Source organism: Saccharothrix sp. ST-888 (assembly GCF_000955975.1).
Taxonomy (GTDB): Bacteria; Actinomycetota; Actinomycetes; order Streptomycetales; family Streptomycetaceae; genus Kitasatospora.
The window spans coordinates 170,877-216,575 of record NZ_JYJF01000003.1; the positions used below are offsets into that span (position 1 = coordinate 170,877).

At 72.3% G+C, this 45,699-nt stretch carries 36 protein-coding genes (1 of these 36 cut by a window edge); 14 read left to right on the forward strand and 22 right to left on the reverse strand.

The window, feature by feature from the left end:
• The 3 genes from hrpB to UK12_RS03190 form a co-directional block, all read right to left on the reverse strand.
• Positions 1–1,172, reverse strand: partial view of an ATP-dependent helicase HrpB gene (hrpB, locus tag UK12_RS03180; protein ID WP_045299172.1) — the 5' portion only. The gene continues 1,381 nt to the left of window position 1, outside the view; only the first 1,172 of its 2,553 coding nucleotides appear in the window; its start codon is at positions 1,170–1,172; its stop codon lies beyond the left edge, outside the window.
• 57 nt (positions 1,173–1,229) lie between these two features.
• Positions 1,230–3,506 carry an ArnT family glycosyltransferase gene (locus UK12_RS42930; RefSeq protein ID WP_045299173.1) on the reverse strand — a complete coding sequence of 759 codons (2,277 nt, stop codon included), beginning with the start codon at positions 3,504–3,506 and terminating at the stop codon, positions 1,230–1,232.
• A gap of 151 nt (positions 3,507–3,657) precedes the next feature.
• Complete coding sequence (locus UK12_RS03190; protein WP_045299286.1) at positions 3,658–4,476, reverse strand: class I SAM-dependent methyltransferase; 819 nt, start codon at positions 4,474–4,476, stop codon at positions 3,658–3,660.
• Between the two features lie 534 nt (positions 4,477–5,010).
• On the opposite strand from UK12_RS03190, the gene rpsA reads away from it, so the two are divergent.
• Entirely contained in the window at positions 5,011–6,498 is a 1,488-nt protein-coding gene (gene rpsA, locus UK12_RS03195; RefSeq protein ID WP_045299175.1) for a 30S ribosomal protein S1, read from the forward strand.
• Positions 6,499–6,759: 261 nt separating this feature from the next.
• The gene (locus UK12_RS03200) at positions 6,760–8,997 is read left to right on the forward strand and encodes an MMPL family transporter (protein ID WP_052681447.1); all 2,238 of its coding nucleotides are present in this window, start codon (positions 6,760–6,762) and stop codon (positions 8,995–8,997) included.
• 3 nt (positions 8,998–9,000) lie between these two features.
• Here UK12_RS03200 and UK12_RS39335 read toward each other — a convergent pair whose 3' ends face one another.
• Complete coding sequence (locus UK12_RS39335) at positions 9,001–9,165, reverse strand: hypothetical protein (RefSeq protein WP_156178504.1); 165 nt, start codon at positions 9,163–9,165, stop codon at positions 9,001–9,003.
• 258 nt (positions 9,166–9,423) lie between these two features.
• The gene (locus UK12_RS03205) at positions 9,424–9,876 is read right to left on the reverse strand and encodes a MarR family winged helix-turn-helix transcriptional regulator (protein WP_045299181.1); all 453 of its coding nucleotides are present in this window, start codon (positions 9,874–9,876) and stop codon (positions 9,424–9,426) included.
• Between the two features lie 70 nt (positions 9,877–9,946).
• Here UK12_RS03205 and UK12_RS03210 point away from each other — a divergent pair, with 70 nt between their 5' ends.
• On the forward strand, positions 9,947–10,588 hold the full coding sequence (locus tag UK12_RS03210; RefSeq protein ID WP_045299182.1) for an MBL fold metallo-hydrolase: 642 nt from the start codon (positions 9,947–9,949) through the stop codon (positions 10,586–10,588).
• Positions 10,589–10,762: 174 nt separating this feature from the next.
• Here the strand turns inward: UK12_RS03210 and UK12_RS03215 are convergent, their stop codons facing one another.
• The 3 genes from UK12_RS03215 to UK12_RS03225 all read right to left on the reverse strand — a co-directional run bounded on the left by UK12_RS03215 (position 10,763) and on the right by UK12_RS03225 (position 14,658).
• Complete coding sequence (locus UK12_RS03215; RefSeq protein WP_045299184.1) at positions 10,763–11,425, reverse strand: double zinc ribbon domain-containing protein; 663 nt, start codon at positions 11,423–11,425, stop codon at positions 10,763–10,765.
• A 73-nt stretch (positions 11,426–11,498) separates the two neighbouring features.
• Positions 11,499–13,682, reverse strand: a complete 2,184-nt coding sequence (locus UK12_RS03220) for a transglycosylase domain-containing protein (protein ID WP_082119250.1) — start codon at positions 13,680–13,682, stop codon at positions 11,499–11,501.
• Positions 13,683–13,782: 100 nt separating this feature from the next.
• Positions 13,783–14,658: an alkaline phosphatase family protein gene (locus UK12_RS03225; RefSeq protein ID WP_045299186.1), complete on the reverse strand. Its 876-nt coding sequence runs from the start codon at positions 14,656–14,658 to the stop codon at positions 13,783–13,785.
• Between the two features lie 241 nt (positions 14,659–14,899).
• Here UK12_RS03225 and coaE point away from each other — a divergent pair, with 241 nt between their 5' ends.
• Positions 14,900–15,499 carry a dephospho-CoA kinase gene (coaE, locus tag UK12_RS03230; RefSeq protein WP_045299188.1) on the forward strand — a complete coding sequence of 200 codons (600 nt, stop codon included), beginning with the start codon at positions 14,900–14,902 and terminating at the stop codon, positions 15,497–15,499.
• A gap of 4 nt (positions 15,500–15,503) precedes the next feature.
• Here coaE and UK12_RS40850 read toward each other — a convergent pair whose 3' ends face one another.
• From UK12_RS40850 to soxR, 4 genes are all read right to left on the reverse strand, one after another.
• Positions 15,504–15,920: a hypothetical protein gene (locus tag UK12_RS40850; protein WP_197084508.1), complete on the reverse strand. Its 417-nt coding sequence runs from the start codon at positions 15,918–15,920 to the stop codon at positions 15,504–15,506.
• Between the two features lie 77 nt (positions 15,921–15,997).
• The gene (locus tag UK12_RS03235; protein ID WP_045299190.1) at positions 15,998–16,384 is read right to left on the reverse strand and encodes a VOC family protein; all 387 of its coding nucleotides are present in this window, start codon (positions 16,382–16,384) and stop codon (positions 15,998–16,000) included.
• 32 nt (positions 16,385–16,416) lie between these two features.
• Entirely contained in the window at positions 16,417–17,265 is an 849-nt protein-coding gene (locus tag UK12_RS03240) for an SAM-dependent methyltransferase (protein ID WP_156178505.1), read from the reverse strand.
• A gap of 28 nt (positions 17,266–17,293) precedes the next feature.
• Positions 17,294–17,812 (reverse strand): redox-sensitive transcriptional activator SoxR, encoded by a 519-nt coding sequence (gene soxR, locus UK12_RS03245; RefSeq protein WP_045299192.1) that lies wholly within the window; start codon positions 17,810–17,812, stop codon positions 17,294–17,296.
• A 56-nt stretch (positions 17,813–17,868) separates the two neighbouring features.
• Between soxR and UK12_RS03250 the strand changes: the two genes are divergently transcribed.
• The gene (locus UK12_RS03250) at positions 17,869–18,588 is read left to right on the forward strand and encodes a transketolase (protein ID WP_045299193.1); all 720 of its coding nucleotides are present in this window, start codon (positions 17,869–17,871) and stop codon (positions 18,586–18,588) included.
• Between the two features lie 105 nt (positions 18,589–18,693).
• Entirely contained in the window at positions 18,694–19,587 is an 894-nt protein-coding gene (locus UK12_RS03255; protein ID WP_045299195.1) for a transketolase family protein, read from the forward strand.
• A 140-nt stretch (positions 19,588–19,727) separates the two neighbouring features.
• Here UK12_RS03255 and treZ read toward each other — a convergent pair whose 3' ends face one another.
• The 3 genes from treZ to glgX all read right to left on the reverse strand — a co-directional run bounded on the left by treZ (position 19,728) and on the right by glgX (position 26,081).
• Positions 19,728–21,467, reverse strand: coding sequence for a malto-oligosyltrehalose trehalohydrolase (treZ, locus tag UK12_RS03260; RefSeq protein WP_045299197.1), 1,740 nt, complete (start codon positions 21,465–21,467; stop codon positions 19,728–19,730).
• A gap of 5 nt (positions 21,468–21,472) precedes the next feature.
• Complete coding sequence (treY, locus tag UK12_RS03265) at positions 21,473–23,887, reverse strand: malto-oligosyltrehalose synthase (RefSeq protein WP_045299199.1); 2,415 nt, start codon at positions 23,885–23,887, stop codon at positions 21,473–21,475.
• Between the two features lie 76 nt (positions 23,888–23,963).
• Positions 23,964–26,081, reverse strand: coding sequence for a glycogen debranching protein GlgX (gene glgX, locus UK12_RS03270; RefSeq protein WP_045299201.1), 2,118 nt, complete (start codon positions 26,079–26,081; stop codon positions 23,964–23,966).
• 400 nt (positions 26,082–26,481) lie between these two features.
• Here glgX and UK12_RS03275 point away from each other — a divergent pair, with 400 nt between their 5' ends.
• The 4 genes from UK12_RS03275 to UK12_RS03290 all read left to right on the forward strand — a co-directional run bounded on the left by UK12_RS03275 (position 26,482) and on the right by UK12_RS03290 (position 32,239).
• Complete coding sequence (locus tag UK12_RS03275; protein ID WP_045299203.1) at positions 26,482–27,741, forward strand: SAV2148 family HEPN domain-containing protein; 1,260 nt, start codon at positions 26,482–26,484, stop codon at positions 27,739–27,741.
• 250 nt (positions 27,742–27,991) lie between these two features.
• Positions 27,992–30,112, forward strand: a complete 2,121-nt coding sequence (gene efeU / locus UK12_RS03280; protein ID WP_045299205.1) for an iron uptake transporter permease EfeU — start codon at positions 27,992–27,994, stop codon at positions 30,110–30,112.
• A complete protein-coding gene (gene efeB / locus UK12_RS03285) occupies positions 30,112–31,410 on the forward strand; it encodes an iron uptake transporter deferrochelatase/peroxidase subunit (RefSeq protein WP_045299207.1) in 1,299 nt (432 codons plus the stop codon). The genes efeU and efeB overlap by 1 nt, the downstream gene beginning before the upstream one ends.
• Before the next feature lie 127 nt (positions 31,411–31,537).
• Complete coding sequence (locus UK12_RS03290; RefSeq protein ID WP_045299209.1) at positions 31,538–32,239, forward strand: exonuclease domain-containing protein; 702 nt, start codon at positions 31,538–31,540, stop codon at positions 32,237–32,239.
• 73 nt (positions 32,240–32,312) lie between these two features.
• On the opposite strand, the gene UK12_RS03295 is transcribed toward UK12_RS03290, so the two are convergent.
• Positions 32,313–33,260 carry a polysaccharide deacetylase family protein gene (locus UK12_RS03295; RefSeq protein ID WP_156178506.1) on the reverse strand — a complete coding sequence of 316 codons (948 nt, stop codon included), beginning with the start codon at positions 33,258–33,260 and terminating at the stop codon, positions 32,313–32,315.
• A gap of 177 nt (positions 33,261–33,437) precedes the next feature.
• On the reverse strand, positions 33,438–34,325 hold the full coding sequence (locus tag UK12_RS03300) for a phosphotransferase enzyme family protein (protein ID WP_045299211.1): 888 nt from the start codon (positions 34,323–34,325) through the stop codon (positions 33,438–33,440).
• Between the two features lie 442 nt (positions 34,326–34,767).
• Between UK12_RS03300 and UK12_RS03305 the strand changes: the two genes are divergently transcribed.
• The 4 genes from UK12_RS03305 to UK12_RS03320 all read left to right on the forward strand — a co-directional run bounded on the left by UK12_RS03305 (position 34,768) and on the right by UK12_RS03320 (position 40,219).
• Positions 34,768–36,948: an MMPL family transporter gene (locus UK12_RS03305; RefSeq protein WP_045299212.1), complete on the forward strand. Its 2,181-nt coding sequence runs from the start codon at positions 34,768–34,770 to the stop codon at positions 36,946–36,948.
• A gap of 310 nt (positions 36,949–37,258) precedes the next feature.
• A complete protein-coding gene (locus tag UK12_RS03310) occupies positions 37,259–37,465 on the forward strand; it encodes a cold-shock protein (protein WP_045299214.1) in 207 nt (68 codons plus the stop codon).
• Between the two features lie 230 nt (positions 37,466–37,695).
• Entirely contained in the window at positions 37,696–39,396 is a 1,701-nt protein-coding gene (locus UK12_RS03315; RefSeq protein ID WP_045299216.1) for a DEAD/DEAH box helicase, read from the forward strand.
• Positions 39,397–39,646: 250 nt separating this feature from the next.
• Positions 39,647–40,219 (forward strand): hypothetical protein, encoded by a 573-nt coding sequence (locus UK12_RS03320; RefSeq protein WP_045299218.1) that lies wholly within the window; start codon positions 39,647–39,649, stop codon positions 40,217–40,219.
• 195 nt (positions 40,220–40,414) lie between these two features.
• Here UK12_RS03320 and UK12_RS03325 read toward each other — a convergent pair whose 3' ends face one another.
• The 5 genes from UK12_RS03325 to UK12_RS03345 form a co-directional block, all read right to left on the reverse strand.
• Positions 40,415–41,458, reverse strand: a complete 1,044-nt coding sequence (locus tag UK12_RS03325; RefSeq protein WP_082119251.1) for a sirohydrochlorin chelatase — start codon at positions 41,456–41,458, stop codon at positions 40,415–40,417.
• 26 nt (positions 41,459–41,484) lie between these two features.
• Positions 41,485–42,432 (reverse strand): ABC transporter permease, encoded by a 948-nt coding sequence (locus UK12_RS03330; RefSeq protein WP_045299220.1) that lies wholly within the window; start codon positions 42,430–42,432, stop codon positions 41,485–41,487.
• Positions 42,419–43,222, reverse strand: a complete 804-nt coding sequence (locus tag UK12_RS03335; RefSeq protein ID WP_045299222.1) for an ABC transporter ATP-binding protein — start codon at positions 43,220–43,222, stop codon at positions 42,419–42,421. Before UK12_RS03335 ends, UK12_RS03330 begins: the two co-directional genes overlap by 14 nt.
• 132 nt (positions 43,223–43,354) lie before the next feature.
• Positions 43,355–44,506 (reverse strand): aliphatic sulfonate ABC transporter substrate-binding protein, encoded by a 1,152-nt coding sequence (locus UK12_RS03340; RefSeq protein WP_045299224.1) that lies wholly within the window; start codon positions 44,504–44,506, stop codon positions 43,355–43,357.
• Positions 44,507–44,723: 217 nt separating this feature from the next.
• Positions 44,724–45,699, reverse strand: a 976-nt coding sequence (locus UK12_RS03345; protein WP_045299226.1) for a sulfate adenylyltransferase subunit 1, incomplete at its 5' end; no start/stop codon positions are given.

Consider the following 45,699-nt stretch of genomic DNA (forward strand, 5'->3'; position numbering starts at 1 on the left):
CGGGCGTCCGGATCGCCCCAGCAGGCGGCCTGCAGGGCGAACCCGGTGAGGTCGGCCAGCGCGATCTCCGGGGCGGGGAAGCGCGGCGCCCGCGCGTCCTCGACCTCGGCCCAGCAGCGGTACACCGCCCCGGGCGCCTCGCGCCCGGCCCGCCCGGCGCGCTGACGGCCGGCCGCCAGCGAAGCCCGTACGGTGACCAGCCCGGACAGTCCGCGGGCGTGGTCGGTGCGCGGTTCCCTGGCCAGCCCGCAGTCGACCACGGTCCGAACCCCGGGAACGGTCAGCGAGGACTCGGCGACCGAGGTGGCCAGGATGACCCGGCGCCGGTCACCGGCCGCCAGCGCCGCGTCCTGGACCGACTGCGGCGCCTGCCCGTGCAGTTGCAGCACCTCGGCGTCGACCGTACCGGCCAGCAGCCCGGCGACCCGGGCGATCTCGCCGACGCCGGGCAGGAAGCAGAGCAGGTCGCCACCGCGTTCGCCGAGCGCCCGGCGGACGGTCGCGGCGACGTGGTCGAGCAGGGCCGGGTCGGTCCGGGTCCCGTGCGGGGGGCGCACGGCGCGCGGTGGGGGCGCCCAGACCACCTCGACGGGGTACGAGACGCCGTGCGCCTCGACCACCGGGGCCGGCCCGTCCTCGCCGCCGAGCAGCCCGGCCCAGGCGGCGGTGTCCGAGGTCGCCGAGGCGCACAGCAGCTGCAACTCGGGGCGCAGCGCCGCCCGCACGTCCAGCAGGAAGGCGAGGGCGGTGTCCGCGTCCAGGTGCCGTTCGTGGCACTCGTCCAGGACGACCGCGTCCACCCCGCCCAACTCGGCCTCGCGCTGGAGCCGTTGCAGCAGCACACCGGTGGTGACCACCTCGACGACGGTGTCCGGGCCGACCTTCCGCTCACCCCGGACCGTGTACCCGACGCGACGCCCCACCGGCTCACCCAGCAGCCAGGCCATCCGGCGGGCCGCCGCCCGTACGGCCAGCCGGCGCGGCTCGGCCACCAGCACCCGCCGCACCGGCCCGGGGGCGCCGTCCACCAGCCCGGCCAGCGCGAGCGGTACCAGCGTGGTCTTCCCGGTGCCGGGCGGCGCGGCCAGTACGGCGACACCGCGCGCCTCAAGGGCCTGCCGCAGTGGGGCGACGGCGTCACGGACGGGGAGTTCGAGCCAGGCGGGATTCACGAGAAGCAGTATCCGTCCCCGCCGCACCCGGTCTGCCGGGCAGCCCCCGGAGCGCCACTAGCGGGTGGGGTGGCAGCCGTAGAGCTGCTGGGGGGCGTCCGCGGCGCCGCCGTACTCGGCGGCGGGTACCTCGGTGCAGTCGGTGCGCACCCAGGACTGGATCCGGTCGGTCGTCGGGTTGCCCGAGCCGTTGCCGCCGATCAGGACGTACCGCAGTTCGCCGCTGCCGACCAGCTGTTGGAACTCCGCAGGGCTGGGCGACGGTGCCGAGCCGGTGAAGCCGCCCATGGGCAGCACCTCGGCGCCCGTGGCGAGGATGAAGGGCGAGGCACCGCTCCAGCTGGAGGTGGCGAACAGGTACCGGGCGCCGCTCTGATGGGCCTTGAGGTAGTCGAAGAGTGCCTGCTGCGAAGCCGACAGCTGCTGCGAGGAGTCACCGGACCCGCCGCCGCCGCCGAAGCCGCCGCCGAAACCACCGCCCTGCGCGCGTCCGGCCTCCATGAGGCGGGCGAACTGCGCTCCCGCAGCCGAGTGGCGGCTGCCGCCGCCGTGGCCGCCGCCGGCGGGGCCGACCGTGCCCATGCCCGAGTTGCCGTACTTCGAGTCCAGCACCGAGGACGCCCAGGCGCCGGGCGCGACCAGTACGGCCGTGATGCCCGTCAGCACACCGGCCAGCGCGAGCCGCCGCCCGGAGAGCCGGGGGAACCGCCCGGTCCCGGCCGCACCGTCCGTCCCGATCGCCCCGCCCCGCCCGGCCGCTCCGAGCAGGAGCAGCGCCAGCAGGCCCAGGACGATCGCGGTCGGCGCCAGCCACGGCAGGAAGGCCGGGAACAGCCGGGCCAGGTAGACGGACCAGGCGACCGTGCCGGCGATCGCCACCGGCAGCGCCCAGGCCCGTGCGCCGCCCTTGCGGAACGCCCGCCACATCAGCACCGTCCCGGTGCCGCTCAGCGCCGCCAGCGGGGTTGCGATCACGCCCATGTAGTAGCTGTGGCCGCCCACGCTGCCCGCGCTGAAGACCAGGAAGAAGACGGCCAGCCAGGTTCCCCACAGGACGAATCCGGCCCGCCGCACATCGGTGCGCGGCGCACGCCGCCGCCAGGCCAGCCCGCAGATCAGCGAGACCAGCGCCAGCGGGTAGAGCCAACCGGTCTGCGGGGCGAACTGCGAGTTGAACATCTTGGTCCAACCACCGTCGCTCATACCGCCGCCGCCGCCGCCGCCGCCGCCGCCACCACCACCGGCACCGGCACCGGCCGCCCAGGACGCTCCCGGAGCGCCCGCCGCACCCGAGGGGCCCGTTCCGGTGCCCGTACCGGGCGCACGACCCGCGTCGGCACCGCTCCGACCACCGCTCCGGCCCCCGTAATGAGCGCCGCCGCCGGCGCCGTTGCCGCCTGCGCCGTGGTCACCCCCGCCACCGCCGCCGCCACGGACCGCCTGGACGCTGCCGGTCTCCGACGCCGTCAGGCCCAGCGACGAGAAGCGGTTCAGGAAGTTGTAACCGACCACCATGCTGAACGCGGAGTTGTCCGTGGTGCCGTCGACGTACGGACGGTCCTGGGCCGGGGTGAGGGTGACGGCCAGCATCCAGGAGGCCGACACGGCGAGCGTCACCAGACCGGCCAGCGCCACGTGCCCGAAGCGCCGCCGCAGGGCGATCGGCGCCGAGAGCAGGTACACCGCGGCGAGCGCGGGCAGGACCGCCCAGGCCTCCAGCATCTTGGTCTGGAACGCGAGCCCGACCCAGACCCCGGCGAGCAGCAGCGGGCGCAGCCGCCCCGCCTGCGCGGCGCGCTGGGCCGCGTCCGCCGCCAGCAGGAGCAGCAGCGTGAACGCCGCGTCCTCGACCGCCGTACGGAACAGCCCGGCGGCCACCGGCGTCAGGGTGAACGCTGCCGCCGCGATCAGCGCGGCGTTGGCGCCGGCCCACCGCCGGACCACCCGGTACAGCACCAGGACCGCCAGGACGCCCTCGACCACCTGCGGCAGGGTGAGCGCCCACGGGTGGAAGCCGAACACCCGTGCCGACAGCGCCTGCGGCCACAGGAAGCCGGGCAGCTTGTCGAGGGTGATGGTGTTCGCCGGGTCGAACGAGCCGAAGAAGAACGCCTTCCAGCTCTCGGTCATGCTGCGCACGGCGTCGGCGTAGAAGCTGTGGTACTGGCTGTGGTTGATGTTCCACGCGTACAGCACCGCGGCGACGGCCGCGATCCCCAGCAGCGCGGGCCGGGCGTAGCCGGGCTGGCCCTCGGGGGACTTCCAGGGGACCCTGCGGCCGCTGGGGAAGGCGGCCGCAGTCCGGGCGGGTGCGGTCAGCAGATCGGTAGCCATGTGCGGCACGATCTGCTGCTCTCATGAGAGTTCTCTTGGAGAGTTCCCCAGGTTTGGTCATCTTTGTCCCCAGACAACCCCACCACCCCGTGAGCATCCCTTCGTCCCCGGGACGACCCGTACCGTCCCGGGGACGCCCGCCGGGAGCGGCTCAGTCCCGCTCGGTGACGAAGATCGCCGTCCCCGGGATCAGCCGGCCGCGCAGCGGGCTCCAGCCGCCCCACTCCTGCTCGTGCCCGTCCGGCCACTCCGGCTCGACCAGGTCGAGCAGCCGGAAGCCCGCGGCGGTCAGCTCCCGGACCCGGTCGCCGACCGTGCGGTGGTGCTCGACGTACGTGGCGCGGCCCTGCTCGTCCTGCTCGACGTACGGCGTGCGGTCGAAGTAGGAGGAGGTGGCGGTCAGGCCCTCCACGCCGGGTTCGTCGGGGAAGGCCCAGCGGATCGGGTGGGTGACCGAGAAGACCCAGCGTGCGCCGGGGCGCAGGACCCGGCGCACCTCGCGCATCAGCGCGCCGGTGTCGGCGCTGAAGGGCACCGCCCCGTACGCCGAGCAGGCCAGGTCGAACGCACCGTCGGCGAACGGGAGTACGGCCGCGTCGGCCTGCACCACGGCGACCGGTTCGGCGCCGCGCTCCAGGTCGATCCGGCGGGAGTGCTGGAGCTGCCGGTAGGAGATGTCGAGGGCCACCGGGGCCGCCCCCTGGGCGGCGAGCCAGCGCGAGCACTGGGCGGCGCCCGCGCCGATCTCCAGCACCTTCGCGCCCCTGAGCGAGTCGGGGGAGCCGAGCAGCCGGGCGTCGGCCTCGTCCAGTCCCTCGGGGCACCAGGTGAACCGGGCGTCGCCGAGGAAGGCACCGTGCTCGTCCTGGTACTCGTCCGCGTTGCGGTCCCACCAGTGGCGGCTGGCCCGGCTGCTCTCGGCCGGTGCGGCGTGGCGTCGGACGGCCTCGCCGTCGTCGTCCTCGGACAGCTGGTCCCCGAGGGCGGCCAGGGCTTCGAGGTCGGTCGGGTCCGGAAGGGCGGGGGTGGTGGCCAAAGTGTGAAACCCGTCGCGTAGGGTGGTGGCTGCGGAAGCGCTGCTGCCAGGAACGGCCCGGTCGAACGGGGCGGATCGGGCGGTGGCATCCGGGGACCGGACGAGCCCCTGCGGCTGCGGTCCCGCGTTGATGATCACACCAAAGTACTACGGTGATCATGGGCGCGGGGTGCGCAGACGGAGGATATGGCCTGATCCGTCCCGGCCTCTACCGTCTCGCCGTCTCCGGCGTTGACCGTGCTCGGCTGTCCCCGTATGCTACAAGTTGCGCTGCGGGCCTGCGCGCCTCGGACGGAGCAGGTCGCGCTCGCATCTGTCGAAGACCCCACGGTCGCAAGACGGACATCACCTGAAGAGTTTTTGGGAGATGAGCCGTGTTCTTGGCTGTCCGGCTTTCGGTGGGAGCGATACGGGCCCTCCGCGTGGCATTACCTACGACTTCATGTCCGTACCGGAGCCCTTTTCCTAATGACGAGCCCCACCGACACTCTCAGCACCACCCCGCAGGTTGCGGTCAACGACATCGGCGACGCTGAGGCCTTCCTCGCGGCGATCGACGAGACCATCAAGTACTTCAACGATGGCGACATCGTCGAGGGCGTCATCGTGAAGGTCGACCGTGACGAGGTGCTCCTCGACATCGGTTACAAGACCGAGGGCGTCATCCCCTCCCGTGAGCTCTCGATCAAGCACGACGTTGACCCGCACGAGGTCGTCTCCGTCGGTGACAACATCGAGGCCCTGGTTCTCCAGAAGGAGGACAAGGAGGGTCGTCTCATCCTGTCCAAGAAGCGCGCTCAGTACGAGCGTGCCTGGGGCACGATCGAGAAGATCAAGGAAGAGGACGGCATCGTCACCGGTACCGTCATCGAGGTCGTCAAGGGTGGTCTCATCCTCGACATCGGCCTCCGTGGCTTCCTCCCGGCCTCGCTGGTCGAGATGCGCCGCGTCCGCGACCTCCAGCCCTACGTGGGCAAGGAGCTCGAGGCCAAGATCATCGAGCTGGACAAGAACCGCAACAACGTGGTCCTGTCCCGCCGTGCCTGGCTGGAGCAGACCCAGAGCGAGGTCCGCCAGACCTTCCTCACCACCCTGCAGAAGGGCCAGGTGCGCTCCGGCGTCGTCTCCTCGATCGTCAACTTCGGTGCCTTCGTGGACCTGGGTGGCGTCGACGGTCTCGTTCACGTCTCCGAGCTGTCCTGGAAGCACATCGACCACCCGTCCGAGGTTGTCGAGGTCGGCCAGGAGGTCACCGTCGAGGTTCTCGACGTTGACATGGACCGCGAGCGCGTCTCCCTGTCGCTGAAGGCGACCCAGGAGGACCCGTGGCAGCAGTTCGCCCGGACCCACCAGATCGGCCAGGTCGTCCCGGGTAAGGTCACCAAGCTGGTTCCGTTCGGTGCGTTCGTCCGCGTGGACGAGGGCATCGAGGGTCTGGTCCACATCTCCGAGCTGGCCGAGCGCCACGTGGAGATCCCGGAGCAGGTCGTCCAGGTCGGCGACGAGATCTTCGTCAAGGTCATCGACATCGACCTCGAGCGTCGTCGCATCAGCCTCTCGCTGAAGCAGGCCAACGAGTCCTTCGGTGCCGACCCGGCCTCGGTCGAGTTCGACCCGACCCTGTACGGCATGGCCGCCTCGTACGACGACCAGGGCAACTACATCTACCCGGAGGGCTTCGACCCCGAGGCGAACGACTGGCTGCCCGGCTACGAGAAGCAGCGTGAGGAGTGGGAGCGCCAGTACGCCGAGGCGCAGTCCCGCTTCGAGCAGCACCAGGCCCAGGTCATCAAGAGCCGTGAGGCGGACGCCGAGGCTGCTGCGGAGGCCGGCGAGGCCGTCGCCGCCGCCGCCGGTGGCTCGTACTCCTCCTCCAGTGACGAGGGCTCCGGCGCGCTCGCCTCGGACGAGGCGCTCGCCGCTCTGCGCGAGAAGCTGGCCGGCGGCCAGAGCTGAGCTGACGCTCGGCGCTGACCGGCGCTGGTAACTGACAGACCCCCCATTCGGCCCCCATCCGGGGTGCCGGGTGGGGGGTCTGCCGTTGTCGGGCCGGCGCTCCGGGCAGGCGGGGACTCCTTCGTGTCCGCCTTTCGGGTCCGTCTTCCGTGCCCGGTTTTCGTGCCCGGTTTTCGTGTGAGATGAAGCTCATCATCCGGCTATAGGCCGTTTGGCCCTTTCGGCTTAGTTTTGGGTGAACTGCCCGAAAGGCTCTCGCACATGCGCCATCCGATCGCTGTAGCCGATGAACCTACGGCCGCCACTCCCGTCCAGGTCGACGGGCGGCTGGCCGCTCTCGGCCGGTTCTGCCACCGGCGGCGGCGCTGGGTGCTCGGCTTCTGGCTCCTGGTCCTCGCTCTCGGCGTGCTGATCGGCGGACGGGTCTTCGAAGGCTCGGTGACCGGCACCTCGGCAGGGGGCTCGGAGTCCGCCAGGGGCGAGAGCGTGGTCTCCGCCTCGGACTCCGTCAGGGGCACCGTCGTCGCGGTGGTGGACGGCGAACCCGTGAGCGACCCGGCCGTACGTGCCGCGGTCACCGCCGCCACCGGACAGATCGGCAAGCTGCCCGGGGTGGCCTCGGTCGCCGACACCTACGCTGCGGGCCCCGCGCTCACCTCCACCGACGGCCGGGCGAGCCTGATCTCGGTCCGGATGGCCGGCGGCTCCACCGACGCCCAGCTCAAGGCCGTGACCCGGGAGCTGGACGCGCTCCGGGCGGACGGCGTGCACACCACGGTCGGCGGGGACCTGGTGCTGGAGCGGGAGGTCAAGGACCAGACCGCCGGCGACACCCGGTTCGGTGAACTCGTCACCCTGCCGTTGACGCTGATCGTGATGGTCCTGGTCTTCGGCGGACTGGCCGCGGCCGGGCTGCCGGTGATCGGCGCGGTGGCCTCGGTGGGCGGGGCGCTGCTGGCCATGTTCGGCTTCAGCAAGATCATGGACATCGACACCAGCGTGCTGCCGATCGCCACCGTGCTCGGCCTCGGGCTGTCGATCGACTACGCGCTGCTGATGGTCAACCGCTTCCGCGAGGAGCGCGGCCGGGGCGCGGGGACCGCGCACGCCGTCGAGCGCACCGCCGCCACGGCCGGCCGTACGATCGGGTTCTCCGGGCTCACCGTGGCCGTGGCGCTGGCGGGGCTCTTCGTCTTCACCAGCCCGGTCTTCCGCGCTGTCGCGGCGGCCGGGGTGAGCGTGGTGGTGATCTCGGTGGCCGCCGCGCTGACCCTCGTCCCCGCGCTGCTCGGTTTCGTCGGCCACCGGGTCAAGGCGCCCACCGCGCCCGTCTCGGACGAGGGCTTCTTCACCCGGACGGTGCGCCGGGTGCAGCGGCGGCCGGTGCCCGTGGTGCTCGGATGCATCGCGCTGCTGCTGGCCGCCGGCGCTCCCTTCCTGGGCTCGGAGTGGCGCAACTCGGGCGCGGCCGTGCTGCCGACCTCCTCCGTCGGACGCCAGGTGACCGAGACCGTCCAGCAGCGCTTCCCGCAGCAGGTGCCCGCCCCGGTCACCGTCGTGGTCGACGCGGACCGGCACACCGCGCAGGCGTACGCCGAGGACGTGGTGGCCAAGCTGCCCGGCGTCAGCGGGATCCGCTCGGTCGCCCCGGTCACCGACCGGGTCAGCACCGTCGAGGTCCTGGTGCACGGCGACCCGCAGGGCGGCCAGGCGAAGAGCGTGGTCGGCGAACTGCGGGCCGACCGGGGCGGCCTCACCACCTACGTCACCGGCGACGCCGCCTCGGTGGTCGACTTCCAGCACGAGATCGCCACCCGGGGCCCCTGGGCGCTCGGGCTGGTCGCGGTCGGAACGCTGGTGCTGCTCTTCCTGATGACCGGCTCGGTGGTGGTCCCGGTCAAGGCACTGCTGATGAACGTGCTCTCGCTGGGTGCCTCGCTCGGCGCGCTGACCCTGGTCTTCCAGCACGGCTACCTCAGCGGGCTGCTCGGATTCAGCCCGACGGGCGGCCTGGAGACCTTCATCCCGGTCCTGGTCTTCGCCTTCGCCTTCGGTCTCTCGATGGACTACGAGGTCTTCCTGCTCGCCCGGATCAAGGAACTCCGGGACCAGGGCCACACCTGCTCGCGTGCGGTGGAGCTCGGACTCCAGCGCAGCGGTCGGATCATCACCTCGGCGGCGCTGCTGATGGTGATCGTCTTCGCCGGGTTCGCGGCCGGGCAGATGCTCATGGTCAAGGAGATGGGCATCGCGCTGGCGGTGGCCGTCGCGGTGGACGCCACGCTGGTCCGGTGCCTGCTGGTGCCGACCGCGATGACGCTGTTCGGCGAGTTCAACTGGTGGGCCCCGGCCCCGCTGCGGCGGCTGTACCAGCGGATCGGACTCAAGGAGCACGTGGTGCTGCCGCCGATCCCCGTTGCTCCGGCTGCTGCTTCGGCCGCCGCTCTTCCCGCGCAGCGGGCGGAGCAGGAGGCGGAGCGGGCCGGGGCCGTCGGTTGACGGTCAGCGGCTGACGCAGGAGTTGCCGAAGCCCGGGGCGAGTCCGCCGACCGCGTCCAGTGCGCTGCACGCGGCGGCGCTGCCCGCGGAGGCGAACGTCAGGCCGCACAGGGCGGCGGCGACGAGCAGGGCGTTCCGGACGGTCAGGGTCTTGCGGGCGGCGCTCACGGCTGGGTTCCCTTCGGGGCGGTACGGATCGCCCTGCTCAACGCCGTGGAGCCTGGGAAGGCATGGCCGCTCACCCGCGCGGTGGTAGCGCGGACCCCGGCCGGGTGCGCGCGGCCCGGCGCACGGCTCGGCTTCCGGGGGTGCGGGGAGCCACCCGCGAACCCGGCTGCCGCCATGGGGCCTTGGAGTTCCGCGCGCCCTCTCGACGCCCTCTCGAAGAGCGGCCCGGCGCACCACGGCGGGCCTGGGGCCCGGAGTTCAGGCCAGCCGGTGGAGCAGGGCGACGCTCTCGCGGAGGCGGCGCTGTTCGTCCGGGCTGAGGCGCTCGCTGATGGCTGCGGCGATCTGCCCCTCGCGGCGGGCGCGTTGGGCGTACAGAGCAGCCGTGCCGGTCTCGGTGGCGGCGATCAGGACCTTGCGGCCGTCGGTGGCATGCGGCTGCTGCTCGACCAGCCCCGCCTCGGTGAGCAGCGCGACCGTACGGGCCATCGACTGGTGGCGGACCCGCTGGAGCCCGGCGAGCTGGCTGGTGGTGCGCGGCCCCTCGCGGACCAGCCAGCCGAGCACGGCCGCCTGGTTCTGCGGGAGTTCGTCGTCCACCCGGAGCCGGCGGACCATGGCGCCGATGGCCAGCCGCAGTTCGGCGGCGATCTCGAACGGATCCGTGGGGTTTGCGAGTTCTGCGGGATCTGCTGGGTCCAGGGGCTCCATGGGTTCAGCTTATCGGGTCATCCCGATTTCTACAGCACATCTGTACAGCCTTGCTGTATGGTTTCGAGCTATGCGACTTACCAAGTTCGGACATGCCTGCGTACGGATCGAGCACGCGGACGCCACCGTGGTCATCGACCCCGGGGTGTTCACCGCGCCGGAGGCCATCGACGGCGCGGACGCCGTACTGATCACCCATGAGCACTTCGACCACTTCGTGGAGGACCGGCTGCGGGCCGCCGCCGAAGCCGACCCGGGCCTGCGGATCTGGACCAACCGCTCGGTCGCCGACCAGCTCTCGGGGCTGGGCGCCCGGGTCACGGTGGTGGGCGACGGCGACGCCTTCGACATCAACGGCCTCGGGGTGAGCGTGCACGGCGAGTGGCACGCCGTGATCCACCCCGACATCCCGCGGGTGCACAACATCGGCTTCCTGCTGGACGGCCGGGTCTTCCATCCGGGAGACGCCCTCACCGTGCTCGACCGTTCGGTGGAGACGCTGCTGCTGCCGATCGGGGCCCCGTGGTCCAAGGCCGGGGAGCTGATCGACTACGTCCGCGAGTTCAAGCCCCGGCGCGCGCTGGCCGTGCACGAGGCCGTGCTCAGCGAGCCCGGCCAGATGGTGTACGGCCGCCTGCTGGGCGAGGGCGGTCCGGGCACGGGTGCGGAGCTGCGGCAGCTCGCGGCCGGCGAGCAGGTCGACCTCGGCTGAGAGCCTGATCCGCTCCGCGTCCGATCCCATCGGTGACCGAGTAGTTCCGCATGCGAGCAGTGCGCAGCGCGAGCAGTGCGGCGGCCGAGGTGCACCGAATGGAGATCTGCTCTGCACCGGACCGGGTCCGGTGCAGAGCAGATCAGGTCAGCCTGGTGCCGATGCGGCCCGGCGTCAGCGTCGCGCGCCGCAGCTCGGGCAGAAGGCGGCGCCGTCCGGGAGCGGGTTGTGGCAGGCGCCGCAGTCGGTCTGGAGGGCCAGCCGGTTGCCGCAGCCGGGGCAGAACGGAGTCCCGTGGGTCTCCGCCCGGCAGTGCGGGCAGACCAGTTGGCGCGGCGCGGTGACGTCGTAGGACTGGCCGGCCTGCTGGCCCTGGGCGTAAGCCTGCTGGGAGACCATGTCGTTGAGCCCGCGCTGCTGGGCGGCCACCGCCTCGGCGGCGGTGTCGGGCGCACAGTGCAGACAGAGGCCCTGGGCGGGGCTCCAGCATTGGCCGCAGACGTAACTGGTGCACCGGGCGCAGCGGTTGAAGTGCTGCTGGGCGTTGCCGATCGCGCGTTCGAAGGCGCTGTCCCGCGAGCTGCCCCAGGTCGCTCCGGCCAGTCCGTCGGCGGCGTTGCTGATCCCGTTGGTGGCGTTCCCGCCGATCAGGTTGTAGACCGCGCCGATGCCCTTGTTGACCCAGCCGGCCACCTGGCCGCTCGTGAACGCCTCGAACGGCGAGCGCCAGGTGTCGTGGCAGCGCGAGCACGAGAACTCGAACTGGAAGCCCGCTCCGGTCCCTTGCTGCTGGCACAGATCCCGGTAGTTGTTGCTGAAGTAGATCTCGTTGCTCACCCTGTTCCCACCCTTGTAGGTCCTGCTCTCGTGAAGTCGGAGCACAGCGTGGCACATATGTGCCGGTCGGCGGTTACTGCCCCTGGCCCTGCGGCTGCGCGGGGGCGTTCGGGTTGCCGGGATCGGTGGGGCTGCCGCCCGTACCGCCCGTACCGGTGGGGTCGGTCGGGTCGGTGGGGTCGGTCGGGCTGCCGGGGTCGTTGCCCGACGAGGGCAGCTGGACCGAGGTGAAGCTGCTGGGCGGGACGTCGGCGAGGGCGTCCTCCATGGCGGCGCGCCAGATCGGGCCCGCCACCGTGCCACCGAAGGCGTTCTCGATGGTGTCGCCGCCCATCCGCTGGCCCTCCAGCGGGCGCGGGGTGACGGTGTCGCCGACTACGGTGGCCCCGGCCAGCTCGGGGGTGTAGCCGACGAACCAGACCTGCTTGCTGTCGTTGGTGGTACCGGTCTTGCCCGCGTTGTCCCGGTCCTTGAGGCCCGCCTGGGTGCCGGTGCCGTCCTGGACGACGCCCGTGAGCATGGCGGTGATGGTGTCGGCGGTGGTCGCGGACATCGCCTGGCTGCAGGCGGCCTGCGGCACGCTCAGGCTCTTGCCGCCGGGCGCGGTGACCGAGGTGATCACGGTCGGCGTGCAGTAGGTGCCGTGCGCGGCGAAGGTGGCGTACACCTCGGCCATCTCCAGCGGAGTCAGGTCGTTGCTGCCGAGCGTCATCGAGGGCACCACGGCGAGCTTCTCGCCGCCGGCCTGCTGGGTGATGCCGAGCCTGTTGGCCATCTGGGCGACGTTGCACAGCCCGGCGTCGGCCTCCAGGCTGGCGAAGTAGGTGTTGACCGACTGGGCCATCGCCTGCGGCATCGCGAAGCTGCCGGTCAGGCTGGGGCTGTCGTTGTGCACGTCGCCGGTGTTCTTGTAGCGCTTGCCCTCGCAGTCCGTCATGGTCGGCCACGGAATGCTGTAGGGGGTGTTGTAGGACTGGCCGGGCGGGAGGCCGGCCTCCAGCGCGGCCGCCGCGACGATCGGCTTGAAGGTGGAGCCGGTCGGGTAGCCGAGGCCGCCGCCCATCTTCTTGGGCACGTTCAGGTCGATCTGGGTCTGGTCGGTGTCGAGCCCGTACGGGCGGCTCTGCCCCATGGCGAGGATCTTGCCCGTGCCCGGCTGGACCAGGGTCATCACGGCGGCCGGCTTGTCGGAGGCGTCCGCGTGACTGGTGACCGCGTCCTGCACGGCCTTCTGGTCCTTCGGGACGAGCGTGGTGTGGATCTGCAGGCCACCGCGGTTCCACAGGGCCTGGCGGTCGTCCGCGGTCCGCCCGAACGCGGGGTCGGAGAGCACCGTCCGGTGCACGTAGTCGCAGAAGAAGCCCTCGCCCGACTGCGCGGTTATGCAGCCCTGGTGGGGGCGGGTGACGGTCAGGTCGAGCGGGGTGGCGATGGCGTCCTCGGCCTGCTTCTGGGTGATGTGCCCCAGTTCGGCCATCTTGCGCAGCACGGTGTCGCGGCGCTGCTTGGCCTGGGTCGGGTGGGCGATCGGGTCGTCCCCGGAGGGCGACTGGACCAGACCGGCCAGCATGGCGGCCTGCGGCAGGGTCAAGTCCTTGGCGTGGACGCTGAAGTAGCGCTGGGAGGCGGCCTCGATGCCGTAGGCCCGCTCACCGAAGAAGGTGATGTTCAGGTAGTTGGTGAGGATCTGGTCCTTGGTGAGGGTCTCCTCGACCTTGATCGCGTACTTGAGCTCCTTGATCTTGCGGTCGAGGGTGGCCCGCTGGGCCTCCAGCACCTTGGCCTGGTCGTCCCCGGCCTCTTCGACGAAGACGTTCTTCACGTACTGCTGGGTGAGGGTGGAGCCGCCCTGCGCGGTGCCCCCGGCGCTGGCGTTGGTGTTGAGGGCGCGCAGCACACCCTTCAGGTCGATCGCACCGTGCTGGTAGAAGCGGTTGTCCTCGATGTCGACCAGCGCGGTCTTCACCAGCGGGGACATCTGGTCGCCCGGCACCACGGTGCGGTCGCGGTCGTAGACGGTGGCGATCACACCGCCGTCGGCGTCGTAGATGGTGGACGCCTGGGAGAGCGGTGGTGTCTTGAAGTCGTCCGGCAGGCTGTCGAAGTTCTGCACTGCCGACTGTGCGCCGAGACCGGCGGCGCCCACCGCAGGGAGAACGAGTCCTGCGGCCAGGACGCCGCCCACCACGCACGCGCCGATGAAACTGGCGCTGAGACTGATGTTCTTGCGGAGCCCGTTCGGCTTTCTGCGTGGCATGGGCCGACCATACGTCTGCCCCGGTAAAGGCAGTACCCGATTTTCGGCACACCTTCGTCACAGGACGGTGACGAAGGGTCAGATGAGTGAAAGCTGGGTGTCAGCTGACCATAGCCGGTGTCCTGGCCTGGGTGAAGGGGCGTCCGTCCAGGGTCCAGTGCGGGTCGGGGACGATCTCCAGCGCGGCGTAGACGTGGGCGGCGACATCGGTGTGGTGCAGGTCGGCGACCGGCGCGCCCGGGACGATGCCGGGCCCGCGGGCGGCGATCCACGCGGTGCGCTCCAGCTCGGTCCGGCCGCCGTGGCCGCCCTGGTCGACATGGCCGTGATCGGTCACCACGATGACCGTCCACTCCTCGTCCGCGCGGTCCTCGATCGCCTCGAGCAGCCGGCCGAGCCGGGCGTCGGCGGTCTCGATCGAGCGGCGGTACTCCTCGCCGCAGCCGAGGAAGTGCGCGGTCTCGTCCACCGCGCCGAGGTAGACGAAGGACGCCTGCGGCCGGTCCTCGCCGCTCAGCACGTGCACCGCCTCCGCGGTGACCCGCTCGTCGCACACCTCCCACGCCTCCGGCGTGTCCTCCAGCGGCGCTATGTACGACAGTCGGCTCGGCGCGGCGAACAGCGGGCCGCCGCTGCGGGACAGGAACAGCGGCTCCCAGCCGCCCGCGGCGAAGGTCCGGCGGCGGTGCACGGCGGCCAGCCGGGTGGTGAAGTCCGGGAAGACGTCCAGCCGGTTGCCGCCGAGGTGGTTGCCGAGCACGCCGTGCTTGGCGGCCCCGACCCCGGTGACGATGGTCGCCCAGCACGGCCCCGACATGGTCGGGGTGGCGTCGTCCACCAGGACGGGAGCGAGGAAGCCGGCGGCGGCGACCGAGTCCAGGTGCGGGGTGTGCAGCTCGGGCAGCAGGTCGAGGCGGACGCCGTCGATACCGACGACCAGGACGCGGCGGGAGCCGGCGGGCCAGAGGCTGGACACGGGGAACTCCAGGGGGCGGGGAGGTGCGGGGATCTGTCCGGCACCCTAGCCGGGCCGAACGGCCCTCGGCAGCAGCCCGGTTGGGCCTTCCCGGAAATCCCGGGGCGGCGGTCCGCACTGTTCCCCGACCGGGCGTGCGATGTTCACCTTCCGTTGGTCTGGGGTGGGGGAGGCGGGGCAGGGCGGGGCGGCTGGCAGGGGCCTTCGGACGGTGTCCGGGCGGCGGCGGTAGCCTGACGGCATGCTGAGGATCGGACTGACGGGCGGGATCGGCGCGGGCAAGAGCGAGGTCTCGCGGCAACTCGCCGCACTGGGTGCGGTGATCGTGGACTCGGACCTGATCGCCCGCGAGGTGGTGGCGCCCGGTACCGACGGGCTGGCGGCCGTGGTCGCCGAGTTCGGGCCCGGGGTCCTCCGTGCGGACGGTGCGCTCGACCGTCCCGCGCTCGGCGCGGTGGTCTTCGCCGACCCGGCGCGGCTGGCGGCGCTCAACGCGATCGTCCACCCGCTGGTCCGGGCCCGCTCCGCCGAACTGGAGGACGCCGCGGGGGCCGAGGACGTCGTCGTGCACGACGTACCGCTGCTCGCCGAGAACGGGCTGGCGCCGCTGTACGACCTGGTGATCGTGATCGACGTCGACGACGAGGTCCGGCTCGACCGGCTGGTCCGGCTGCGCGGCATGGCCGAGGCGGAGGCCAAGGCCCGGATGGCGGCCCAGGCCTCCCGTGAGGAGCGGCTCGCCGTCGCCGACCTGGTGATCGACAACAGCGGACCGCTGGCGGAGCTGGCGGCCCGCGTGCACGAGGTCTGGGACCAGTTGAAGGCGTGCCAGGGGCGGTAGGGCTTCAGGGCTTTCCGGGGGCGGGGAACTGGGTGAGCAAGGCTCTACGGAGGTGGGGGGCTTCTCGCGCAGTTCCCCGCGCCCCTGGTGGTGCACGGCTCATGGCCCGGGGGGTCAGGTGCGGTGGGTGGCGGCGGTGGCGAGGGCTCGGACGATCGGGTGGGCCCGGGCGCCGTCGCCGGCGAGTTCGGGCTGGAACAGGGTGGCCCAGGAAGAAGGGGTGCCAGGGGAGTTCGGCGATCCGCACCGCGCCGTCCTCGTCGTGACCGGTGAAGCGCAGCCCGTGCGCCCGCAGGACGTCCAGGTGCGCGGTGCCGAGCCCGGACGAGCAGTGGCAGCGCTCGACGGTGCGGCCGGTGCCCAGCAGCCAGACGGTGTCGAAGCCGTCCAGCGCGTCCTCGGCCTGCCCGGTGGGATCCAAGTAGCGCCTGGTCCCGCGCGGTTGCCTCCGGCGGGCCCGCCCGATCGGGCCGGGCGCTCCTCGCCGGCTGGTGCCCGCTACTTGGGCTGGAGGAGGTCCCAGCGGTTGCCGTACAGGTCCTCGAAGACGGCCACCGTGCCGTAGGGCTCCTGGCGGGGCTCCTCCAGGAAGGTGACCCCGGCGGCGGTCATCCGGCGGTGGTCGGCCGCGAAGTCCTCGGTGTGCAGGAAGAGGCCGACCCGGCCGCCGGTCTGGTCACCGATCCGGGCCTGCTGCTCGGGCTTGCCGGGGCGGGCGAGCAGCAGCCCGGTCTCGCGGGAGCCGCGCGGGGCGACCACCACCCAGCGCCCGCCGTCCGCCCGGGGCTCGTCCTCCCGCAGTTCGAAGCCGAGGGCGTCTACGAAGAAGGCGATGGCCTCGTCGTAGTCGCGGACGAGCAGGGTGGTGAGTCCGAGGTGTGCCATGCGGTCATGCTGCCACGGCCCGGCGCCGTGGACTACGGCTTGCGGGCGACCCCGGCCCAGATGCCGGTGGTGGCGTCGGTGCTCCTGGGCTCCTGGTCCGGGCGCCAGAGCGGGGCGGTGACCAGGCCGGGCTCCAGCAGCTCCAGCCCGTCGAAGAAGCGCAGCACCTGCTCCCGGGGGCGGGTGGTCAGTTGGGCGGTGGCGCTGCGGTAGACGGCCGCGCCCTTGCCCTGGTCGGCGGGCGGGACGAAGTCCGAGGTGCCGTGCGAGAGGGCGAGGTAGCTGCCGGAGGGCAGCGCGTCGACCAGCTGCCGGACGATCGCGTACGGGTCGTCCGCCTCGTCGACGAAGTGCAGGATCGCGAACAGCAGCAGGGCCACCGGCTGCCCGAGGTCGATGAGCTGGCGCACCTCGGGGTCGGCCAGGATGGCGGCGGGATCGCGCAGGTCGGCGTGGACGACGGTGGCGGTGCCGTGGCTGGCCGCGAGCAGGGCGCGGCTGTGCACCAGCACGATCGGGTCGTTGTCCAGGTAGGCGACCCGGGCGTCGAGGTGCACCTGCTGGGCGATCTCGTGGGTGTTGCCCGCCGTCGGGATGCCGGTGCCGATGTCCAGGAACTGCTTCACGCCCTGCTCGGCGAGGTGCCGGACGGCCCGCTGCAGGAAGGCCCGGTTGGCGAGTGCGCTGATCTTCACCATCGGGCCGAGCGCCATCACCCGCTCGGCGGCGTCCCGGTCGGCGGGGAAGTTGTCCTTCCCGCCCAGGTAGTAGTCGTACATTCTGGCCGGATGGGGTATTTCGGGGCGCAGGTCGGCCGGCGGGCGCAGGTCCGCTCCGTCGGACGACATCCAGTCCAGCGAGATGTTCTGATGGTCGGTCATGTCGGTGAACCCCGTTCCCCCGTGACGCCTAGGTGTCTTCGCACGCAGCATAGAGGGACGCGCCGGTGGGCGGGTGCGGTTCCGGTCCGGCGGACGGATCCCGGGTGAGCAGGTAGCGCGCTCCGGACCCGGTGGCGGCGGCGCGGTCCTCGGCGTTGTAGAGGGCGCAGCGGGCGAGCGAGAGGCAGCCGCAGCCGATGCAGCCGGTCAACTTGACCTTGAGCTGCTCCAGTTCGGCGATCTGCCGGTCGATCCGGGACTGCCAGGACTGGGCGACCCCGCTCCACTCGGAGGTGCTGGGCGCCCGGTCCTCGGGCAGCCGGTCGAGTGCGGTGCGGGCCTCCTCCAGGGAGAGGCCGACCCGTTGGGCTGCTCGCACGAAGGCGACCCGGCGCAGCGTGGAGCGGGCGTAGCGGCGCTGGTTGCCGGTGGTGCGTTCGGAGTTGATCAGCCCGAGCTGCTCGTAGTACCGCAGCGCGGAGGTGGCCAGCCCACTGCGTTCGGCGAGCTGGCCGATGGTGAGCAGGTCGTGCCTGGAGAGTCCCATGATCGGGAGAATAGCGCGCTTGACTTCAAGTCGACTTCAACTTGCACGCTCTATCCATGACCACCGCAGAGACCACTCCGCAGACCTCCGAGCACCTGTACGGCTTCGGCGACCTCCCCGGCCTGATGGCCCGGATGACCGGCGACGAGAAGCACGGACCGGCCGCCACCTCCACCCTCGACGCCCTGTGGGTGCTCTACGACCGGGTGCTCCGGGTCTCCCCGGCCACCGCGACCCGGATCGACCGCGACCGCTTCCTGCTCTCCAAGGGCCACGGCCCGATGGCCTACTACGCGGTGCTGGCCGCGAAGGGCTTCCTGGACCCGGAGATCCTCGCCAGCTTCGGCGCGTACGACTCCCCGCTCGGCCACCACCCGGACCGGCTGCTCGTCCCGGGCGCGGAGATCTCCTCCGGATCGCTCGGCCACGGCCTGCCGCTGGCGGTCGGCACCGCGCTCGGCCTGCGCGCCCAGGGGCTGTCGGACCCGGCGGTGTGGGTCCTGATCGGGGACGCCGAGTTCGACGAGGGCAGCAACCACGAGGCCCTCGCCTTCGCCGGCTCGGCCGGGCTGGAGCGGCTGCACGTGATCGCCGTCGACAACTCCTCGGCCACGCACGGCTGGCGCGGCGGCATCGCCTCCCGCTTCGAGGCCGAGGGCTGGTCCGCCGTCACGGTGGACGGACGCGACCACCAGGCCCTGTACGAGGCGTACACCAGGCCGCACCCGGGCCGCCCGCACGCCGTCGTCGCCCGCGTCGAGCCCAAGAACTCCTGAGCCCCGTCCTCCCCGAGCCTCCGGGCTCCGCCTGCCCCGAGCCTCCGGGCTCCGCCTGCCCCGAGCCTCCGGGCTCCGCCTGCCCCGAGCCGAAAGAGACCACCGATGGAAACCATGCGCGAGCGCTTCTTCGACGTCACCGGCGACCTGCTCGACCACGACCCCCGGATCGCCCTGCTGCTCGCCGACATCAGCGCGGACCCGTTCGCCGAGGCCGCCCGCCGCCACCCCGACCGGGTGGTGAACGTGGGCATCCGGGAGCAGCTGCTGATCGGTGCCGCCGGTGGCATGGCGCTGACCGGGATGCGGCCGATCGCCCACACCTTCGCCAGCTTCCTGGTCGAGCGCCCCTTCGAGCAGGTGAAGCTGGACCTTGAGCACCAGGGCGTCGGAGCGCTCCTGGTCAGCGCGGCGGGTTCGTACGACTGGCCGGCCGGCGGCCGTACCCACATGGCACCCGGCGACATCGCGCTGCTCGACACCCTGCCCGGCTGGACGGTCCACGTGCCCGGCCACCCGGACGAGGCGGAGACCCTGCTGCGGCACGCGGCGGCGGACGGCGACCGCAAGGTGTACGTCCGGCTCTCCAACCACCGCAACGCCACCGCCCGCCCGATCACGCCCGGCAGGTTCCTCACCCTGCGCGAGGGGAGGCGCGGCGTGGTGCTGGCGGTCGGGCCGATGCTGGACGCGGTGCTCGACGCCACCGAGGGGCTGGACGTCACCGTGCTCTACGCCGCCACGGTCCGCCCGTTCGACGCGGCCGGACTGCGCGCCGCCCTCGGTGGCCGGCCCGACGTGGTCCTGGTCGAGCCCTACCTGGCGGGTACCTCCGCCAACGAGGCGCACGAGGCGCTGGCCGACCGCGCGCACCGCGTCCTCGGCCTCGGCGTGCCGCGCGAGGAGCACCGCCACTACGGCTCCATCCCCGAGCACCTCGCCGCCTACGGTCTGGACGCCACCGGTCTGCGCGAGCGCATCACCGCCTACCTCTGGTGAGCGGACCTTCGCGCCGCTACGCACCGTCGAGGGATGCGGGGAACTGCGTGAACAGCACCGCAGCTCCGTAGTGGCCTGCTCGCGCAGTTCCCCGCGCCTCTGGGGAGAAGTGCATGCCCGCGGACGGGGAGGCCCCGGTTTCAGCCGACCCGGACCACCGCCACCGAGTCGGGCGCCAGGAAGAGCGAGTTCTCCGCATCGCCCGGCCAGCAGTCACCGAACAGCGCGAGCGTCCCCGCGTACGGCAGGTCCAGCGGCACCGAACGCGGCGTCTCGCCGCCTAGGTTGACCACCACCCGGTACGGACCCCGGTGCACCACCAGCCAGCCCTTCTCCTCGTCGTACCCGACCCGGACGGCCGACAGGTCGGGGTCGGTCAGCTCGGGACAGATCCGCCGCAGCCGGATCAACCGCCGGTACCAGTCGAGCAGTTCCAGGTGCGGTTCGCACCGGAGCTCGGTCCAGTCCAGCGTCGAGGCGAGCACGGTGGCCGCCGCCTGCGGATCCGGTACGTCCTCCGCCGCCCAGCCGAACTCGGTGAACTCCCTGCGCCTGCCCTCCCGGACGGCCTCGGCGAGTGCCGGATCGGTGTGGTCGGTGAAGTACTGCCAGGGGGTGGACGCCCCCCACTCCTCGCCCATGAAGAGCATCGGGGTGAACGGTGAGGTGAGCACCAGCGCCGCCCCGGCGGCGAGCCGCCCGGGGGAGAGGGAGGCGGAGAGCCGGTCGCCGGTGGCCCGGTTGCCGATCTGGTCGTGGGTCTGGAGGTAGCCGAGCAGCCGGTGCCCGTACGGCTTGGGGAAGGGGCGGCCGTGGCTGCGGCCCCGGAACGAGGACCAGCCGCCGTCGTGGAAGTAGCCGCCGGTCAGGGCCTTGGCGAGGGCGGCGAGCGGGCGGCGGGCGAAGTCGCCGTAGTAGCCCTGGCTCTCGCCGGTCAGAGCGGCGTGCAGCGCGTGGTGGAAGTCGTCGCTCCACTGCGCGGTCAGGCCGAAGCCGCCCGCCTGGCGCGGATCGGTCACCCTGGGGTCGTTCTGGTCGGACTCGGCCACCAGGAACAGCGGTCGCCCGGTGGCCTCGCCCAACTCCGTCACCGCGCGGGCGAGTTCCTCCAGGAAGTGCAGTGCCCGCCCGTCCACCAGTGCGTGCACCGCGTCCAGCCGCAGCCCGTCCACCCGGTAGTCCCGCAACCAGGCCAGCGCACTGCCGATCAGGAAGTCCCGCACCTCGTCCGAACCCGGCGCGTCCAGGTTGACCGCCGCTCCCCACGGGGTGTGGTGCCGCTCGGTGAAGTACGGGCCGAAGGCGGGCAGGTGGTTCCCGGACGGGCCGAGGTGGTTGTGCACCACGTCCAGGATGACGCCGAGCCCCTTGCGATGGGCCGTGTCCACGAAGCGCTTCAAGGCGTCCGGACCGCCGTAGGGTTCGTGCACCGCCCAGGGCGCGACCCCGTCGTACCCCCAGCCGTGCCGCCCGGGGAACGGGCAGACGGGCATCAACTCCACGAAGTCCACGCCGAGTTCGACCAGGTGGTCGAGCCGTTCGGCCGCCGCGTCGAAGGTCCCGGCCGAGGTGAAGGTGCCGATGTGCAGCTCGTACACCACGCAGCCGGGCAGCGCCCGGCCGTGCCACGGGACGTCGGACCAGCGGAAGTCGCCGTGCGCCACCGGGCGGCTGGGCCCGTTCGGCCCGTACGGCTGGCGCGGCGAACGAGGGTCCGGCAGCGGCGGGCCCCCGTCCAGCCGGAAGCCGTAGTCGCCGGACGGTGCCTCGGCCCGCCACCAGCCGAGCCGCTCGGCGGCCCGCTCCATCGGCTGCGGGACGCCGTCCACCTCGACCTCCACCAGGGTGGCTTCCGGCGCCCAGACCCGGTACGTCGTCACCGAATTCAGCTCCTCCCAGAGTCCGGTCGGCGCCGGCTCAGCAGCGCGACCGGATGCTGCTCGAACAGCGAAGCCACCGGCACCGCACCGGAGTCGAACGGGCGCTGCGTCAGTTCGTCCACCCACGGGCCTTCGGGCAGCTCCAGCACGGTGTCCCGCCAACCCCCCTGCCGGGCCAGCCCGTACGGCAGCCGGGTCACGGCGGTGACCACCTGGGGCCCGCGCCCGAAGGCCAGCAGATGGGCGGCGGCCTGCCCCTGCGCGGCCAGCGGGCGGTACGGCCCGAGCGGGACGTCCCGGCGCAGGTGCAGGGCGGTGGTGGTCAGGTGCAGCTTCTCCCTGGCCAGGTCGCGGGGCCGGTCGGCGGCCGAGTCGGTGAGTCGCGCCGCCAGCGCGGAGAGGTCGACCGGGCGCCGGTTGTCCGGATCCACCAGGGTGTAGAGCGGCTCCTCGCTGCCCTGGTACAGGTCCGGCGCGCCCGGCACGGTCAGGTGCAGCAGGGCCGCCGCCAGGGTGTTGCTGCGCGCGTACGGGGCGATCAGCTCGACGAACCCGGCGATCCGCGGACAGAGGCCGGGATGGGCGAGCACACCGCGCGCGTAGTCGGTCAGCGCCCGCTCGAAGCGGGTGTCGGGCGCCGTCCAGGAGGTGTGCAGCTTCGCCTCCCGGGCCGACTTCAGCAGGACGGACACCAGCCGGTCGGCGGAGAGCGGCCAGGCGGCGACCAGGGTCTGCCAGAGCAGCCAGGCCGTGCTGCGGTCCGGGCAGTGGCCGGCCGCGTCCGTCCAGGCGAGGCACTCGTCGGCCCAGTGCCCGGGCAGCTCGGCCAGCACCGCGAGCCGCGCGCGGGCATCGGCGCTGCGCTTGGTGTCATGGGTGGACAGCACCGTCATGGAGTGCGGCCAGTGCTGCTCCTGCTCCGCGCACCAGCGGTGGAACTCGGCACTCGGCAGACCCGGATGCGCAGGCTCGCCGCCCACCTCGTTCAGGCTCAGCAGCGCGTTCCAGCGGTAGAAGGCGGTGTCCTCCACGCCCTTGGCGGCGACGGCCGAGGCGGTCTGGGCGAAGCGGGTGCAGAACTCGTCCTTCGCCACGCTGCGCCCCAGCCGCCCGAGCACCAGGTCGCGGATCAGGCCGGTGGTCGCCTCGGCCCCCGGCAGGTCGGCCGGAGGGCCCGCGAGCGCCGCCTCGACCTGCGCCACCGAGGCGTCGGGTGCGCTCTCGCCCGGCCGGACGTACGGGCGGTAGCCGGGGTAGGCGGTCAGCAACCGGCGCAGTGTCTCGCGGACCGTCCAGGGCGCATGGTCGGCGAGCGCGGGCTCGCTGGCGCAGATCCGCTGCACCAGCCGCACCAGGCGGTCCAGCTCGGCGGCCAGCTCGCCGTCGGGGGCGGTGAGTTCGGCCCGGCCCCGGGTGGCGGCGGCCGCTGCGGGACCGGCGCCGACGTCCCGCCGGTAGGCCGCGATCAGGTGCTCGGCGCCCGCGTGGTCGGTGAGCACGCCGTCGATCCGGCGAAGCGCGTCGTAGCCGGTGGTGCCCGCGCACGGCCAGTCGGCGGGCAGCCGCTCCCGGCCGGTGAGGATCTTCTCGACCACCGTGTACGCCCCGCCGGTGGCCTCGGCGAGCCGTTCCAGATAGCCGCGCGGGTCGGCCAGGCCGTCGGGGTGGTCGATCCGGAAGCCGTCCAGGACACCGTCGGTGTGCAGCCGCAGCAGGGTGCGGTGGGTGGCCTCGAAGACCTCGGGGACCTCGACCCGTACCGCGATCAGTTCGTTGACGGTGAAGAACCGCCGGTAGTTCAGCTCGGTACTGGCCAGTTGCCACCAGGCGGGCCGGTACCACTGGTGCCGGAGCAGCTCCGGCAGCGGCAGGTGGGCGGTGCCGGGGCGCAGCGGGAAGGCGTGCTCGTGGTAGCGCAGCACGTCCCCGTCGACCTCGAACTGCTCCAGCACGGCGCCGAGTCGGTCGCCGAGCAGCGGCAGCAGCAGCCGGCCGCGCTCGGGGGCGTCGGCGGGCCCCGGCTGCGCGGTCCAGTCGATGTCGAACCAGTGCGCGAAGGGGGAGTCGGGGCCGTCCCTGAGTACCTGCCAGAGCGGCTGGTTGAGCTGCTCCGGCACCGGGAGCGCCATGTGGTTGGGTACCACGTCGGCGATCAGGCGCAGGCCGTGCCGGTGTGCCTCGGCGGCCAGCGAGCGCAGGGCGCTCTCGCCGCCGAGCTGTTCGCTGATCCGGCCGTGGTCGACGGTGTCGTAGCCGTGGGTGGAGCCGGGCACGGCCTCCAGCAGCGGTGACAGGTGCAGGTGGGAGACGCCGAGCGCGGCGAGGTAGGCCACCGCGTGCTCGGCGTCGTGCAGGGTGAAGTCCGGCTGGAGCTGGAGCCGGTAACTGGCCGTCGGGTGGGGTGCGGCGGCGGATGTCATGGCGTGATGCCTACCCGGGCTTCGGGGCCGCTATGGCCGCCATGGTGCGAATGGGCCAACGGCCCTCGGGGGGTACTCATGCCGGCCGTTGCAGCACCAGCAGCGAGCGGTCGGTGAGCCAGACGCTGTCACCCGCCTTGACCCTGCTGCCGGTGCCCGGCGCGGGCAGGACGGGCAGGGCGGTGTCCACCACGACCTGCCAGGCTTCGCCGTGGTCCGCGGGCACGGTGAACTCCAGTGGTTGGAAGTGGGCGTTGAACATCAGCAGGAAGGAGTCGTCCACGATCTTCCCGCCGCGCCGGTCCGGTTCCGAGATGGCGTTGCCGTTCAGGAAGACCGTCAGTGACTTGGCGTGGCTGGTGTCCCAGTCGCGCCTGGTCATCTCCTCGCCGCCGGGGGTGAACCAGGCGATGTCGGTGAGGTCGTTGTGCGTGCCGGAGACCGGGCGGCCGTGGAAGAAGCGGCGGCGCCGGAAGACCGGGTGGTCGCGGCGGAGCCAGATCATGCCCTGGGTGAACTCCAGCAGCCGGGCCTGTGGGCCGTCGTCCTCGGGCCAGTGCACCCAGGTGAGTTCGTTGTCCTGGCAGTACGCGTTGTTGTTGCCGCCCTGGCTGCGGCCGAGTTCGTCGCCGTGGGCCAGCATCGGCACGCCCTGGGAGAGCATCAGGGTGGCGATCAGGTTGCGCTGCTGGCGTGCTCTGAGCTCCAGCACGCCCGTGTCCTGGGTCTCGCCCTCCGCACCGCAGTTCCAGGAGCGGTTGAAGGACTCGCCGTCCCGGTTCTCCTCGTGGTTGGCCTCGTTGTGCTTCTCGTTGTAGGAGACCAGGTCGCGCAGGGTGAAACCGTCGTGGCAGGTGACGAAGTTGATCGAGGCGATGGGCCGCCGGCCGTCGTCCTGGTAGAGGTCGGAGGAGCCGGTCAGCCGGGAGCCGAACTCGGCCAGCGTGGCCGCCTCGCCGCGCCACAGGTCGCGGACGGTGTCCCGGTACATGCCGTTCCACTCGGTCCACAGCGGCGGGAAGTTGCCGACCTGGTAGCCGCCCTCGCCGAGGTCCCAGGGCTCGGCGATCAGCTTGGCCTGGGAGACGATCGGGTCCTGCTGGACCAGGTCGAAGAACGAGGAGAGCCGGTCGACCTCGTGGAACTGCCGCGCCAGCGTGGCCGCGAGGTCGAAGCGGAAGCCGTCCACGTGCATCTCGGTGACCCAGTAGCGCAGCGAGTCCATGATCATCTGAAGCACGTGCGGGCTGCGCATCAGCAGGCTGTTGCCGGTGCCGGTGGTGTCCTCGTAGAAGCGGCGGTCCTTGGCGAGGCGGTAGTAGGAGGCGTTGTCCAGGCCGCGGAAGGAGAGGGTGGGGCCCAGGTGGTTGCCCTCGGCGGTGTGGTTGTAGACGACGTCCAGGATCACCTCGATCCCGGCCGCGTGCAGCGCCTTGACCATCGACTTGAACTCCTGCACCTGCTGGCCCCGGTCGCCGCCGGAGGAGTAGGAGGAGTGCGGGGCGAAGTAGCCGATGGTGTTGTAGCCCCAGTAGTTGGACAGGCCCAGGTCGCGCAGCCGGTGGTCGCGGACGAACTGGTGCACCGGCATCAACTCGATCGCGGTGATGCCCAGTTTGGCCAGGTGCTCGATGACCGCCGGGTGGGCCAGGCCCGCGTAGGTGCCCCTGATCTCCTCGGGGATGCCCGGGTGGAGTCTGGTCAGCCCCTTCACATGGGCCTCGTAGAGCACCGTGCGGTGGTAGTCGGTGCGCGGCGGCCGGTCGGTGCCCCAGTCGAAGTACGGATTGATCACCACCGAGTGCATGGTGTGCGGGGCGGAGTCCAGGTCGTTGCGGCGCTCGGGGGCGCCGAAGTGATAGCCGTAGACGGACTCGTCCCAGTCGATGTGACCGCTCATCGCTTTGGCGTAGGGATCCAGCAGCAGTTTGGCGCTGTTGTGCCGCTGGCCCAGACCGGGGTTGTGCGGGCCGTGCACGCGAAAGCCGTACCGCTGCCCGGGCTGGACGCCCGGCAGGTAGGCGTGCCGGACGAAGGCGTCCGTCTCGCGCAGCTCGACGGCGGTCTCGGAGCCGTCCTCGCCGAGCAGGCAGAGCTCGATCCGATCGGCGCTCTCGGAGAAGACCGCGAAGTTGGTGCCGGCGCCGTCGTACGTTGCGCCGAGCGGGTACGGCTGCCCTGGCCAGACCTGCATATGCCTCAACTCACCTCTAAACGACGGCAATTGGTGCTCGAACGGACCATGCCCGGCGGAATGCTCCACCATCTGCGGCCCGGCTGCACCGTGATGTACGGCACATGGGGCATCCTCTCCAACGGCTGCCCCCCAACCGTGCTCATTCGTTCGTTGTTCGCCCGAACGGGTGTCCGTGGACCGGTTGCAGCCTGCTTGCGGTGCGTCACGGTCCGTTCCCGGCCGCGTCGTTGTCCGGTCAACGGGCTGCGTCCCGCAGCGCGTGCGCAGTACCCTTGATCGTCCGGCGCGCTCCGGATCCCATGCGGAGACAGGCCCTGCCAGGACCGCCAGGGTTGAGACTGTGTCAGCGGACGGTCCGTCATTCCAGTGGGACGCGGACCGAGAGGTGAGGTAGCGCATGGTGGTCCCCGCAGACGGCCGGGGCGGCCCCGAGGGCCCCGGGCGGAGCGAGGCGCCGACGGTGGTCATGCACACGTCCCCGCCCGGCCGGATCGCCATCCCCGCCCAGTCCGGACCGTCCGAGGGCCCGACCCTCGCCTGGTCCGCCGACCAGTGGGAGCTGGCCCACCAGCGGGTCCGGCTGGCCGGCCGCGCGTACGTCTGGCTCAACCTGGTCGAGCAGCGGCTGCGTGCCCTGGTCGGCGAGGTGCTGCGCCCCGTCTACGCCCCCGCCCACGGCGAGGACTGGGTGACCGCCGCCGCCGGACCGGCCGGCGAGGAGTGGGTCTACCGGGCCGGGGCGGTCCGTGAGGTCAGCCGCCGCAAGGGCTACCTGCTCGACCCGGCCGACGACGACCCGCTGGTCTTCCTGACCCTGCCCCAGCTGCGCGAGCTGATGGTGCAGCACTGGCCCTGCTTCGAGCCGTACGTACTGGACCGCCGGGAGGTCGAGCTGGCGCTGGACGAGCTGGAGGTCGCCCGGCACGTCGTCTCGCGCAACCGCAGCCTCTCGCAGACCGTCCTGGCCCAGGCCGAACGGGCCGCCGCCAGGCTGCTCGCGCTGCTGGACGGCGGTGCGGGCGGGGTGCCCGCCGACGTGGTCGAGCAGCTGATCGCCGGCCGCTACGCGGACGTGGTCGCGGTGCACGCGGACCGGGTCAGGCTCCAGCGCGACCTGCCGGTGGAGGACCTGCTGGACGGCGCCCGGCGGCTGGACGCGGTCGGCATCGGGCTCGGCATGCTCTGCCAGAACTACACCGGCAAGCGGCTGATCCGGCTCGCCACCGACGGCTGCCGGGTGCGGCTGCTCTTCCTCAACCCGGCCAGCAGTGCGGTCCGCCGCCGCGAGCGCGAACTCGGCCTCGGCCGCGGCGAACTGGCCCGCTCGATCGAGATGAACATCATGCACGTCCGCCGGGTCCGGGCCAGGCTGCGCGACCAGGGCGGCTTCGAGATCCGGGTGTTCGACGAGACCCCCCGGTTCACCGCCTACCTGGTGGAGGGCCCCCGGTCGGTGGCCTCGGCCGGCGGTCGGCGGCGCTCGGAGGGCCTCGGCGTGGTCCAGCCCTACCTGCGGCGCTCCCGGGGCATCGAGTCCCCGGCGCTGGTGCTGCGCGGCGGCGCCGGACAGCTGCCGGGCGGTCAGGAGGCCGGGCTGCTGGAGATCTACCGCGAGGAGTTCGAGGGGGTCTGGGCGGACTCGCGTCCCGTCTCCTGAGAGGCCGTCCCACCGGGTGGCCGCCCGCTGAGGGGCCGTCCGTCCGGGACGGCCACCCCGCCTGAAAGCCCGTCCGCCGCCCTGGGGCGGTTCTGTCTCAGGTTTTGCCTTTTCGGCGTGGCAGCTTGACCCGGCCATTACTAAGGCACGCCTAAGCTAAGTTCCCGCGCCCCGGACAGTGCCTGTCCGGGGCGTCGCTTCTGAGAACAGGCACCGCCGGGGCCGGGACCCGGGGAGGAGAACCCTCGACATGTGGGACGACGCGTTTCCCAGCTTCCTGATAGGCCTACGGGAGGGTCTGGAAGCCGGGTTGATCGTTTCCATCCTGGTCGCCACCCTGGTGCGGTCCGGCCAGAAGGCCCGACTGCCCCAGGTCTGGACCGGAGTGGCGGCCGCCGTGGCACTCGCCCTCAGCTTCGGCTCGGTGCTCACCTTCACCGCCGCCAAGCTCTCCGGCAGCGCCCAGGAGGCCTTCGGCGGCACGCTCAGCCTGATCGCCGTCTGCTTCGTCACGGCGATGGTCTTCTGGATGCGCAAGTCCGCGCGCAACCTCTCCTCGGACATCCGGGAGAAGGTCACCGCCGCACTCGCCATGGGCGCCGGGACACTGATCCTCACCAGCTTCCTGGCCGTCGGCCGGGAGGGCCTGGAGACCTCGCTGTTCCTGTGGAGCACCATCCAGACCGCCGACGAGTCCACCGGCCCGCTGGTCGGCGCGGCGGTCGGCCTGCTCCTCGCCACCGGGCTCTGCTGGGCGCTGTACCGCCGGGTGCTGAAGATCAACCTCACCAAGTTCTTCACCTGGACCGGCGCCGTACTGATCGTCATCGCGGCCGGCGTGCTCAGCTACGGCCTGCGCGACCTGCAGGAGTCGGGCGTGCTGCCCGGCGGCACCGCGTACGCCTTCGACCTGGGCAAGCACGTCGACGCCTCGTCCTGGTACGCCACGCTGGTCCAGGGCGTGCTCAACCTGACCGTCACCATGACCGTCATTCAGGTGCTGGCCTACGTGGCGTACCTGTCGATCGTGATGACGCTCTTCGTCCAGGGCGTCCGGATGACCGCCGCCGTCGCCAAGCCGGCCGAGGCCAAGCCCGCCCCCGCCGAGTCCGCAGCGGCCGCCGAGGCAGAGCCGGCTGCGGCTGAGGCCGAGACCGCCGCTGCGGCGCAGGAGACGCCGGCCGCCGCCGAGGAGGCCCCCGGCAAGGGCGGCCGTCCGCGCTGGCTGGTCCCGGCGGCGCTGGTCGCCGTCCCCGTCGTGGTCGCGGGCGCCGTGATCGCGGTCAGCGGCGGCAAGCCCGCCGGCAGCTCCACCGTCTCGGTCTCCGAGCAGGACTGCGGCAAGGGCTTCGCCGCCCCGCAGCCCGGCCAGCAGGTCTTCCAGATGCACAACACCGGCAGCAAGACCTCCGAGGTCTACCTGGTCAACCCGGGCAGCGGCGCCGTCTACGGCGAGATAGAGGGCCTGGCCCCCGGCACCACCCGCGCGCTGACCGCCACCATAGGCTCCGGCGACTACGCCTGGCGCTGCGTCCCGACCGGCGGACAGATCGTCACCTCCGCGAGCGTGCACGTCTCCGGCGGCACCGCGGTCAAGGCCGTCGTCCCGGTCGCCGAGGGCGACCTCGACGCCCCGCTCGCCGCGTACAGGACCTTCGTCGGCCAGGGCCTGGCCACCCTGCTGACCCAGACCCAGCAGCTCCAGTCCGACATCCACGCGGGCAACCTGGACGCCGCCCGCACCGACTGGCTCACCGCACACACCCAGTACGCCTCGCTGGGCGCCGCCTACGGCACCTTCGCCGACTTCGACGGCAAGATCGACGGCCGCCCCGACGGTCTGGCCGACAAGGCGCAGGACAAGGACTTCAGCGGCTTCCTCCGCCTGGAGTACGGCCTGTGGCACAACCAGAGCGCCGACGACCTCACCCCGGTGGCCGACCAGCTGGTCAGCGACGTGGACGGTCTCGGCAAGGCGTTCCCCACGCAGAAGTTCGACCCCACCGACCTTCCGCTGCGCGCCCACGAGATCCTTGAGAACGCGCTCCAGTTCGAGCTCACCGGAGACACCGACCAGGGCAGCGGCACCAACCTGGCGACCGTGCAGGCCAACGTCGTAGGCACCAAGGAACTGCTGACCGTCCTTCAGCCGCTCCTCCGGTCGCGCGCCCCCGAGCTGCTGACCGAAGTGGACGCTGGCATGATCCGGATCAATGGGCTGCTCGACGCCGCCCACCACCCGGACGGAAGTTGGACCCCCGTGGGCCAGCTCACCCCCACGGCCCGCCGCCAGCTGAACGGCGCCGCAGGCCAGCTGCTCGAAGATCTCGCCAACGTCCCCACCCTGCTCGAAATCCGGAAGGCCGCCTGATGACCGACCAGCCTGCCGTCACCGGCTCGTGCCCCTTCGCCCACCTTTCCGAGGGACGCGGCGGCTCGGACCGCCGTAGCTTCGTCAAGGCCGCGCTCGGCGCGGGTGCCGGAGCCGCCGCCGTCGCCGGGGGTGTGCTGGCCCTCGGCGCCACCCCGGCCTCCGCCGACGGCCCGAGCCAGTCCAAGACCGGGTTGGTCCCCTTCCAGGGCACCCACCAGGCCGGCATCACCACGCCCGCGCCCGGCTACGCCCTCTTCGTCTCGTTCGACGTGGTCGCCCCGGACCGCAAGGCGCTGGAGAACCTCTTCCACACGCTGACCGACCGGATCCGCTACCTGACCGGCGGCGGCACCCCGCCCAACCTCGGCGTCGGCGCACCGCCGTCCGACAGCGGCATCCTCGGCCCGGTGCTGCCGACCGACAACCTGACCGTCACGGTCGGCGTCGGCGCCTCGCTGTTCGACGACCGCTACGGCCTGGCCAAGGCGAAGCCGGTCAAGCTCAACCCGATGAAGACCTTCCCCAACGACAACCTGAACGCCGCCGAACTGCACGGCGACCTCTCGCTGCAGATCTGCGCGGACAGCCAGGACACCGTGCTGCACGCACTGCGCGACATCGCCCGGCACACCCGGGGCGCGATGCAGATCAAGTGGCGGATCGACGGCTTCCAGAACCCCGGCCGCCCGGACGGCGCCCAGCGCAACCTGCTCGGCTTCAAGGACGGCATCGCCAACCCGGACACCACCTCCTCCCGGGTGATGGACCGGCTGGTCTGGGTCACCGCCGGCACGGGCGAACCCGACTGGGCCGTCGGCGGCAGTTACCAGGTCATCAGGATCATTCGGATGCTGGTCGAGTTCTGGGACCGGGTCTCGCTCGCCGAGCAGGAGAAGATGTTCGGTCGCCGCAAGGACACCGGCGCTCCGCTGGACGGTGCCAAGGAGACCGACGCACCCGACTACGCCAAGGACCCGGACGGCAACGCCATCCCGCTGGACGCGCACATCCGGCTCGCCAACCCGCGCACCGACAAGACCGCCGACTCGCGGATCCTGCGCCGGGGCTTCAACTACGACCGGGGCATCGACAGCGTCGGCAACCTCGACATGGGACTGGCCTTCTGCTGCTACCAGCAGGACGTGGTCCGGCAGTTCGAGGCCACCCAGACCCGCCTGATCGGCGAGCCGCTGGTCGACTACATCTCGCCCACCGGCGGCGGCTACTTCTTCGCCCTGCCCGGGGTCAAGGACAGCGCCGACTGGCTCGGACGCGGACTCCTCGCCTCCGCCTGACGGACGGCCCCCGGCCCCTGCCGCAGCCCCGGTACGAACCGTGCCGGGGCTGCCGCGCGTCCTGGCTGTCACAGGCACCCGCGATGATGAGGCCAGACCACGGCGGACGGACGGAAGGACACCCCAGATGAGCTGGTGGAAGGAGCCACTGGTCGGCTTCGACCTGGAGACCACGGGCACCGACCCGGCGCACTCGCGGATCGTCACCGCCGCCCTGGTGGACACCCTCGGCGGTCGGGTCGAACGGATCTCGGGCTGGCTGGTCGACCCGGGCGTGCCGATCCCGGCCGAGGCCGCCGCGATCCACGGCATCACCGACGAACAGGCCCGCACCCACGGCAGACCGGCGGCCGAGGCGGTCGAGGAGATAGCCGCCGCGCTCTGCGCACGGCTGGCCCTCGGGCACCCGGTGGTCGCCTTCAACGCGCCGTTCGACCTCTCGCTGCTCGACGCCGAGCTGCGCCGCCACGGCCGTCCCCCGCTCGCCGAACGGCTCGGCGGCGCCGTCGGTCCGGTGGTGGACGCCCTGGTGATCGACCGTTCGGTGGACCGCTACCGCAAGGGCTCCCGCACGCTCCAGCACGTCTGCGAGGTGTACGGGGTCGAGCTCGCCGACGCCCACGAGGCGGGCAGCGACGCCCTGGCCGCCGTGCGGGTCGCCGTCGCCCTGGGCGAGCGCTACCCCGCCCAGGTCGGCGACCTGACCCCCGAGCAACTGCACGTGCTTCAGATCGACTGGCACCGGTCCTGGGCCGAGGGGCTCCAGGCCTGGCTGCGCAAGGGCAAGGACGTCGAGGCCGTCATCGACCCGCGCTGGCCGCTCCGCTGAGCCCCGGGGCACGCGGGGCAGCACGGCCGGCCCGCTGCCGCTGCGCCCCGGCCCGCCCTGCCGCTCCAGGGAGTCAGACGGCGGGGAAGTCGAAGGTGTAACCGTGGGCGGTGAGCCAGGGGAGGAGCTGGCGCAGGGCCGCCACGGTCTGACTGCGGTCGCCGCCGCCGTCGTGCATCAGCACCACCCCGCCGGGCCCGAGGTTGCGCTGCACATCGGCGACGATCGAGGCGACCCCGGGACGGGACCAGTCGCGGGTGTCCACCGACCAGCCGAGCGGGCGCATGCCGTTCTGAACGGCGATCAGCTTGTTCTCGGCGCTGAAGTCCCCGCCGGGCGCGCGGAACCACGGGACTTCGGTGCCCGTGCCGCCGGCCTTGGTGATCATCTCCTTCGCTGCGGCGATCTCGTACACCTGCCGGTCGTGGGAGAGCGTGTGCATCGGCTGCGGGTGGTGGACGGTGTGGTCGCAGAGCCGGTGCCCCTCGGCCAGGATGCGCTTGACGGCGGCCGGCCGGGCGGTCGCCTGCGGACCGATCTGGCAGAACGTGGCGTGCGCGCCGTACTGGGCCAGCAGGTCGAGTACCTGGCCGGTGTACTGGCTCGGCCCGTCGTCGAAGGTGAGCGCGACCGTACGGCCGCCTGACGCGGTGTGGTAGACGATCGAGGTCGGACCGCCGGCGGGCGGCGGTGGCGGCGCGGGCGTCGAACTCCCGGTCGGGTCCGCGGTCGGCGTGGAGCTCACTCTCGGGGTCGGCGTCGGGGAGGTCCGGCCGGTCGAGGGCGAGGCGGCCGAGGAGCCGGCGGGCGTCGGGGCCGTGCTGCCGGACGAGGGCGCGGAGGGTGCGGAAGACCCGGACGGCGAGGACGGGGGCGGAACGGTGGAGGTGCCGGGCGCCGCCGAGCCGACGGTGCCGGGTTCGGCGGGTCCGCAACCTGCGATCAGGGCGGGCGCGAGCAGCGCGGCCAGGCCGTACCCGAGGGCGCGGGCGAGACCTGACCGAGGGCTGGGTATCCGCATGGCAACGGCTCCTGACGTCGTACCGGCGGCCCGGGAGGGTGCGGGCCGCACCCGGTACGACGTCCGCCGTCAGGGCACGGTTCCGTAGGTGCGTACGAAGACGACCCTTGGGTCAGAAGGGATGGGAGGGGAATCGGAGGGACATCGAAGGGAGGCTGCGAGGAGGTCGCAGGGGGGTCAGAAGGAGTACCAGCGCACCGCGGTCGCGCCCTCGCGGAGCGAGTCGACCCGGCGGCGGAACTCGGCGAGCGCGGCCGGGTTGCCGGGGACCTGCTGGGCGACCCAGGACGCGCTGGCGGTCTCCCGGGCGCCGCGCAGCACGGCGAATCCCGGCCAGTCGCGGACGTCCCAGCCGTAGGCGGTGGTGAAGGCGAGGTAGTCCTCGGCGGGGACGCCGTAGCGGTCGTGGCTGAGGGCGAGGACCACCAGGTCGTGCTCGCGCAGATCGTGGGAGACGTTCTCCAGGTCGAGCAGGACGGGTCCGTCGGCGGTGAGGTGGACGTTGCGCGGCAGGGCGTCGCCGTGGATCACGCCGGGCGGCAGCTGCGGGGCGAGGCCCCCGATCGCGGCGGCGAAGTCGGCCTTGCGCTCGCGCAGGAAGGCGGCGTCCGCCGGGTCGATGTGGCCGTCGGCGCCGGCCAGCCAGCGCTCCACCGGGGCGAGCAGGTTGCGGGGGGCGAGCGTGAACGGCGGCGCGGGCAGTCGGTGCAGGGCGTGCAGCAGCGGGGCCAGGTCGGCGGGCTCGGCGGCCCTGACGGCAGGGGCGAGCCGGTGCCAGAAGGTGACGGGGTGCCCGTCCGCGAGGACGGGTGCGGTCAGGTACGGGCGGACCACGGGCACGCCCTGTCCGGCGAGCCAGTCGGCGACGGCCAGTTCGCGCCGGGTGCGCTCGGCGAGTTCGGGGCCGCGTCCGACCTTGGCGACCACGGCCAGATCGCCGAGGTCGAAGACGGCGTTCTCGCCGAGGGCCAGCAGCCGGGCGCCGGCCGGCGCGGGCAGCCCGGCCGCGGCACAGGCGGTGGCGAGCAGGGCCTGGGCGCGCGGCCCGTCGAAGGTGGTCGTCATGGAGTGAATGATGACCTACGGGCTCGGGGCCCGCCCCGCCGGTGGATGGGGGACCGGGCGAGGACGGCAGCTCGGGGCAGTGGTCCGGGGCAGTCGTTCGGGGCAGTCGTTCGGGGAGGGTGTGGGGTTGTTCCCTACTCCTCAGGGACTGGTTCTCCTTCTTGAGGTAGGGGATGGATCCACCCTGAGGGGGAGGGATCTCCACCCGGAGCACGAGGTGTCAGGGCTGGTCAACAGGTCAGGATGGACCGGGGCCGGATTCCAGGCTCCAGGGGGCGCGATCCAGCGGGGCCACTTGCCGGTCGGCAAGTAAGACCCCGTAGGATGCACACAGATACTTACCTGCCGACCGGCTAGAGCCCTGCTCTGCGCCGGCCCAGCCGTCGCCCGGCGTCCCGTCCCCAAGGGCTGCGGTGAACCATGCCCAGGAGGCATTACGAGCATGTTCCACCGAATAGGACAATTCGTCGTCAGGCGGGCGTGGTGGGTGATCGCCGCCTGGGTCGTCGGCATGATCGCGATCGCTGTGACGGCGCCGACCGTCACCGCGCAGAACGACGAGAGCGCCTTCCTGCCCAAGCACTACGAGTCCATCCAGGCCTCCCAGCTGCAGGAGAAGGCCTTCCCGGCCAACTTCACCCCCGGCGCCATGCTGCTCTTCGAGCGTACCGACGGCGGCAAGCTGGACGCTGCCGACCAGGCCACCATGAAGAAGGTGGTCCAGGGTCTGACCGACGAGCACATCAAGGACGTCGAGCAGATCATCCCGGTCGGTCCGCAGAGCATGTCCAAGGACGGCAAGTACGCGCTGTCCATGGTCGCGATCGACAAGACCGTGATGCAGAAGCCCGAGTCCGCCGACGCCGCCAAGGCGCTGCGTGAGGACGGCACCAAGCTCACCGAGGGTTCGGCCCTGAAGTACCGGGTCGGTGGTCCGGCGGCGTCGAACCTCGACGCGAAGGACTCCTCGGGTCTTGCCAACCTCCTGATCGGGCTGGGCAGTTTCGTCCTGATCCTGCTGATCCTCGCGGTCATCTTCCGCAGCATCCTGATCGCGCTGGCGCCGCTGCTGCTGATCATGGTGGTGGTCTCGCCGACGGCCAACGGCCTGATCAACTACGCCACCAAGCTCTTCGGTCTGAAGGCCGACAACACCATGTCGGCGATCCTGATCGTGGTGCTGCTCGGTGTCGGTACCGACTACTTCCTCTTCCTGATGTTCCGCTACCGCGAGCGGCTGCGGGCCGGTGAGGACCGCAAGACGGCCGTGGCCAACGCGGTCGGCCGGGTCGGCGAGGCGATCACCTCCGCCGCCGGTGCGGTGACCGTCGCCTTCGCGGTGCTGGTGCTCTCCAGCCTCGGCATGTTCAAGGCGCTCGGCCCGGCGCTCGCCATCGCGGTCGTCACCACCGCCATCGCCTCGGTCACCCTGGTGCCCGCCGTGCTGTCGGTGATTCCCGCGAAGGGTCTGTTCTGGCCCGGCAAGAAGTGGATGGAGGAGCCCCGGGGCGCTCGCTTCGCCGCCCTCGGCCGGATGGTCCAGCGCCGCCCCGCCATGGTCGCCCTGGCCTCCGGCGGTGTCCTGGTCGCCCTCACCCTGGCCGCCCTCGGCTACAAGGGCACCTTCGACCTGGCCGGCAGCTCGATGCCGAAGGACAAGGAGTCCATGGTCGTCCAGACCAAGCTGATGGACGCCTTCTCGGCGGGTGCGGCCGACCCGAGCCACATCTACGTCACCAGCACCACCGACGGCGCCAAGCTCGACGAGAGCGCCCTGCGGACCTACGCGGGCAAGCTCGCCGAGGTCCCGGGGGTCGCCCAGGTCGAGCCGAAGCCGCAGCTCAGCAAGGACGGCACCACGGCGGACTTCACCGTCCTGCTCAAGGACGACCCCGCGAGCAACGCGGCGATCTCCACCATGGACAAGCTGCGGAACACCGCTCACGCGGACACCCCGGCCGGCACCAAGGCGTACGTCGGCGGCATCACCTCCGTGTACAAGGACATCAACACGGCGATGGCGCACGACTACAAGCTGGTCTTCCCGATCGCCGGCCTGCTGATCATGCTGATCCTCGGCCTGCTGCTGCGCAGCGTCGTCGCCCCCTGGTACCTGATGGCCTCGGTGGGTCTCGGCTTCGGCGCCACGCTCGGCGCCACCAGCCTGATCTTCCAGCACGTCGCGAACCAGCCGGGCCTGATGTTCATGCTGCCGATCTTCATCTACCTCTTCGTGGTGGCGATCGGAACCGACTACAACATCCTGATGGTCGCCCGACTGCGCGAGGAGGCCGCCGAAGGGCGTTCGCCGCGCGAGGCGGCGGCGGAGGCGATCCGCCACGGCGGTCCGACCGTCGGTGCGGCCGGCTTCATCCTGGCCGCGTCCTTCGCGACCTTCATGCTGGCGGGCAACGTCCTGTTCAGCGAGATCGGCTTCTCGATCGCCTTCGGCATCATCGTGGCGGCGTTCGTGATGGCGCTCTTCTTCACCCCGGCCGTCACCGCGCTGCTCGGCCGTGCCGCCTGGTGGCCCGGTCACGGCGAGCTGGCCGGGCACGGGACTCCGGCTCCGCTGGCCGCCGTCCCCTACGAGGACGACCGGGAGCCCGCCGGCCGTTCCTGACGGTCAGCGGTAGCCCGTAGTCACAGGGCGGGGGGCATGCGGTGAGCACACCGCATGCCCCCTCATCTGTGCAGGTAAACCCGGTGCGGACGACTGTGGCGAGGGAAACTCTTCCGATCATTTGACCGCCCGCCCGTGCTACAGTCGAAGCAGTTGCAGTTTTGGTTCCCATGAACGTATGTGTGCGCCTGCTGGTTACCAACCCAACAGGCGCATTTGTTTTGTCCGGTGTTTTGTCTCCGGATGGGGATCGCGGCTACTTGGGGCCTACGAGGTGTAGGTCCTGATGCCCCAGAAAGAGGAGACGGTTATGGCTACCGGCACCGTGAAGTGGTTCAACAGCGAGAAGGGCTTCGGCTTCATCGAGCAGGAGGGTGGCGGCCCGGACGTCTTCGCCCACTACTCGAACATCGCCGCCCAGGGCTTCCGTGAGCTGCTCGAGGGTCAGCACGTCGAGTTCGACGTCACCCAGGGCCAGAAGGGCCCGCAGGCCGAGAACATCCGCGTCATCGGCTGACCATCGGCTCACGCCGACAGCTTGTCGCGAAGCGAGGGCCCGCACCGCACGGTGCGGGCCCTCGCCCATGCCGCCGAACGGCCGGGGCGGCGCACTTCACCCCTGACGGCCGACCTTCCCCCAGCCCCCGGCTGGGGGCACCCCATGGACCATTTGCCACGGCACCCGCGATCCTCTGCGATCATCACGCGGTAGCCGCGGCCATCGGCCGACCCAGGACTGGAGAGCCCATGACCACCCCTGCCCGCCCGCCGCGCAACCGCACCACGGACCGCCCGCGCGCCACCGACCGCGCCCGTACGGCGGACCGCACCCGCGGCGCCGACCGCGCCCGTACCTCGTCCGCACCGCGCCGCGCCCCGCGCGCCCGCGCGGCTGCCGCGCCCCAGGTGGCCGAGGACTTCACCGTGGTCGAGGGCACCCCCGCCCGCCCGGCCGCACAGAGCTTCGCCGAGCTGGAGATGCCCAAGGCACTGCTCTCCGCGCTCGCCAAGGAAGGCGTCACCGAGCCCTTCCCGATCCAGGCCGCCACGCTGCCCGACTCGATCGCCGGGCGTGACGTGCTCGGCCGGGGCCGTACCGGCTCCGGCAAGACCCTCGCCTTCGGCCTGCCGCTGCTGGCCCGCACCGCCGGACAGCGCGCCTCGGCCCGCCGTCCACTGGCCCTCGTGCTGGTGCCCACCCGCGAGCTGGCCCAGCAGGTCACCGACGCCCTCACCCCGTACGCGAGCGCCGTCAACCTGCGGATCACCACCGTGGTCGGCGGTATGTCGATCAACAAGCAGTCCAACGCGGTCCGGCGCGGCACCGAGGTCCTGGTCGCCACCCCCGGCCGACTGGACGACCTGATCAACCGGCAGGACGTCCAGCTCGACGAGGTGCGGATCACCGTCCTCGACGAGGCCGACCAGATGGCCGACATGGGCTTCCTGCCGCAGGTCACCAAGCTCCTGGAGCAGGTCGCCGAGGGCGGGCAGCGGATGCTGTTCTCCGCCACCCTGGACCGCAACGTCGACCGGCTGGTGCGCCGCTTCCTGACCGACCCGGTCACCCATTCGGTGGATCCTTCGGCCGGCGCGGTGACCACCATGGACCATCACCTGCTCCAGCTGGAGGCCGCGGACAAGGCCGAGGCCACCGCGCGGATCGCCGCCCGCGAGGGCCGCGTGATCATGTTCGTGCACACCAAGCACGGCGCCGACCGGCTGGCCAAGCAGCTGCGGGCCAGCGGTGTGCAGGCCGCCGCGCTGCACGGCGGCAAGTCCCAGCCGCAGCGCAACCGCACCCTGGACCAGTTCCGCGACGGCCAGATCAGCGCGCTGATCGCCACCAACGTCGCCGCCCGCGGCATCCACATCGACGGCCTGGACCTGGTCGTCAACGTCGACCCGCCGATCGACCACAAGGACTACCTGCACCGCGGTGGCCGCACCGCGCGGGCCGGCGAGTCCGGCACCGTGGTCACCCTGGTGCTGCCCGAGCAGCGCCGCGAGGTCAACCGGCTGATGTCCACCGCCGGTATCCGGCCCACCGTCACCAAGGTCCGCCCCGCCGACTCCGAGCTGACCCGGATCACCGGCGCGCGTACCCCCAGCGGCGTCGCCGTCCTCCCGATCGCGGCCCCGGCCCAGCCCGCGCCCGCCGCCTCGGCCGCCGGTACGGCCCCGGCCCGCCGCCGGGCGCCCAAGCGCTCCGGCCTGCCCGCCGACGTGGACATCAACGGCAACGCCAAGCGGCCGCGTCCCAAGCAGCGCTTCGGTGCCACCGGTAGCGCCTCCGGCTCGGGTTCGGGTTCGGCCTCGGGTGAGGGCGGCGGCCGCCGGATGGCAGCCGGCTTCATCGGCAAGACCTCCGGCCGCTCCAAGCCCGGCTCCGGCTCCAAGAGCGGCTCCAACTACGGCACCGGCCGTCAGCGCCGCAAGTCCGACTGACCGTCCGCCGGTCTCCGGCTGCTCTCCTCCGGCCCGCCAGGTACGCCCTGGCGGGCCGGAGTGCTGTCGGGTGCCTCGATGTCGTGCACAGATGAGGAATTGACTAAGCGTCAGATACGTGTAGGGGTTGGGCGGGGACCCGATCGTCGTGGACGGTCGCGGTGGTCCGGACGTGATCGTCCAGGGCGGGCCCGGGCAGTACCTTCGGCCTGCGTAAGGTGTGGTCCGGAACTTCGGCGGACGGGGACGGATGGACATCGGCGCACGGCTGGCCCGGCAGGAGGACTGCCTGGACGAGCTCCTGGAGGCGCTCGGGTTGGTGTGGACCGACCCGGAGGACCCGCGCGTCGCCGCGTTCGCCGAGCGGGAGCCGAACTATCCGCAGTACCACCGGGTTGGCCACAAGCGGCAGTTGGCCGTACAGGAGCTGACCGGGAACCGGCCGCTGGTCGAGCTGCACTACGCCTCGGTGCTCCGGGCGCTGGTGAGCGACGACGATCCGGGTTCGCCGCGCTGGCTCGCCGCCGTCGTGGTGGCGGCGGTCGGGCGCAGGCGGGTGCAGGAGAGCCTGGTGCGGGCGGTCGAGGAGGGCGACCCGTACCAGCAGGTCTGTGCGGCGGGTGCCTGGACGTGGGTGCAGGCGCCGCTCGCCTACGCGAGCGAGCAGGACCTGCGGGCCGGGCGGCCGACGCCCGCGAGCCTGGCGGCGCGGGAGGCACTGGCGGACGTCCGGGAGCGCTACCGGAGCGCGCTGCGGGCGGCACTGGCGGCCTGCCGGGACAGCTGGGCCCGCGAGCAGCTGGCCGGGCGCTTGGCCGGTTGACCCGGGCCGGGGCCGACCGGGGCACCGGCGGAAGGTCACCGGCGTTCGCCTGGACGAGGACGAGGACGCGGACGAGACCGAGTTCGACCATGCCGCCGATGGGTCGACCGGTCTGATGCGATGTCATGGCGGACGGTCTCACCGAGATGGATCGTCGAGTGGAAAGACGTGCCGCAGCGGGAGCGGCGCACAGGCTCAGGCCGTCAGGCTGGTGATCCGGGTGGTGCGGGTCGCGCGGTCGGCCAGGTCGTAGCGGTGCACCAGGAGCCGGGCGATCTCCGGGGCGGCGCCGAGGACCGGGGCGATCAGCTCGGCGGCGGCGTCGGTGGCGGCGGAGGCGATCCGGTCGGGGAGCAGCCCCGGCGCCAACAGGTAGGGGGCGACGGCTACCTGGCGGACGCCGGAGGCGCGCAGCGCGGCGACGGCGTCCGGGACGCGCGGCCCGGTGGCCGAGGCGTAGGCGACCTCGACGGCGGCCCAGCCCCGGGTGCGCTGCCAGTCGGCGGCGAGTGCGCGGGTGGCGGCGTCGGCGGCCGGGTCCGAGGAGCCGGCGGCGGCCAGGACCACGCCGGTGCCGGCGCGGACGGCGGCGGAGCCCAGGTCGAGGCCGGACTCGGCCAGGCGGCGGTCCAGAGCGTCGAGGAGCAGCGGGGACGGGCCGAGGACGTCCGCGAGCGGCAGGTCGGCACCGGCCTCGCAGAGCGCGGCCGGGATGTCGCTCTTGGCGTGGAAGGCCCGGTTGAGGAGCAGCGGGACGGCGACCGCGGGGGCGCCGTCGAGGCGGCCGAGGACCTGGGGGATGCGCGGGGCGCAGTGGTCCAGGTAGGCGGTGGCGACCTCCAGTGCGGGGCGCAGCGAGCGGAGCCGCCGGACCAGGGCGTCCACGGTGGCGGCGTGCCGGGGGTCGCGGCTGCCGTGGGCGATCAGCAGCAGCGCCGGGGCGTCGGTCTGCGGGCGGGGGCGGCCGTCCGGCGCCCCGGCGGACTCGGGGCGGACCGGCAGCCGGGTCCGGGACCGGGCCTGGTTCAGGGGCAGGGCCCGGTCCGCGAGGGGGCGGGCGGGCGCGGCGGCGGAGTCGGCCGTGCGCGCGGCCGGGGCTCCGGCAGGTGCGCTGGGCCGGGCGGTGAGCGGGTGCGGGCCGTCGAGGTGCCGGGTCGCATCCGGGCAGGCTGCCGCCGCCGCTCCGGGGCCTGTGGTGAGGCGGTTCGGGGCGGCGGCGGACAGTCTGCTCGTGGACATGGGCGACCCTTCGGCGCGGTGGGGTGTCAGCGGTTGGCGACCAGCAGGCCCCGGCTGCGCAGCACGCGGCGCTCCAGCGGGGAGAAGATCAGCAGGTCGATGGCGATGCCGACGAAGAGGATCAGGATGATGCCGAGCAGCACCCCGGACATGTCGGAGGCCTCGCGGCTGTTCTCCAGGTAGCGGCCGAGGCCGAGGCCGAGGTCGGGGGAGGACGCGATGAGTTCGGCGGCCATCAGGGAGCGCCAGGAGAAGGCCCAGCCCTGCTTGAGTCCGGCCAGGTAGCCGGGGAGGGCGGCGGGCAGCAGGACGTGGCGCGCGCCGGCGAGGCCGGTGGCGCCCATCGTCCGGCCGGCCCGCAGGAACAGCGGCGGGACCTGGTCGACGCCGGAGACCAGCCCGTTGGCGATGGACGGGACGGCGCCGAGCAGGATGACGGCGTACATCGCGGAGTCGTTGATGCCGAGCCAGATGACGGCGGCGGGCACCCAGGCGACCGAGGGCAGCGACTGCAGGCCGGAGAGGATCGGCCCGATCGCGGCCCGGACCGGCTTGACCCGGGCGACCAGCAGTCCGATCGGCGTGCCGATGACGACGGCCGCGAGGAAGCCGGAGACGCCGCGCCAGATGCTGGTCCAGATGATGGAGAACAGCGTGCCCTGGGTCCACAGGTCCGCCAGGCTCTGCCAGACCATGGCGGGACTGGGCAGCTTGTAGGTGTCGGTGAGTTCGAGGCTGAAGGCCAGCTGCCAGAGGCCGATCACCAGCACGACGGCGAGTGCCGGGGGGAGGACCTTCTCCCGCAGGGTCTGGGCGAGCGGGGTGCGCTGGACGACGACGCTGTCCAGCGCGTCCAGGCCCGCGCCGAGGTCCTCGGTGCTGACCGGGGCGTCCTTGGCGGGCCGGATGCGGAGCGGGGCGTCCTCGGCGGGCGCCTCCCGGACCGGCACGGGTGCGGTGTCAGTGCTTGCCATGGCGGCGGATCTCCCCACGCAGTTCTTCGGTGATCTCGATGGACAGGTCCGCGACGCCGGTGTCCTCGATGCGGCGCGGCTGGGGCAGGTCGATCCGCCACTCCCGGGCGACCCGGCCGGGGCGGGAGGAGAGCAGGACGACGCGCTGGGCGAGCCGGACGGCCTCGCGGACGTTGTGGGTGACGAACAGCACGGCCAGCTGCCGCTCGGCCCAGATCCGGGTGATCTCGTCGTGCAGCACGTCCCTGGTGATGGCGTCCAGGGCCGCGAACGGCTCGTCCATCAGCAGCACCCGGCTGCCCTGGGCGAGTGCCCGGGCCATCGCGACGCGCTGGCGCATACCGCCGGAGAGTTCGTGCACCCGCTTGTCGTAGGAGCCACCGAGCCGGACCAGTTCGAGCAGTCGCTCGGCCTCCGGGCGGCGTTCGGCGCGCGGGACGCCGGCCAGCCGGAGCGCGAGTTCGATGTTGCGGCCGGCCGTGAGCCAGGGGAAGAGCGCGTGGTCCTGGAACATCAGCGCGGGGCGGCCGCCGGGGACCTCGATGCTGCCCGCGGTGGGCTTGTCGAGTCCGGCGACCAGGTTGAGCAGGGTGGACTTGCCGCAGCCCGAGGCGCCGAGCAGGGTGACGAACTCGCCGGGGGCGACGTCGAGCGAGATGTCGTCCAGTACCGGGGTGGCCGCGCCGGGGCGGCCGAAGGTCTTGTGGACGTGCGAGAGCCGGACGGCGGGGGCGCCGCCGGTGACCTCGCCGCCGAGGGCGGTCTCCGAGGTGGTCAGTGCCGGGGTCATCCGGGCACCTCCTGCGTGAGTGGTCTGGCGATCTGGCGGGAAGCTGGAGCCGGGGCCCGGCCCCGCGCCGTCCTGTGACTGGGCATCGACCGGGACGGCGCGGGGACGGACCTCGGAGCTGTGCGGGGCGGCCTACCTGGTACCGAGCCCGGCGTCCGCCACGGCGGGCCGGCCCTGCTGCTTGAGCACCTGGTCGAGCAGGGTCAGGTCGTAGATCCCGTTCAGGTTGGGCTTCTTGAGCAGCCCGGCGGTGACCGCGTGGTCGGCCTCGGCCTGCAGGGTGCCGGCCAGCGGGTCGTCGAGGAAGTCGATGTCCTGCCAGGCCGGGTCGAGGACCGCCGGGTCCAGCGAGCTGCCCGCGTCGATCTTGAGCTGGGCGTTGGCGTCGGCCTTGGCCCGGTCCGGGTTGGCCTTGATGAAGGCGTTGGTGTTCACCGAGCCGCGCAGCACGGCCTCGACCACGTCCGGGTGCTCCTTGAGGAACTTCTGCGAGACGATGATGTTGGTGATCACGAACTTGCCGTCGGGCCACAGGGACTTCTCGTCGAGGAGTTCCTTGGCGCCGAGGGTGACCAGCTTGGAGGCGGTCGGCTCGGGCACCCAGGCGCCGTCGATGGAGCCGGACTTGTAGGCGTCGGGGGTGACCTTGTTGTCGGTGCGGACCACGCTCACGTCGCCCGCGCCGGACTGGGCGTCGACCTTGTAGCCCTTGCCCGCCAGGTAGTTGAGCAGCGCGACGTCCTGGGTGTTGCCGAGCTGCGGGGTGGCGATCTTCTTGCCCCTGAGGTCGTCCGGCGACTTGATCCGGTCGGGGTTGACCACCAGCTTGACGCCGCCGGAGGCCGAACCGCCGATGATCTTCAGGGACTGCCCGTTGGACTTGGTGTAGCCGTTGATCGCCGGGGAGGGGCCGATCCAGCCGAGGTCGATCGATCCGGCGTTGAGCGCCTCGATCTCGGCCGGACCCGCGTTGAAGGTCTGGGTCTTGATCCGGGTGGCGCCCAGTTCCTTCTGGAAGATGCCGTCCTTGATCCCGACCAGGGCGGTGCCGTGGGTCAGGTTCGGGAAGTAGCCGATCTTCACGGTGTCGGCGGAGAGCTTCGCCCCCGAGGCGGTGGCGGACGCCGGGGCGGCGTCCGTCCGGTCGGCGCTCTTGGAGCCGTAGCCGCAGGCGGAGAGCAGGCCGACGGCGGCCAGGGCGGCCGCGGCCGCCGCGGCGGACCGTCTGGTCCGGCCGGAGCCGGGGCGCGTTCGGGTATGCGGGATCGCCGGATTCGGTGCCATGGGAGTCGTCCTGTCATGGAAGGAGGGGCGGATCGTGGTGCTGACGGCAGCTCGGATGCCGGGCAAGCCGGGCGGTCGGGGAGGGACGGCCCGGTGACAGGGGTTCAGCGCCCCTGTCCGCCTGCACATCGCGCCAGTCCGCCCTCGCCACTGCCGAGGACGCCGCTGCCGATGCGGCCACCTTCCTTGTCCATGCCCGAGAACGCCTCGCAGGGCATCAGACCCAGTCCTCCTCGTCCGGCTCGGCGGTGCGCACGGTGTCGAAGGCCTCGCCCGCCATGCCGGCGGTGAGGGTGGCGCCGTCGGCCGGGTCGATCAGCAGGAACGATCCGGTGCGGCGGTTGTCCGTGTAGTCGTCCAGCGCCAGCGGCTCGGCGGTGCGCAGCACCACGTGACCGATGTCGTTGACGTTCAACTCCGTCGCCTCGCCGCGCTGTTCGAGCGTCTCGACGTCGATCCGGTAGGAGATCTCCCGGACCAGCGCGCGCACCGTGCGGGTGGTGTGCTTGAGCAGCACCTTGTCGCCGGTCCGCAGCGGGCGCTCGCCCAGGTGGCAGACGGTGGCCTCGATGTCCTTGGTGGGGGCGGGCACCGCACCGGCCGCGATCAGGTCGCCGCGGGAGACGTCGATGTCCTCGGCGAGGCGGACGGTGACGGACTGGGGGGCCCAGGCGATGTCCGTCTCCCGGCCGAGGGCGTCGATGCCCGCGACGGTGGTGGTGTGGCCGGACGGCAGGACGGTGACCGGGTCGCCGACGCGCAGCACGCCGGAGGCCAGCTGGCCCGCGTAGCCGCGGTAGTCCGGGTGCTCCTCGGTCTGCGGGCGGATCACGTACTGGACCGGGAAGCGGGCCGGCTGCCGGCCCGGGTCGCTGCCGACCGGGACGGTCTCCAGGTGTTCCAGCAGGGTCGGGCCGCCGTACCAGTCCATGTGGGCGGAGGGCTCGACCACGTTGTCGCCGGCGAGCGCGGAGATCGGGACGGAGACGACGTCGCGGACGCCGAGCGAGGCGGCGTAGGCGGTGAATTCCTCGGCGATGGCGGCGAAGACGGGCTCGGCGTAGTCGACCAGGTCCATCTTGTTGACGGCCAGCACCACGTGCGGCACGCGCAGCAGGGCGGCGACGGCGGCGTGCCGGCGGGTCTGCTCGACGACGCCGTTGCGGGCGTCGACCAGGACGATGGCCAGCTCG

Coding starts and splice junctions, on each gene's coding strand:
- UK12_RS42930 (WP_045299173.1), bottom strand. CDS start 3,506: ATGGCTACCGATCTGCTGACCGCACCCGCCCGGACTGCGGCCGCCTTC.
- rpsA (WP_045299175.1), top strand. CDS start 5,011: ATGACGAGCCCCACCGACACTCTCAGCACCACCCCGCAGGTTGCGGTC.
- UK12_RS03200 (WP_052681447.1), top strand. CDS start 6,760: ATGCGCCATCCGATCGCTGTAGCCGATGAACCTACGGCCGCCACTCCC.
- UK12_RS03205 (WP_045299181.1), bottom strand. CDS start 9,876: ATGGAGCCCCTGGACCCAGCAGATCCCGCAGAACTCGCAAACCCCACG.
- UK12_RS03210 (WP_045299182.1), top strand. CDS start 9,947: ATGCGACTTACCAAGTTCGGACATGCCTGCGTACGGATCGAGCACGCG.
- UK12_RS03220 (WP_082119250.1), bottom strand. CDS start 13,682: ATGCCACGCAGAAAGCCGAACGGGCTCCGCAAGAACATCAGTCTCAGC.
- coaE (WP_045299188.1), top strand. CDS start 14,900: ATGCTGAGGATCGGACTGACGGGCGGGATCGGCGCGGGCAAGAGCGAG.
- UK12_RS03235 (WP_045299190.1), bottom strand. CDS start 16,384: ATGGCACACCTCGGACTCACCACCCTGCTCGTCCGCGACTACGACGAG.
- UK12_RS03240 (WP_156178505.1), bottom strand. CDS start 17,265: ATGACCGACCATCAGAACATCTCGCTGGACTGGATGTCGTCCGACGGA.
- soxR (WP_045299192.1), bottom strand. CDS start 17,812: ATGGGACTCTCCAGGCACGACCTGCTCACCATCGGCCAGCTCGCCGAA.
- UK12_RS03250 (WP_045299193.1), top strand. CDS start 17,869: ATGACCACCGCAGAGACCACTCCGCAGACCTCCGAGCACCTGTACGGC.
- UK12_RS03255 (WP_045299195.1), top strand. CDS start 18,694: ATGGAAACCATGCGCGAGCGCTTCTTCGACGTCACCGGCGACCTGCTC.
- treY (WP_045299199.1), bottom strand. CDS start 23,887: ATGACATCCGCCGCCGCACCCCACCCGACGGCCAGTTACCGGCTCCAG.
- glgX (WP_045299201.1), bottom strand. CDS start 26,081: ATGCAGGTCTGGCCAGGGCAGCCGTACCCGCTCGGCGCAACGTACGAC.
- UK12_RS03275 (WP_045299203.1), top strand. CDS start 26,482: ATGGTGGTCCCCGCAGACGGCCGGGGCGGCCCCGAGGGCCCCGGGCGG.
- efeU (WP_045299205.1), top strand. CDS start 27,992: ATGTGGGACGACGCGTTTCCCAGCTTCCTGATAGGCCTACGGGAGGGT.
- efeB (WP_045299207.1), top strand. CDS start 30,112: ATGACCGACCAGCCTGCCGTCACCGGCTCGTGCCCCTTCGCCCACCTT.
- UK12_RS03290 (WP_045299209.1), top strand. CDS start 31,538: ATGAGCTGGTGGAAGGAGCCACTGGTCGGCTTCGACCTGGAGACCACG.
- UK12_RS03295 (WP_156178506.1), bottom strand. CDS start 33,260: ATGCGGATACCCAGCCCTCGGTCAGGTCTCGCCCGCGCCCTCGGGTAC.
- UK12_RS03300 (WP_045299211.1), bottom strand. CDS start 34,325: ATGACGACCACCTTCGACGGGCCGCGCGCCCAGGCCCTGCTCGCCACC.
- UK12_RS03305 (WP_045299212.1), top strand. CDS start 34,768: ATGTTCCACCGAATAGGACAATTCGTCGTCAGGCGGGCGTGGTGGGTG.
- UK12_RS03310 (WP_045299214.1), top strand. CDS start 37,259: ATGGCTACCGGCACCGTGAAGTGGTTCAACAGCGAGAAGGGCTTCGGC.
- UK12_RS03315 (WP_045299216.1), top strand. CDS start 37,696: ATGACCACCCCTGCCCGCCCGCCGCGCAACCGCACCACGGACCGCCCG.
- UK12_RS03320 (WP_045299218.1), top strand. CDS start 39,647: ATGGACATCGGCGCACGGCTGGCCCGGCAGGAGGACTGCCTGGACGAG.
- UK12_RS03325 (WP_082119251.1), bottom strand. CDS start 41,458: ATGTCCACGAGCAGACTGTCCGCCGCCGCCCCGAACCGCCTCACCACA.
- UK12_RS03330 (WP_045299220.1), bottom strand. CDS start 42,432: ATGGCAAGCACTGACACCGCACCCGTGCCGGTCCGGGAGGCGCCCGCC.
- UK12_RS03335 (WP_045299222.1), bottom strand. CDS start 43,222: ATGACCCCGGCACTGACCACCTCGGAGACCGCCCTCGGCGGCGAGGTC.
- UK12_RS03340 (WP_045299224.1), bottom strand. CDS start 44,506: ATGGCACCGAATCCGGCGATCCCGCATACCCGAACGCGCCCCGGCTCC.